Raw genomic sequence first — 57,235 nt, forward strand, 5'->3', positions numbered from 1 at the left:
CAGTATCGCCCACCACCAGCCCCCTCCGTCCCGGCGGAGGGGGCTTTCGCGTCGGTAGGATCGACAGGCCGTCGTGCACGCTCGCCGGCGGCCCGACGAGAACCGCGAGGAGCGCACGTGTCCACCGAGCACATCCTGACCGTCGACGGCGTCGAGCAACGGGTCGCGGCCGGGACGACGGGCACGGAGCTCTTCGCCGACCGCAAGGACGTCGTCGCGCTCGAGGTCGACGGCGAGCTGAAGGACCTCGACACCGACCTGGGGGCCCTGCCCGAGGGCGCCGGCGTCGCCCCGGTGACCATCGACAGCCCGGCGGGCCTGGAGATCCTGCGGCACTCGACGGCGCACGTCCTGGCCCAGGCCGTCCAGCAGGTCCACCCGGACGCGAAGCTCGGGATCGGCCCACCGGTCACCGACGGCTTCTACTACGACTTCGACGTCGCCGACCCCTTCACCCCGGAGGACCTCAAGGCCCTCGAGAATGCCATGACCCGCATCGTCAAGGAGGGCCAGGCCTTCCGACGTCGCGTGGTGACCGAGGAGGAGGCGCGCGCCGAGCTGGCCGGCGAGCCCTACAAGCTCGAGCTGATCGGGCTCAAGGGTCCTGGTTCGGGCGACGGCGAGAGCGGCCCGCACGCGCAGGACGCGGAGGGCGCGTCCGTCGAGGTCGGCGGCGGCGAGCTGAGCATCTACGACAACGTCCGGCGCGGGGGAGAGGTCGCCTGGAAGGACCTGTGCCGCGGCCCGCACCTGCCCTCGACCCGCCTCATCGGCAACGGGTTCTCGCTCATGCGTGCCGCCGGGGCCTACTGGCGGGGGAGCGAGAAGAACCCCCAGCTGCAGCGGATCTACGGGACCGCCTGGCCCAGCAAGGAGGAGCTGCGCGCTCACCTCGAGCGGCTCGCGGAGGCCGAGCGGCGGGACCACCGGCGACTCGGTGCCGAGCTGGACCTCTTCTCGTTCCCGGACGAGATCGGGTCCGGGCTCCCCGTGTTCCACCCCAAGGGCGCGATGATCCGGATGGAGATGGAGGACTACTCCCGCCGTCGGCACGTCGAGGCCGGGTACTCCTTCGTCACCACCCCCCACATCACCAAGGCGAAGCTGTTCGAGACCTCCAGGCACCTGGAGTGGTACGCGGACGGGATGTACCCGCCGATGCACCTGGACGAGGTCCGTGACGCCGAGGGCAACGTCACCAAGGCCGGGCAGGACTACTACCTGAAGCCGATGAACTGCCCCATGCACAACCTGGTGTACGCCTCGCGGGGCAGGTCCTACCGCGAGCTCCCGCTGCGGCTCTTCGAGTTCGGGGCGGTCTACCGCTACGAGAAGTCCGGCGTGGTGCACGGCCTCACCCGTGCCCGCGGCTTCACGCAGGACGACGCGCACATCTACTGCACCCGCGAGCAGATGAAGGACGAGCTGTCCTCGCTGCTGACCTTCGTGCTGGACCTGCTGCGCGACTACGGCCTGGACGACTTCTACCTCGAGCTGTCCACCCGCGACCCCGAGAAGTCGGTCGGTGACGAGCAGACCTGGGAGGAGGCCACCCGGACGCTCGCCGAGGTGGCGGCCGACTCCGGTCTGGAGCTCGTCGACGACCCGGGTGGTGCGGCGTTCTACGGCCCGAAGATCTCCGTGCAGGCCAAGGACGCCATCGGCCGCACGTGGCAGCTGTCGACCATCCAGCTGGACTTCTTCGAGCCGGAGCTGTTCGAGCTCGAGTACACGGCGGCGGACGGCACCCGGCAGCGGCCGGTGATGATCCACCGCGCCCTCTTCGGGTCGATCGAGCGCTTCTTCGGCGTGCTCCTCGAGCACTATGCCGGCGCGTTCCCGGCCTGGCTCGCTCCCGTCCAGGTGGTCGGCGTCCCGGTGGCGGACGTCTTCGACGACTACCTGCGCGGCGTCCTCGACCAGCTGCGTGCCCACGGGGTGCGCGTCGAGCTGGACGACTCCGACGACCGGTTCGGCAAGAAGATCCGCAATGCGGCGAAGCAGAAGGTTCCGTTCGTCCTCATCGCGGGCGGTGAGGACGTGGACGCCGGTGCGGTGTCCTTCCGGTTCCGGGACGGCACCCAGCGCAACAGCGTCCCGGTCGAGGAGGCCGTGCAGGAGATCGTCCGAGCCATCGGAGCCCGGGAGCAGGTGTGAGCGCGAGGAGCCCCCGCGGAGGTACGCCGAGGGACGAGGTGTGCCGGAGCGAGGCGGCGGGCGACTTCCCGGGTGTCCCGGACGCGCTGCAGCGTCTCTGGACCCCGCACCGCATGGTGTACGTCGGGGGGCAGGACAAGCCGGCCGACGACGGTGAGGACGCCTGCCCGTTCTGCGCGACACCGGCCCGCGAGGATGCCGAGGGCCTCGTGGTGCACCGAGGCCGTTCCGCCTACGTCGTGCTCAACCTCTACCCGTACAACCCGGGCCACCTCCTGGTGTGCCCCTACCGCCACGTCGCGGACCTGACGGACCTCGAGGACGCCGAGCGTCACGAGATCACCGAGCTGACCACCACGGCCGTGCGCGTCGTGCGCACCGTCTCGGCGCCGCACGGGTTCAATCTGGGTATGAACCTCGGCCCGGTCGCGGGCGCGGGCATCGCCGCGCACCTGCACCAGCACGTGGTGCCCCGGTGGAGCGGAGACGCGAACTTCCTGCCCGTCGTCGCCCGCACCAAGGCGCTGCCGCAGGTGCTCGGCGAGACGCGGGACCTGCTCGCCCGGGCATGGGGCCAGCACGAGGGGACGACGCCGTAGTGCTCTCGACCAACGCACGGGGCCTGGCCGCGGCGCTCTTCGGCCCGGTGGCGCGGCTGCTGGTGCGGCTCGGCGTCAGCCCCGACCTCGTCACGGTCACCGGCACCGTCCTCACCGGCGTCGCGGCCCTGACCCTGCTGCCGACCGGCCACCTCGTCGCGGGAGCGTTGACCCTCGGTGTGCTCGTCGTCCTGGACAACCTCGACGGGCAGATGGCGCGGATGACCGGTCGTGAGTCGGCCTGGGGCGCGTTCCTCGACTCGACGATGGACCGGTTCGCCGATGCCGCGATCTTCGTCGGCATCACGGTCTGGGCGGTGCGGCACCTCGACGGCCCGCTGGCGGACGTGACCGCGGCACTCGGCCTGGCCTGCCTCGTCCTCGGCGGGATCGTCCCCTACGCCAAGGCACGTGCCGCGTCCCTCGGCATGCGCGCCGAGGGCGGCCTCGCCGAACGTGCGGACCGCCTCGTCGTCGTGCTGGTCGCCGTCCTGCTCGTCGGCCTCGGGCTGCCTCCGGTGGTGCTCACGGTCGCGCTCGGGCTGCTGACCGCCGCCAGTGCGTGGACCGTCCTCCAGCGCGTCCGCGCCGCGTACCGGCAGTCACGCGGACGGGGATCGGAATGAGGATCGACCTCGTCCGCGTCTTCCGCCTCGCCCGCGCGAGCGTCGAGAAGATGCCCGACCCCCTCGCCCGGGCGATCTTCGCCGCGGTTGCGGACGTGGCCTGGGCGACGGGTGCGAGCGGCGTCCCGCAGCTCGAGGCGAACCTCGCCAGGGTCCGCCCGGGCCTGGACCGGCGCCGGCTTCGCCGCCTCTCCCGCGCCGCGATGCGTGCCTACCTGCGCTACTACTGCGAGATGTTCCAGCTTCCGGGTCTGACCGCCGAGCAGGTCGCGGCACGGGTGCGGCTGATCGGGGACGGGGCGGTCCGCGCCGCCCTCGCCGACGGTGGGAGCGCCGTCGCGGCCCTCGGGCACTGCGGGAACTGGGATCTGGCCGGCGCGTTCGCGACTCGGGACCTGGCGCCCGTCCTGACCGTGGCCGAGGTGCTGGAGCCGGAGGCGATCTTCCGCGACTTCCTCGACTTCCGCACCGGACTGGGCATGACGATCATCCCGCTGGAGAAGGGTGGCGGGGTGTTCCGCCGGCTGTTGGGGCGCACCCGCTCGCACAACCACCTCGTGCCGCTGCTGGCCGATCGAGACCTGACCAGCACCGGCGTCGAGGTGGACCTGCTCGACCACCGTGCGCGCGTGGCCGCTGGTCCCGCCGCCCTGGCGATCGCCGCGGGTGTCCCGCTGTTCCCCGTGATGATCCGCCACGAGCGCCTCAGCGGACCGCGTCGGCGCGCCGCCGGCTCGCCCTGGGGCATCGTCATCCACTTCATGCCACCGGTGTACGACGGCGGACGCGACGGCGACGTCGCCACGGTCACCCAGCGCTGGGTGGACGCGCTCGGCGCCGAGATCCGGCGCAACCCGGCGGACTGGCACATGCTGCAGAAGGTCTTCCTGGCGGACCTCGACCCGGACCGGCTCCGGCCCGCCGCGGCCAGCAGCGTGGGGTCCGGCCCACCGGAGGCGGGCGCGGGACGGCCCGCGCCGGTCGTCCCGGAGGAGGGGTAGATGCGCGTCGGCCTGATCTGCCCGTACTCCTTCGACGCCTACGGCGGCGTGCAGCTGCACGTGCGCGACCTCGCCGAGGAGCTCATCCGGCGCGGGCACGACGTCAGCGTCATGGCGCCGGCCGAGGACTCCACGCCCGTGCCGGACTACGTGGTCCCCTCCGGCGGTTCCGTCGCGATCCCGTACAACGGCTCGGTCGCCCGTCTCACCTTCGGACCGGTGGTCGGCGGCCGCGTCCGGCGCTGGGTCGGGGACGGCCGGTTCGACCTCCTCCACCTCCACGAGCCGTTCATCCCGTCCCTCAGCATGCTGGCCCTGTGGGTGGCGGACGGTCCCGTCGTCGGCACCTTCCACACCTCGATGGAGCGGTCCCGCGCGCTCCGGGCGATCAGCCCGGTCGTCGGCCCCATGCTCGAGAAGGTCAGCGGACGCATCGCGGTCTCCTCGGAGGCCCGGCGCACCCTCGTGCAGCACCTGGGCGGAGACGCCGTCGTCGTGCCGAACGGCGTCTACGCGGACCACTTCGCCGACGCCGAGCCGGACCCGCGTTGGAGCGCGACGCCGGGCCGTCCCACGGTGGCCTTCCTCGGGCGCCTGGACGAGCCGCGCAAGGGCCTGCCCGTGCTGGCCGCGGCGATCCCGGAGGTCCTGACCCTCGTGCCCGGAGCCCGCTTCCTCGTCGCCGGGCGCGGGGATGCGTCCGAGGAGCGCGCCCTGCTGGCGCGGCACGGCGACGCCGTGACCTTCCTAGGCGGCATCAGCGACGAGGAGAAGCGGCGACTCTTCCGGTCGGTCGACGTCTACGTCGCGCCCCAGACCGGCGGTGAGAGCTTCGGCATCGTGCTGGTCGAGGCGATGGCGGCCGGCGCGCTCGTCGTCGCCTCCGACATCCCGGCGTTCCAGGCGGTGCTCGAGCAGGGGGCGCACGGCCGGCTCTTCCGCCGGGGCGACCCGCGCAGCCTCGCCCGGACCCTCGTGGAGGTCCTCACTCACCCTCAGGACGCGGCACCGCTGCGCAGCAGCGCCTCGACGGCGGTGCGCCGTTACGACTGGTCCGTGGTCACCACGCAGATCCTCCACGTCTACGACATGGTCATGCAGACGGCGCGGACCCCGGTCCGCGAGGATCCCCGCTCGCGGACGATGTACGGGCGCATCCGGGCCGCGGCGGAGCGACCATGGGTGTGACCGAGTGGGTCCTCGTGGCCCTGGTCGTCGCGATCGTCGCCGTCGTGCTGCTGTGGCGGCGGGCCGTCCGGCTCGACGTGCTGCACCGGACCGTCCTGCGATCGCGTACGACCCTCGAGACTCAGCTCACCCAACGCTCGGCGGCCGCACGCGAGCTGGCCGCCTCGGGTGCGCTGGATCCCGCCGAGGCCCTCCTCGTGACCGACGTGGCGCTCCGCGCCACGGACGCGGCGACCGCCGAGCTCGTGCCCGACGGTCTCGCCGGCCCGCCGAGCGACGCGGCGCTGGCGGGGCTCGCCGGCACCGGCGGGGACGAGCCCTCACCGGACCGCGGACTGCTCGAGAGCGAGCTCAGCCGCACCCTGCGTGCCGTCCTCGGTGGCTCGGAGGACAGGGAGTCGATCGCGGCGGACCCGCGCGTAACCGACATCCTGTCCCAGCTGCAGCAGTCCTGGTACCGACTCCAGCTGGCACGCCGCTTCCACAACTCGCACGTGGAGCAGGTGCGCAGGCTGCGTGACGACCCGGTGGTGCGGCTGTTCCGTCTCGCCGGCCGTGCGCCCATGCCCGAGCCCTTCGACATGGACGACGCGCTGCCGCAGGACTGAGGGCCGTCCAGCCCCAGCGTGGCGACCGCCCCGCTTGCGCCGACCCTCTACCCTGTGAGCCATGTCATCGCCCGGACCGCAGTCCTACGGCCCGCACGGTTACGGCCCGCAGAGCTACCCGGCCGCCCCGATGTGGCCGCAACCGAAGCCACGCAGCTCGCTCACCCTGCTGCTGGAGATCATCGGTATCGCACTGGGGCTCGCCGGTGCCCTGTACCTCGTCGCCTACGTGGCCAGCGCCACCGGAGTCGGCGCGACCGCGGTCTCCAGCATCCTGGCCCTATTCCCGCTGGCCGGCGTCATCGGTGCCGTGCTGTGGGTCGACCGGTGGGAGCCGGAGCCGAAGTGGCTGCTGGCGGCCGCGTTCGCGTGGGGCGCGGGCGTCTCGACGGCCGTGTCCCTGTGGCTCAACACGGCCTACTCCCAGAGCGTGTACAACCGGACCGGCGACGACGTGCTCGCGAACACGCTCGGGGCGGTCGTCGGCGCACCGCTGGTCGAGGAGAGCATCAAGTGTCTCGGGGTGCTGCTGATCTTCCTGCTCCGCCGGAAGTTCTTCGACGGCCCCGTCGACGGCATCGTGTACGCCGCCGTGGTGGCAGCCGGCTTCGCGTTCACCGAGAACATCCTCTACTTCGCCCAGAACAGCGCGGCGGGTGCGCTCGGGATGACGTTCGTGATGCGGGGCATCATGTCGCCCTTCGCCCACCTCATCTTCACCGCGGCCGCCGGGATCGCCCTCGGCTTCGCCTCCCGGTCGCGCAACAGCCTGACGTGGGTGTGGGCGTTCCCGATCGGCCTCGTGGGCGCCATGCTGCTGCACGCCGTGTGGAACGCCTCGGCATCGCTCGGCGGGGTCATGCTGGTGGCCTACTTCCTCTTCCAGGTGCCGCTCTTCGCCGCCGTCATCGTGCTGGTGGTGTGGCTCCGCAACGACGAGAAGGCGACCATCGGCAACCGGCTCTCCGAGTACGCCCAGGCCGGCTGGTTCGCCCCGCACGAGATCCAGATGCTCACGTCTCTGAAGGGCCGGAGGCTCGCGCGGTCCTGGGCGGGCGCACGCGGCGCCCGGGCCAAGGAGGCGATGAAGACCTTCCAGAAGCAGGCGACCGCGCTGGCGTACACGCGTCAGCGGGCGCTGACCGGACGCTACGACTTCGGGGTCCAACGGGACGAGCAGGAGCTGCTGGCCACCGTGAACCAGGCCCGAGCCGGATTCATGGGGGCGCCGGCCTGAGGGTCCGGCTCTCGGAACGCGCGTCGCCGGGACGAGCCGAGCGGTCGGAGCGACCTAGACTGAGTCTGCTCCCAGCCTGAGAGGTCCCCGTGTCCCAGAACGAGTCCGTCGCGAGCACGTCCGGCCCCCGCCAGGGCACCACCCTGGTCAAGCGGGGTATGGCCGAGATGCTCAAGGGCGGCGTCATCATGGACGTCGTCACGCCCGAGCAGGCGAAGATCGCCGAGGACGCCGGCGCCGTCGCGGTCATGGCGCTGGAGCGGGTGCCCGCGGACATCCGCGCCCAGGGCGGTGTGTCGCGCATGAGCGACCCCGACATGATCCAGGGCATCATCGACGCGGTCTCCATCCCGGTGATGGCCAAGGCCCGTATCGGGCACTTCGTGGAGGCGCAGGTCCTGCAGGCGCTCGGGGTGGACTACGTCGACGAGTCCGAGGTCCTCACCCCGGCCGACTACACCCACCACATCGACAAGTGGCAGTTCACGGTGCCGTTCGTGTGCGGTGCCACCAACCTCGGCGAGGCGCTGCGGCGCATCACCGAGGGGGCCGCCATGATCCGGTCCAAGGGTGAGGCCGGCACCGGTGACGTCTCGAACGCCACCACCCACATGCGGCGCATCCGGGACGAGATCCGGCGACTCCAGAACCTTCCCGCGGACGAGCTGTACGTGGCCGCCAAGGAGCTGCAGGCGCCTTACGAGCTGGTCCGCGAGGTCGCCGTCGCCGGCAAGCTGCCGGTCGTGCTGTTCACCGCGGGCGGCATCGCCACACCGGCGGACGCCGCGATGATGATGCAGCTCGGCGCCGAGGGCATCTTCGTCGGCTCGGGCATCTTCAAGTCCGGCGATCCGGCGCGCCGCGCCTCGGCCATCGTGCGAGCCACCACCTTCCACGACGACCCAGGGGTCGTCGCCGAGGTCTCCCGCGGGCTCGGGGAGGCCATGGTCGGCATCAACGTCGAGGCCTCGCCGGAGCCGGTCCGGCTCGCCGAGCGCGGCTGGTGACAGCGCGACGCTATATTCGCCTCGCCTCCGTGGCGGCCTTCGTCTTCTTCCTCAGGTCCCGCGTGAACAGGTAGTAGAGGCCTGCCATCAGGACGCAGAACCCGAGGATGAACGCCGTCACCTTGAGACTCTGGCTGTCCATCTCCTCCTCGGAGACGTCTCCGCCCAGGTAGAGCCTCTCCTCGTGCACGTCGTCTTCGATGTAGTTCACCGTGACCTCGTCGCCGGCCCTGACCGTGCTGTGGTCGCAGGCGTCGAGGCCGTGGTACTCGGTGCCGCCGATGGTGACCGTGAACTCACAGACCTCCGTGTCGCCGCTGTTCCTCGCGCCCTCGATGATGCGCTCTTCGGTGATCACTCCGGTGGCCTCGGCGTCGGCATCGGCACGGTCGTTGTTGCCGCTGATCCCCACGTAGACCAAGAAGGCGAGGACGCCGGCTCCGATCACGATCCCGAGCGTGATGCCCCAGACCTTGTGCTTGCGGCTGGTCATCCAGACCTCCCGCCCCGCCGTCCACCCTCGCGGGCTGCCGCGTCCAGGTCCTCCGCGATCGGCCCCGACGACACCGGCAGCACACTGATGTAGACCAGCAGCTGAAGCTGGGCGAGGACGACGACGAGCGGCAGCCGGGGGTCCCGCGCATGCCCGTTCCCGACGGGAGAGGCCGCAGCCCGGTCCGTAGCTCGCGTCATGTCGTCCGTTCACTGAGGAGGCGTTCCACCTCGCACCCTAGAGGCGCGACGGGGCGGACACCGCTCCTCGCGCCTGGACTACCCTGACGACCATGCAGGGACACCACGCGTCGCCCGCTGCCGAGCGCGGCTGGTGACCGCGCAGCAGCCCGGGTCCGGGCCCGGTACCACCAACCTCGGCGACGATTGGTCCGTCGGTCCCGACGGGCTCCGGGAGCGCCGCGCCGCCCGTGTGATTCTGCTCGACGACGCCGGCCGGGTGCTGCTCGTCCGCGGGCACGACGTGGACCAGCCGGAGCGGTCCTGGTGGTTCACCATCGGCGGCGGCGTCGACCCGGGCGAGAGCGAGCTGGACGCCGCGCTGCGTGAGCTGCGGGAGGAGGCCGGGCTCGAGCTCGAGGCCGCCGACCTGGTGGGCCCGGTGCTCACCCGCGCCGGCATCTTCCACTTCTACGCCGAGACGTGCCGACAGGACGAGGTGTTCTTCATGGCGCGCGTCCCGGACGGCGTCGAGCCGAACGACCGCGGCTGGACCGCGATCGAACGCGACGTGCTGGACGAGATGCGCTGGCTGAGCACTGACGAGCTGCGCACGCAGCCGCTGGAGTTCTTCCCGACCGCCCTCGCCGACGTGGTGGACAGCCTGCGGGACGGGTGGGATGGCACCGTGCGCCATCTTGGCACCGAGCACGACGACGAGCACGAGCGAGGAACGAGCGGAGTGCGAGGAGGCGGCGACGTCAAGCACGACGACGAGCCCAGCGGCCCCGAGGAGCTTGCCGAGTGAGCCGTCCCGAGATCGGGGTGCTCGCGCTGCAGGGCGACGTCCGGGAGCACATCGCGGCGCTCGAGGCCGCCGGGGCACGGGGCGTGCAGCTACGGCGCGAGCGCGAGCTGGACGCCGTCGACGCCGTCGTCCTGCCCGGCGGGGAGTCCACGACCATGGACAAGCTGCTTCGCGCGTTCGGCCTGGCCGCACCCCTGCGCGACCGACTGCGTGCGGGCATGCCCACGTTCGGCTCCTGCGCCGGCATGATCCTGCTTGCGGACCGCCTGGTGGACGCCCCGGCGGACCAGCGCACTCTCGGCGGCATCGACATGACGGTCCGCCGCAACGCCTTCGGCCGGCAGATCGAGTCCTTCGAGCAGCGGATGGACGCCCCCGACCTGGCCGGCGAGACGGCCGGTGCCCTGCGCGCGGTGTTCATCCGCGCGCCGTGGGTCGAGGAGGCCGGTCCCGGCGTCCAGGTCCTGGCGACCACAGCGGGCGGGACGCACCCGGGTAAGATCGTGGCGGTCCGCCAGGGCTCGCTCCTCGCGACCGCGTTCCACCCCGAGCTGGGGGATGATCCGCGGGTGCACCGGTTCTTCGTCCGGATGGTCCAGGAGAGCCGTCAGGGGCGGCAGCAGGTGCAGAGCAGTTAGCAACCGACGAAAGCACGAGCACGAACATGTCCGGTCACTCCAAGTGGGCCACCACCAAGCACAAGAAGGCCGCCGTCGACGCCAAGCGCGGCAAGCTCTTCGCGCGCCTCATCAAGAACATCGAGGTGGCGGCGCGCACCGGCGGCGGTGACCCCTCCGGCAACCCCACCCTGTACGACGCCATCCAGAAGGCGAAGAAGTCCTCGGTGCCGGCCACCAACATCGAGCGGGCGGTCAAGCGCGGCTCCGGCGAGGAGGCCGGCGGCGCCGACTACGAGACGATCATGTACGAGGGCTACGCCCCCGGCGGAGTCGCGGTCCTCGTGGAGTGCCTGACCGACAACCGCAACCGCGCAGCGTCCGACGTGCGCGTCGCGTTCACCCGGAACGGCGGCAACCTCGCCGACCCGGGCTCGGTCTCCTACCTCTTCAACCGGCGTGGCGTCGTCGTCGTGCCGAAGAACGACGGTCTGAGCGAGGACGACGTCCTGGCCGCCGTGCTCGACGCCGGCGCCGAGGAGGTCAACGACCTCGGCGAGTCCTTCGAGATCCTCTCCGCGGCCAGCGACGTCGTCGACGTCCGGACGGCTCTGCAGGACTCGGGCCTCGACTACGACTCCGCGGAGGCGCAGTTCGTCCCCTCCATGGAGGTCGAGGTGGACGTCGAGGGCGCGAAGAAGGTGTTCCGCCTGGTCGAGGCGCTCGAGGACAGCGACGACGTCCAGAACGTCTTCTCGAACGTCAACGTCTCCGACGAGGTCATGGCTGAGCTGGACGCGGAGGACTGACGAGCGCGAGCGAGGGACGAGCGGAGTGCGAGGAAGTCCGACCAGAAGGCGCGTGGACTGACGAGCGCGAGCGAGGGACGAGCGGAGTGCGAGGAAGTCCGACCAGAAGGCGCGTGGACTGACGTCTGCTCCGCTGGGTGGTCGTCACGCGGCCCGGCTGCGGGCGCACCGGCGCCGCCTCCACCGCCTGGGCCGCGGCGGGTGCGAAAGTGGGCTCGTGCGGATTCTTGGTGTCGACCCCGGGCTGACGCGGTGCGGCCTGGGCGCGGTCGACGCCGCGAGCGGGCGGCGGGTGAGCCTGGTCGAGGTCGGGGTGGTGCGCAGCGCCGCGGACCTCTCGCCGCACCTGCGCCTGCTCGCAGTGGCCGAGGCGCTGGACGACTGGCTGGCACGGCTGCGGCCGGACGTGGTCGCGGTGGAGCGGGTCTTCGCCCAGGCGAACGTCCGCAGCGTGACCGGGACGTCACAGGTCGCGGGCGTCGCGATGCTGGCGGCGGCGCGGGCGCACCTCCCGCTCGCGCTGCACACGCCGAGCGAGGTGAAGGCCGCGGTCACCGGCGACGGCCGGGCGGAGAAGGCCCAGGTCCAGGAGATGGTGCGCCGGATCCTGCGGCTCGAGGAGCGTCCCCGTCCCGCCGACGCCGCCGACGCGCTCGCGCTGGCCATCTGCCACGCGTGGCGGGGCGGGGGATCGGGGTCGGCGGTGCGCGCCCAGTACGGCGGCGCGGACACGCTTCCGCGCGCCTCCGGCGCGGGCCTGACGTCTGCGCAGCGCGCATGGGCGGAGGCGGAGCGCTCGGCGCGCCGGGCCGGTGCCGTCGCACCCAGAGGGTAGGTTGACGCTCGTACAGGTGTTCGTGGCCTGCGGGCGAAGAGGGAGGCACTGCATGATCGCGTCAGTCACCGGGGTGGTCGAGTCCGTCGGACTGGACCATGCCGTCGTCACCGTCGGCGGCGTCGGGATGCTGGTGCACGCGACGCCCACGACCCTGGCGGGACTGAGCGTCGGCCGAGAGGCGAGGCTGGCGACCTCGCTGGTCGTGCGCGAGGACAGCATGACGCTGTTCGGCTTCTCCGACGACGACGAGCGCGGCGTCTTCGAGATCCTGCAGACGGTCTCGGGCATCGGTCCCCGCCTCGCCCTGGCCATGCTCGCGGTGCACACCCCGGACGGGCTGCGCCGTGCTGTCGCGGACGAGGACCTGGCGGCGCTGCAGCGGGTTCCCGGAATCGGGAAGAAGGGCGCCCAGCGCCTGGTCCTCGAGGTCGGGGAGAAACTGGGCCCGGCCTTCGGCGACGGCGCGCACACCCCGATGCCGGAGCAGTACTCCGGGTCCTCGGAGGTGGTCGATGCGCTCGTCCAGCTCGGGTGGAGCGAGAAGGTCGCCGCGGACGCGGTCGCCGCGGTGACCAACGACGGAGCGCCCGAGCCCGGAGACGTCTCCGCCGTGCTCCGCGCGGCGCTTCAGCGACTGGGAGGCAACGCACGTGTCTGAGGCGGACCTCGAGCACGGCGTGATGGAGGCCGGCGCGGACGACGTCGAGCGGGCGGCCGAGGCTGCGCTGCGCCCCAAGCGCCTCGCCGACTTCGTGGGGCAGGAAGTCGTCCGGGAGCAGCTCTCGCTGGTCCTCGAGGCCGCGCGGTCCCGCGGCACGCCTCCGGACCATGTGCTCCTGTCCGGACCGCCGGGACTCGGCAAGACCACGCTGGCGATGATCATCGCCCACGAGGTCGAGGGTGCCCTGCGGCTCACCTCCGGGCCGGCCATCCAGCACGCGGGCGACCTCGCCGCCATCCTGTCCTCCCTGCAGGAGCACGACGTCCTCTTCATCGACGAGATCCACCGCCTGGCGCGGCCTGTCGAGGAGATGCTCTACCTCGCCATGGAGGACTACCGGGTCGACGTGGTCGTCGGGAAGGGCCCGGGCGCCACCTCGATCCCGCTGACGCTGCCGGCGTTCACCGTGGTCGGGGCGACGACGCGGGCGGGCCTGCTGCCGGCGCCGCTGCGGGACCGGTTCGGCTTCACCGGGCACCTGGAGTTCTACAACCCGGGTGAGCTCGAGCGCGTCCTGCGCCGCAGCGCCGGGCTGCTCGGCGCGAGCCTCCACGACGACGCCGCGCGGGAGCTGGCGTCCCGCTCACGCGGCACCCCGCGCATCGCCAACCGGCTGCTGCGCCGGGTCCAGGACTTCGCTCAGGTGCGCGGCACGGGCGAGCTCGACCTGGCGGCGGCCCACGGCGCACTGTCGGTCTTCGAGGTCGACGAGCTCGGCCTGGACCGCCTCGACCGGGCCGTGCTCGACGCCCTGTGCCGCCGGTTCGGCGGGGGACCGGTGGGACTGTCCACCCTGGCGATGACCGTCGGCGAGGAGCCCGAGACCGTCGAGACCGTCGCGGAGCCGTTCCTCGTCCGGGAAGGGCTCGTCGTGCGCACGCCCCGCGGTCGGGCCGCTACCGCCGCGGCATACCAGCATCTCGGGCTGGCCCAGCCGGGTGATGCGACCCTCTTCGACTGAGTCTGCGGCTCGCTCGCGGCCGCGGAAGTTCGTCCGGTCGCCGCAGAACACCTAGACTCGCCTGGTTAGCCCCCGTCCGTGATCGGAGACCGTTTCCCATGGGTCCAGAGATCCTCATCTTCCTCGTCGTCATGCTCGGACTCATGTGGTTCGTGACGAGCCGGGGGAGGAAGCAGCAGGCCGCGGCGCGTGAGCGCCTCAACGAGGCGCTGGTGCCCGGTACGTGGGTGATGACCATCGGCGGCTTCTTCGGCAAGGTCGTCGACGTCGACGGCGACGTCATCACCCTGGAGAGCCCGGCCGGTCAGGAGACCATCTGGTTCAAGAACGCCATCAAGGAGGCAAAGGAACCGCCGTACGCCGTCGTCGAGGAGGACGAGGACTCCGAGGAGGAGACCCAGCAGCCCGAGGTGGCCCAGGAGCCCGGGCCGGCCGACGTGACGACGACGCCGGAGCAGCCCAGCACCACGACCGAGGACCCGACCATGCGGCCCGGCGGACCCACCGTCGGCGACGACGGCCGCCTCGGAGACGACAAGCGCTGACCTGACCCGCCCGCTCCGCGGGCGGACGCAGCAGAAGGAAGTCATGGCGGCACGCCCTCGTCGAGAACATCCCGTCCGGACCCTCGTCCTGCTCGGAGTCCTGGTCGCGGCCCTCTTCGGGTCGCTCATCGCCGGTTCCCGGTTCACCGAGGACGCCTCGATGACCCCGAAGCTCGCGCTCGACCTCGAGGGCGGGACGCAGCTGATCCTCACGCCACGCGCCTCCGACGGGTCGGAGATCACGCAGGAGGACATCGACCAGGCGATCGCGATCATGCGCCAGCGCGTCGACGCGTCGGGCGTGGCCGAGGCGGAGATCACCAACCAGGGCGGGTCGAACATCGTGGTCGCCCTGCCCGGCACGCCGGACGACGAGACCATCGAGCTCGTCGGGCAGTCCGCGCAGCTACGGTTCCGCCCGGTCCTCGTCGTCGGCGGGGCCGGCCCGATCGACCCACAGGCGCTCGAGGAGCAGCAGCAGAACCCGTCCGGCCAGCCCTCCGAGGAGCCCACGGAGGAGGACACCGGGCCGCCGCCCACGCGCGAGGAGATCGAGCAGGCCGCACGCCAGGCGGCGGACTCCGACCAGAACGGCGAGCTCTCCGACGAGCCGGCACAGGAACCGGCGAACTCCTCGGACCAGGCCTGGATCACCGAGCAGCTCAGCTACGACTACTTCACGCTCGACTGCACGGATCCGGCGAACCGCACCGGCGGCGGCCGTGACCCGGTCGACTCCCCGATCGTCGCCTGCAGCCAGCAAGGGACCGAGAAGTACATCCTCGGACCGACCTCGCTGACCGGCTCGAACATCGTCTCCGCCACCTCGGGCCAGAGCGTCAACCAGCAGGGCTACCCGACGGGCGAGTGGGGCGTCGACCTCCGGCTCGACGACTCGGGCAGCGAGGTCTTCGGACAGCTCAGCGAGCGGCTCGTCAGCATGCAGCAGCCGCAGAACCAGTTCGGCATCGTCCTCGACGGGCTGGTCATCAGCGCGCCGGTGATGAACGCCGCGATCTACGACGGCCGTGCGCGCATCGACGGCGCCAACTTCACGCCGGAGTCCGCCTCCACGTTGGCCAACCAGCTGAACTTCGGCTCCCTGCCGATCGACTTCGAGATCCAGTCCCAGGAGCAGATCTCCGCGACCCTCGGCACCGAGCAGCTCTCCCGCGGAATCCTCGCGGGCCTGATCGGTGCCGGGCTGGTGGTCGTGTACATGCTCTGGCAGTACCGCGGGCTTGGCCTGCTGTCGGTCGCCTCGCTCGTGCTCGCCGGTGTCATCACCTACGGCCTCATCGCGCTCATGTCGTGGCTCGTGGGATACCGGCTGTCGCTGCCAGGCGTGGTGGGCCTCATCGTCGCGGTCGGTATCACGGCCGACTCGTTCATCGTCTACTTCGAACGCATCCGGGACGAGGTCCGCGAGGGCCGTACGCTCGCCGCCGCCATCGAGCACGGGTGGCCACGCGCGCGGCGGACCATCCTCGCCTCGGACGCCGTCAACCTCACCGCCGCCGTCGTGCTGTACCTGCTCGCCGTCGGCGGCGTGCAGGGGTTCGCCTTCACGCTGGGCCTGGTGACGCTCGTGGATGTCGTGGTCGTCTTCGGCTTCACCCACGCGGTCATGCTCCTGCTCGTCCGTACGAAGTTCTTCGGGCAGGGCCACAAGCTCTCCGGCCTGGAGCCCGAGAGCCTCGGTGCCACCTCCTTCACGTACCGGGGCCGGGGCCGTTTCGGCAGGCCAGAGGCGCCACGGGCGGCGACGCGCGAGCCCGCGGAGGAGCGCGAGCTGGTCGGGGCGCGGTCAGTGCGGACGGGAACGTCGAGCGTGGATCGTGACCGCCCTGCGGGGGACACCGCGCCCGCAGACCCGGCGAGCAAGCAGCCGGACAGCGCGGAGTCTGACAGCGCCGGATCTGACAGGCCCGCGCCGGAGTCCGGCGCCGACGAGGGCTCCGCCGCCGACCAGCCCGCCCGGGCGCCCTTGCCGCCCCCGGTGGACGAAGACGGGCGCCGGCTCACCATCGCCGAGCGCCGGGCACGACAGCGCAAGCAGGAGGCCGAGGCGGCCCGGACCGGCGGCACGGACGAGAAGGACGGTGAGCGCTGATGTTCTCCTTCCGCCGCTGGGGCAACGAGCTCTACACCGGCCGCCGGTCCCACGACATCGTCGGACGCCGCAAGACCTGGTTCATCACCGCCGTGGCACTCATGGTCGCGTCCGCGACGCTGCTCCTCACGCGCGGCGTCAACCTCGGCATCGAGTTCGTGGGAGGCTCGCAGTTCACGGTCTCCGGCGCCGAGACCACCGCCGAGCAGCCGGCTAACGACGTCGTCGGCGAGACCGGCGGCGAGCCGCCGCGCGTCTCCGCGGTCGGCGACGACACGGTCCGCGTGCAGACCGGGCGCCTCTCCGACGTCGAGACCCGTGAGGTCCGCGACGGTCTTGCCGAGGCGTACGGCGTGCCGGTCGACGACGTCGCGGCGACGTTCATCGGCCCCACCTGGGGTCAGGACGTCATGGCGCAAGCTCTGGTCAGCCTCGGTGTCTTCCTCGTGCTGATCTCCCTGATCATGGTCCTGTACTTCAGGACCTGGACGATGGTCGTCGGTGCGGTGGGGGCGCTGGTGCACGACCTCGTGGTCACCGCAGGTGTCTACGCCGCCGTCGGCTTCGAGGTCACGCCCGCCTCCGTGATCGGCCTGCTCACCATTCTCGGGTACTCGCTGTACGACACGGTCGTGGTCTTCGACAAGGTGCGCGAGAACAACGCCCACCTGCTCACCCAGGACAAGCGCACCTACGCCGAGGGCGCGAACCTCGCCGTCAACCAGACGATGGTCCGGTCGATCAACACCTCGGTCACAGGCCTGCTTCCGGTGGCGGCGATCCTGTTCATCGGTGCGTTCCTGCTCGGGGCGGGCACGCTGCGGGACATCTCCCTCGCGCTCTTCGTCGGCATGCTGCTGTCCACCTGGTCCTCGATCTTCCTCGCCGCCCCGATCGACGCCGCGCTACGCGAGCGACGGGACACGATCGCCAAGCACACCCGTACGGTCCTCGAGCGGCGCGAGCGCCGACGCCGTGCCGCCGGCGACGAGGGCGAGGTGGACGTCACCGCCACCACCGCGGACCTGACCGGCGTCGGCGTCGTCGCCGGTCGCCATCTCGGGCAGACCGCCCAGCCGCGCCGCAAGAAGGGACGACGATGACGCCCCAGGGAGTGAGCTTCCCCGCGGAGCTGACCGATCTGGTCCGCTCGCACATCCGCGAGATCCCCGACTTCCCGTCCCCGGGCATCCTCTTCCGCGACATCACCCCGCTGCTGGCGGACGGACCGGCGTTCGGCGCCCTCGTGAGCGGCCTGGCGGACGTCTACGGAGGCCGCGTGGACGCCGTGGCCGGCCTGGAGTCCCGCGGGTTCATCCTCGCCGCGCCCCTCGCCGCGGCGCTCGGCGTCGGCATGCTCACCGTGCGGAAGGCCGGACGCCTGCCGGGCCCCGTCATCGGCGTCGACTACGCCCTCGAGTACGGCACGGCACGGATGGAGCTGCGCCCGGAGACCGTCTCCGCCGGGCAGCGGGTGCTGATCGTCGACGACGTGCTGGCGACGGGCGGAACCGGCGCCGCCGCCGTCGAGCTCATCCGGCAGGCCGGGGGCCGCGTGGTGGGCCTCGCCATGCTCCTCGAGCTCGCCGACCTGCGCGGCCGCGACCGGCTCGACGGGTACCAGGTGGACTCCGTCCTGGTGTACTGAGGTTCGAGCCACCGCCGAAACGGCCGTACCATCGTCAGATGGCCGGTGAACGGGTACCGACGCCTCGCGACGGAGGCACCGACACGGTGCCGAGCTCGCGGGTGCGCTCGCGCCTGGTCTGGCTCGGCTCCCGCGGCCACAACAACCCGCCCGCGGTAGAACCCCTGCTGCGCGCGGTCCGCGCCAATCACCCCAAGGCCGACACCCAGCTCATCCTGCGTGCCTACGGGGTCGCGGAGCGGGCCCACCAGGGGCAGCAGCGCAAGAGCGGCGACCCCTACATCACCCACCCGGTCGCCGTCGCGACGATCCTCGCCGAGCTCGGCATGACCCCGCCGACGCTCGCTGCGGCACTGCTCCACGACACCGTGGAGGACACGGACTACCCGCTGACCCAGCTGCGCTCGGAGTTCGGCGAGGAGATCGCGCTCCTCGTCGACGGCGTGACCAAGCTGGACAAGGTGACGTACGGCGACGCCGCGCAGGCGGAGACCGTCCGCAAGATGGTCGTGGCCATGGCCAAGGACATCCGGGTCCTCGTCATCAAGCTCGCCGACCGCCTGCACAACGCCCGCACGTGGAAGTACGTCTCGGCGGCGTCCGCGCAGCGCAAGGCCCGGGAGACCCTGGAGATCTACGCGCCGCTCGCGCACCGGCTCGGGATGAACACCATCAAGTGGGAGCTGGAGGATCTCTCCTTCGCCACGCTCTACCCGAAGGTCTACGACGAGATCGTCCACCTCGTCTCCGAGCGGGCCCCCGCCCGCGACGAGTACCTGCAGACCGTCGCGCGGCAGATCGAGGACGACCTGCGCACCGCGAAGATCAAGGGTGTCGTGACGGGCCGCCCCAAGCACTACTACTCGATCTACCAGAAGATGATCGTCCGGGGCCGGGACTTCGACGACATCTTCGACCTCGTCGGTGTCCGCGTCCTGGTCGACACGGTCCGCGACTGCTACGCCGCGCTCGGCGCCATGCACGCCCGGTGGACCCCCCTCCCGGGGCGGTTCAAGGACTACATCGCGATGCCGAAGTTCAACCTGTACCAGTCGCTGCACACGACCGTGGTGGGCCCGAGCGGCAAGCCCGTCGAGATCCAGATCCGCACGCAGGAGATGCATCGGCGCGCCGAGTACGGCGTGGCCGCGCACTGGAAGTACAAGGAGAACCCCAACACGCGCGGGGGCCGTGGGGGCACACCGGCACCCGCAGGGGCGGAGGAGATGGGCTGGCTGCGTCAGCTCGTCGACTGGCAGCGCGAGACGGCGGACCCGGGGGAGTTCCTCGACTCGCTGCGGTACGAGATGTCGGGCGCGCAGGTCTACGTCTTCACCCCCAAGGGCGACGTCCTCTCGCTCCCGGCCGGGGCGACGCCCGTCGACTTCGCCTACGCGGTGCACACCGAGGTCGGGCACTCCACGGTCGGGGCGCGCGTCAATGGCAAGCTCGTTCCGCTGGACTCCACCCTGGAGAACGGCGACACGGTCGAGGTCTTCACCTCCCGGTCCGAGGGCGCCGGGCCCAGCCACGACTGGCTGAGCTTCGTGAAGTCCCCGCGCGCCCGGAACAAGATCCGCTCATGGTTCACCAAGGAGCGGCGCGAGGAGGCCATCGAGGCGGGCAAGGGGCAGCTCACGCGGGCCATGCGGAAGCAGAACCTGCCCATCCAGCGGCTCATGAACCACGACTCGCTCTCCGCGCTGGCCACCGACATGCGCTACAGCGACGTCGATGCCCTGTACGCGGCCATCGGGGAGAACCACATCTCGGCCGGCAACGTCGTGAGCCGGCTCGTGGACTCCATGGGGGGAGAGTCCGGGGCCGAGGAGACCCTGGCCGAGGCGACCGTCCCCGGTGAGCAGCGCCAGCGGCCACGGACCTCCGAGAACAGCATCATCGTCGAGGGCATGTCCGACACCGACATCTGGGTGAAGCTGGCGCGCTGCTGCACCCCGGTCCCCGGCGACCCGATCGTCGGGTTCATCACCCGCGGTGCCGGCGTCTCCGTGCACCGCGCCGACTGCGGCAACGTCGAGGGCCTGCGTAAGCAACCGGAGCGGATGGTCGAGGTCAGCTGGGCCAAGAGCGCCCAGAGCTCCTTCCTCGTCCAGATCCAGGTGGAGGCCCTGGACCGCAACGCCCTGCTCTCGGACGTCACGCGCGTGCTCTCGGAGAACCACGTGAACATCCTGTCGGCGTCCGTGAGCACCTCGCGGGACCGGGTCGCGATCTCGAAGTTCGTGTTCGAGATGGCGGAGCCGTCCCACCTCGGCCACGTCCTGAACGCGGTCCGAAAGATCGACGGCGTCTTCGACGCCTACCGGGTCACGGGATCGCGGTCGACCCGCACCAGCCCCGTCTGACCGGCGGGGCCTCAGCCGCGGTCGGCCGTGCGCCGGACCTGGTCCAACCAGGCGCGGCGGGCGTCGAGCGCGGCCCGCGCCTCCGCCACCTTGCTCTCGTCCCCCGACGCCTCGGCCGCCGCGAGCTCGCTCTCCAGCTGCTCGATGGCGGAGTTCAGCTGCGCCGCAGCACCCTCCGCGCGCGCCTTGGTCTCGGGGTTCGACCGGTCCCAGGCCGCCTGCTCCGCGGAGCGGATGGCCTGCTCGACGGCCCGCAGCCGTCCCTCGACACGCTGCACGTCACCGCGCGGCACCCGGCCGGCGGCCTCCCACTCGTCCTGGATGGGACGCAGGGCCGCCCGGGCCGCCCGGGCGTCGGTGACCGGCAGGAGCGCCTCCGCGCGCTCCAGGAGCGCGAGCTTCGCCTCGAGGTTCCGGCCGTACTCCGCGTCGATCTCGGCGTTCTGCGCGTTCCGGGCGTCGAAGAAGACCTGCTGCGCCGCACGGAACCGGGCCCACAGCGCGTCGTCCTCCTTCCGCGACGCGCGCCCGGCAGCCTTCCACTCGTCCATGAGCTGACGGTAGGCGGCGGTGGTGCGACCCCAGTCGGTCGAGGAGGACATCTCCTCGGCGCGGGCGATGAGCCGCTCCTTGATCTCCTTGGCCTCTGCCTGCCGCGCGTCCAGCTCGGAGAAGAACTGGCGCCGGTGCCGGTCGAACGCGGTCCGCGCGTGGGAGAACCGGCGCCACAGCTGCTCCTCGGTGGCACGATCCAGACGAGGCCCGGACCGTTGCGCCTGCTTCCACTCCTCGAGCAGGTCTCGCAGCCTTTGACCCGACTGCTTCCACTGCGTGCGGGACGGGTCCTGCTCCGCGATGGCCTCGGCCTGCTCCACGATCCCGGTGCGAGCGGCGACCGCCGCGGTGCGCGCCGCCTCCCGCTCCGCGGCCGCCTGCCTGCGGCGCTCCTCGGCAGCGTCGCGCAGGCGATCCAAACGGGCGCGGAGCCCGTCGACGTCGCCGACGGCGGCCGGACTCTCCAGGGCCTCGGCCAGGGTGGCGAGGGTCTGGTCGATCTCCTTGGGGGCCAGCTGCGGCAGCCGCGTCTCGAAGAGGGCCACCTGGGCCTGCAGGTCCAGGAACCGGCGGACGTAGAGGGAGAGCGCCTCGGAACGGTCGGGTCCCGCGTACTGGCCGACGGCCCGTTCCCCGGCCGCCTCCCGCACGTAGACCGTGCCGTCCTCGTCCACGCGGCCCCAGCCGGCCGCCTCCGACTCCGCGTGGCTGTCCACCGGTGGGACGACGGCGGGCTGGGCCGGCGCCACGGCGGCGGGTGTCGGCCCGGTTCCGGGACGCGGGCCGGGCTTCGGCCGGATGCTGGCCGGGGTGGGCCTTGGCCTGCTCGCCTCGGGCGCGTCTGCCGAGCTGTCTCGGGAGTCTGCTGCGCTGTCTGGGGAGGACGGGTTCTCTCGGGGGTCCCGCTGGTCGGTCACGGATCGCGCTCCTTGTGCTGACGGGGTTGGCGTAGGCCACACCGTTCTCGGTACTTCACCCAGGTCATGTCACGGCGACCCCGCCGTCGAACCCGCCGGGTCCGTCCGGAGCGTCCCCACGCCGACGTGACATCGCTCTCAGTGTAGGGACTCCTGCGCGGCCGTCGGGCCGCGACCGTCGTCGGCGCGGGTTGGCTAGCCTCGCACCGGGAGGGAGCAATCATGCTGGTACGACGGGTCACCACACCCGTGCTGGAGGAGCACTGCTACGTCGTCGCGGGTGCGGCGGGCGGCGCCGCCCTGGTCATCGACCCGGGAGCGGGCACGGCCGCCGAGGTCCGGCACCTCGTGGCGGAGCACGGCCTGCACGTCGGGGCGGTCGCGCTCACGCACGGCCACGCGGACCACGTGTGGGACGCGGCGGCCGTCGCGGCCGACGCGCCGGTGTACGTCGCCGGCCCCGACGCCTACCGGCTGCAGGACCCGGCAGCTGCGCTCGGCGAGCCGTTGGCCGGCCTGTTCGAAGAGCTCGCCGCAGAGCCGTGGCAGCGCCCCGGTGACGTGCGCAGCCTGCCAGGCGAGGTGCTCAGCGGCGGGGGAGCGGAGCTGGTCCCCGGCGTGGTGGTGCGGGCCGTCCCGGCACCCGGGCACACCGAGGGCTCCGTCATCCTGCTCCTCGCCGGCGAGCTCGACGACGTCGACACGGCGGTGCTCCCGGCCGGCACCGCACGCGACGACGCGAGCCCCCTCCTCGGGTTCTGCGGTGACGTCGTCTTCGCCGGGTCGGTGGGCCGGACCGACCTGCCCGGCGGGGACGAGAAGGAGATGGTCGCCACACTCCGCACCCTCGTGCACTCGCTACCGCCGTCAACCGTGCTGCTGCCGGGGCACGGCCCGTCGACCGTGCTGGCGCACGAGACCGCGACAAACCCGCACATCCGCGCCGCCACCGGCCGCTGAGCGGGCGGACCCGCCGGGACCCGGGCGCGATCGCCGCCGGGGAGCGCGGGATGACAAGATCAGCGCCATGGCACGTACGTCCTCCCTGTCCGGCTTCCCCGAGCTGCTGCCGGCCGAACGCACCGTCGAGCGCGCCGTGATCGCCTCGTTGTCGCGCACGTTCGAGCTGCACGGGTTCGCCAGCATCGAGCCTCGCGTGGTCGAGCCGATGGATCGGCTGGCCAAGGGCGGCGAGATCGACAAGGAGATCTACGTGCTGCGCCGGTTCCAGGCGGCCGAGGACGCACCACGCGGCACGGACGAGGGTGGGCTCGGCCTGCACTTCGACCTCACCGTCCCCTTCGCCCGCTACGTGCTCGAGCACGCCGGCCGCCTGCAGTTCCCGTTCCGTCGCTTCCAGATCCAGCCTGCGTGGCGTGGTGAGCGGCCCCAGGAGGGTCGCTACCGGCAGTTCACCCAGGCCGACGTCGACGTCGTCGGGAAGGACGTGCTGCCGTTCCACCACGACGTCGAGGTCATGCGGGTGATGGTCGAGGCCCTCGACGCGCTCGGCGAGGTCGGGCTCCCCGAGGTCAGCTTCCAGTTCAACAACCGCAAGCTCATCCAGGGCTTCTACCGCGGCCTCGGCATGCCGGACGTGACCGCCGCGATCCGCACCGTCGACAAGCTCGACAAGCTGCCCGCCGAGACGGTCGCGGACCTGCTGGTCAGCGACGCCGGTGCGAGCCGCGAGCAGGCCGAGCGGTGTCTCCAGCTGGCGACGATCCGGACTGCCGACTCCTCGTTCGTCGAGCAGGTCCGGGCACTCGGCGTCGTGGACGACCTGCTCGACGAAGGGCTCGCCGAGCTCGCGGCCGTGGTCGAGGGCTGCTCGGCGGGCGAGCACCGGCGCGTCCGCGTCGAGGCCAACCTGCGCATCGCGCGAGGGCTGGACTACTACACCGGTACGGTCGTCGAGATCTTCATGAGCGGGTACGAGCGCCTGAAGTCGGTCGGCGGCGGCGGCAGGTACGACGCCCTCGCCTCCGACGGCCGCACCACCTATCCCGGGGTCGGCGTCTCGTTCGGCGTCTCCCGCACCCTGATACCGCTGCTCGACGACGGCGTGCTCGCGGGCAGCAGGCCGGTGCCCAGCGCCGTGCTGGTCGCCGTTGCCGAGGAGGCCTCACGCCACCGGAGCGACGCCGTCGCGCGGGCGCTGCGCGACCGGGGCATCCCGTGCGAGGTGGCCGCCAACGCCGCGAAGTTCGGCAAGCAGATCCGGTACGCCGAACGGCGCGGCATCCCGTTCGTCTGGTTCGCCTCCGAGAGCTTCCCCGACGGCGAGGTCAAGGACATCCGCTCCGGCGAGCAGGTGCCGGCCGACGCACGCACCTGGGAACCGCCCGCGGTGGACCGCTGGCCGCGCGTCGTGGTGCGGGACGAGGCACAGTGAGCGGGAGGAGCCCCCGCGGAGGTACGCCGAGGGACGAGGTGTGCCGGAGCGAGGCACCGCAGCGCGAACGAGGGGTGGCACAGTGAGTGCGAGGAGCCCCCGCGGAGGTACGCCGAGGGACGAGGTGTGCCGGAGCGAGGCACCGCAGCGCGAACGAGGGGTAGCACAGTGAGTCTCCCCGCCGGCACCGGGGAGAACGCCCGCGCCGCGCTGGCCGCGCTCGAACGGCTCCGCGAGGTCCTGTCGGGGGTGGTCCTCCCGCTCGACGTCGAGGACGCGGCCGCCTCGCGGGCCGACCGACGCGAGGTGCTCGACCAGCTCTCGGACTACGTCATCCCGCGCTACGAGAAGCTCGAGGCGCCGCTGCTCGCGGTGGTCGGCGGCTCGACCGGTGCCGGGAAGTCCACCCTGGTGAACACCTTGCTCGGCGAGCAGGTCACTGCCGCCTCGGCGATCCGCCCGACCACGCGCCGTCCCCTGCTCGTGCACCAGCCTGACGACGCTGCCTGGTTCAGCGACGACCGGATCCTGCCCGGGCTCGCCCGTGTGCACGTCGAGCCCGGGGCGCCACCCACCCCGCCGACGTCCGAGCCCGCCGGAGGTAGCGCGACGGCCCCGGCCGACGACGGGCCCCGGACCGAGCTGGAGCTGCGGACCTCGGAGGCACTGCCACCGGGGCTCGCGCTGCTGGACGCCCCGGACATCGACTCCGTGGTCGCGGAGAACCGGCGGCTCGCCAACCAGCTGCTCGCCGCGGCCGACCTGTGGATCTTCGTGACGACGGCGGCTCGCTACGGGGACGCCGTGCCGTGGAGCCTGCTCACCGAGGCCGCCGACCGCCGGATCGTGGTCGCCGTGGTCCTGGACCGCGTGCCGGCCGGCGTCTCGGCGGAGGTGCGGCACGATCTCGCCGCGCGCCTCGAGGACGAGGGCCTGGGCCGCGCGCCGCTGTTCGTGGTCGGGGAGAGCGAGCTCGACGCGTCCGGGCTGCTGCCCACCGAGGACGTCGAGCCGGTCCTCGGGTGGCTTCGCGGCCTGGCGGCCGATGCCGGCTCCCGCGCGGCGGTGGCCCGCCAGACCCTCGGCGGCGCCGTGGACGCGGCTCTCGGCCGCGCCACCCTGGTGGCCGACGGGGCGCAGCACCAGACCGAGACCTACCTGCGTCTCGCCCGTCAGGTCGACGACGCGTACGCCCAGGCGCACGAGCGGATCATGACGGCCACCGAGGACGGGACGCTGCTGCGGGGGGAGGTCCTGGCCCGGTGGCAGGAGTTCGTCGGCACCGGCGAGTTCTTCCGCTCGGTGGAGGCCCAGGTCGGCCGCATCCGGGACCGGGTGGGCAGCTTCTTCCGCGGGCGCCCGCCGGCCACCGACCGGGTCGAGGTGGCCATCGAGACCGGGTTGCAGACGCTGCTGGTGGCCGAGAGCGAGCGGGCCGCCGCCGAGGTGGATCACCTCTGGCGGCGTGAGCCGGGAGCCCGTGCGGTCCTCGAGGACGCCGCGGGGCACCGCCCGGACGAGCGGCGGCTCGCCGAGGAGTCCGCGGCCCAGGTCCGTGCGTGGCAGGACGCCCTGCTGACCATGGTGCGCAGCGAGGGCGCCGACAAGCGGTTCACGGCGCGGATGCTGGCCTTCGGGGTCAACGGACTGGGGATCGCCCTCATGGTCGTCATGTTCGCCTCGACCGGAGGACTGGTCGGCGCGGAGATCGTCGTGGCGGGCGGCACCGCGGTGGTCGCGCAGAAGATCCTCGAAGCCGTCTTCGGTGACGAGGCGGTCCGCCGCATGGCCGCCGCGGCGCGCCGGGACCTGCACGACCGTGCCGGCACGCTGCTGGCCGGTCAGGCGGACGTGTACCGGACCGCGCTGACCGCCACGGGCATCGACCCCTCGGCGGCGGACCGGGTGCGGGAGGCGGTCGCCGCCGTCGTGGCGGCCCGGCGGGCGGAGGCGGGGCTGTGAGGTTCCTGCGCCGCCGGCGGGCCGACGACGCCGCGACCCTGCCCGAGGATCTCGAGCGGCTGGAGCGCGCCACGTCGCTGGCCGAGGGGCACCTGCCGACGGCGGACGTGCAGGAGGCGCGGACCCTGCTGACGCGGGCGCGTGAGCGGCAGAACCTTGCTGCCGGCCGCACCGTCGTGGCGCTGCTCGGTGCCACCGGCTCGGGCAAGTCAACCCTGTTCAACACGCTGGTGGGTCGGGAGGCCGCCACGGTCGCGGCCCGGCGGCCCACCACCACCCGGCCGCTCGCCGCCGTGTGGAGCGCCGACGGTGCTGGGGACGACGCCGCCGAGCTCCTGGACTGGCTCGAGGTCCCCGAACGGACCACTGTCATGGGCGCCCCGGAGGATCTGGCCGGCCTGATCCTGCTCGACCTGCCCGACATCGACTCCACAGCACGCGAGCACCGGGCGATCGCCGGCCGGATGGCCCGCTCGGTCGACGTCCTCGTCTGGGTCCTCGACCCGCAGAAGTACGCCGACGCGGTGGTCCACCGCGACTACCTGGCCACGATGACGGCGCACGCCGAGGTCACCCTGGTGGTCCTCAACCAGATGGACACGCTGGCGGCGGAGGAACGCGACGGCGTCCTGTACGACCTGGACCGGCTGCTGGCCCGCGACGGCCTGCACGACGTGCCCGTGCTGCCGGTCTCGGCCCGGACCGGGGAGGGGGTGGACCTGCTCCGCGAGCGGGTGCAGGCGGTCGCCGTCTCCACCCGCGCCGCGCGGGTCCGCCTCGCAGCGGACGTCCGCACCGCCGCCGGCCGACTCGCCCGCGCCGCCGAGATCGACTCCGGCGGGCAGCAGACCCCGACCGCGGTCGAGGACCGTTCGGCACGGCGTCTCGCCGACGCGGCGGCCGACGCGGCCGGTGTCGACGCGGTGCGCGAGGCCGTGCGGGCCGGTTATGTCCGGGCCGCCCGGCGCAGGGTCGGGTGGCCGCCGGTGCGGTGGTTGTCGCGGCTGCGCCCCGACCCGGTCCGCCGGCTCCACCTGGACCGGGCGAGCTCGGCGGACGCGCGGCTCGCCCGCACCTCCCTCCCCGCCGCGACGCCGGTGCAGGAGGCGGCCGTCCGCTCGGCTGCGCACGCCCTCGCCGGCTCTGCCGCGACACACCTGCCTGGCCCCTGGCGCGACGACGTGCTGCGGGAGGTCGAGGAGCGGATCCCGTCGCTGGTCGACGCGTTGGACCAGCGCATCGCCGGTGCGGAGCTCGAGCAGACCCGGCGCCCGGTGTGGTGGGGCGTGCTGGGAGTCCTGCAGTGGCTGCTGCTCACCTGCGCCGTCGCCGGCGGTGGGTGGCTGGGTGCCCTCGCCGTGCTCGGCTACCTCCAGCTCCCCGAGCCCGCCACCCCGATGGTCGGCCCGGTCCCGCTGCCGACCGTCCTGCTGCTGGGAGGCGTGCTCGCCGGGCTCGTGGTGGCACTGCTCGGCGGCGCCATGGCCCGCGCCGGCGCGCGGCGCCGCGCCCGACGTGTCGAGAAACGCCTGCGCCAGGACGTCGACGACACGATCAGTACCCAGGTCCTCGCCCCACTGGAAGAGGAGCTCGAGGGGTTCGCCGAGTTCCGGCGCTCGGTCGTCGCACTGGCGGGGCGGTCGAGCCGGTGAACGACGATCCCGCGTTGCTGGTCGTCGTGGCGGGCCGGCCGGGAACCGGGAAGACCACCCTGGCGGGGGCGTTGTCCGCGCGTCTCGGAGCGACCTGTCTACGGGTCGACGCCGTCGAGACGGCGCTGCGCAGGGCCGGGACCGACCGTCCGGGCGTGGCCGGCTACGCCGTCGCGCACGAGCTCGCCGCGGCCAACCTGCGCCTCGGTGGTCACGTCGTCGTGGACGCCGTGTGCCCGGTGCCCGACTCCCGCTCGGCGTGGCGCACCACGGCCGAGGGCGCGCAGGCCCGGCTCGTGCAGCTCGTCACCGTGCTCCCCGACCCCGTCGCGCACGAGCGGCGAGTCCGGGAGCGCGCTCCCGACCTCGTCGGGCAGCGTGTCCCGACCTGGGAGGACGTGGTCCGCCAGCCCTGGGAGCCGTGGGACTCCCGGCGCGACGGCTCGGCCGTGGCGGTGGACACTACCTCGAGGGACGCCGCGCTGGCCGCGGCGTGGGCAGCAGTGGAACGCGCCGTCGGACCTCAGCCCTTGCGGCCGCGGGGGCGGCGCACCTGACCGTTGTGCACCTCGCGCGGCGCGCGCGGCCCGGTGTCCGGCCGGATACGCAGACGGCGCCCGGCCACCCGGGCGGCTCCGATGCGAGCGGTCGTCTCGGGGCTCAGGTCGCCCGCGATCTCCACCAGGGAGAAGCTCGGGAAGATGTCGATCTTGCCCAGCTCGTCGCCACGCAACCCGCCCTCGCCGGTGATGGCACCCACGATGGCGCCCGGCTGGACGCCGTCCTTGTGACCGACGTCGACGCGGTACCGCGTGCCGCTGGCACCGGACCGGCGACGGCCGCCGCGCTCGGCGGCGCCGCGGCCCGTAGCGCCCTTCTGGCTCCCGTCGAAGCGGGCCGCGACGAACGTCCCGTCCTGGTCGACGGTCTCCTCGTGGCGGGCACGGCGGCCGTCGTCCTGACGGCGGGGGCCGTCGTCACCGACGGCGAGGGCGAGCAGCGTGGCGGCCACCTCCTCCAGGTCGGCGCCGGTCTCGGCCGTGTGGGACCGCAGCAGGTCGCGGTACAGCTCGAGCCGGCCCGACGTGCGCCGCTCCGCGGCACGCTCCATGAGCCGGGCGGCCCGGTGCGCCGAGACGTCGGCGGGCGACGGCACGGTGATCTCCTCGAGCCGGGAGCCCGTGAGCCGCTCGATCTGCGCCAGGCGGCCGCGCTCCCGTGGGGTGAGGAAGGTCAGCGCTCGGCCGGTCCGTCCCGCGCGGCCGGTCCGGCCGATGCGGTGCACGTACGCGTCCGCCTCTCGGGGGACGTCGAAGTTCACCACGAGGCCGATCCGCTCCACGTCGAGCCCACGGGCGGCGACGTCGGTGGCGACCAGCACGTCCAGGCTGCCGGACCGCAGGCGCTCGACGAGCTTCTCGCGCTCCTTCTGCGGGACGTCACCGGACAGGCCTGCCGCGGAGACACCCTGCCCGGCGAGCTCCAGGGCGACGTCCTCGACCGCGGCCTTGGTGCGCACGAAGACGATCGCCGCGTCGGCGTCCGAGGTGGCCAGCACACGGGCCAGCGCCCCGACCTTGTGCCGGAACGGCACGACGGCGTACGTCTGGTGGACGGTCGCGGTCGTCGAGGCGGACCGGGAGACGGCCACCCGGACGGGGTCCGTGAGGTGGGTGTCGGCGACCCGGCGGATGGAGGCCGGCATCGTGGCCGAGAACAAGGCGGTCCGGCGCTCGGCCGGCACGTGCGCGGCGATCGTCTCGACGTCCTCCGCGAAGCCCATGCGGAGCATCTCGTCGGCCTCGTCCAGGACGAAGAAGCCGACTCCGGAGAGGTCCAGGCTGCCGCGCTCGAGGAGGTCCATGACGCGGCCCGGGGTGCCGACGACGACCTGGGCCCCGTCGCGCAGGCCCCGCAGCTGGGGCAGGTAGCTCGCACCGCCGTAGACGGGCAGCACGCGCACACCGGTGGAGCCGGCGAACGTGCCGATCGCGTCGGACACCTGGACCGCGAGCTCGCGGGTCGGCGTCAGCACGAGGGCCTGGACCGATCGCTCGGACGGGTCGACGGCCGCGAGCAGCGGCAGGCCGAACGCGGCGGTCTTCCCGGTGCCGGTCTGGGCGATGCCGACGACGTCACGGCCGGACAGCAGGACGGGGATGGCCTCCGCCTGGATGTCGGTCGGTGTGCTGAACCCGAGGCTCTCGACGGCGGCGAGCAGCGGGCGGGGGAGGCCGAGGGTGGCGAAGGTGGGTACGTCGGGGCTCTCGACGGCGGGGGTGGGCAGGGCGGTGTCGGACACAACGGTCACAGGGGGACTCACATCTCACGAGGCGGAGTGTGGGTGACGGCGCCGGGTCGGCGTCGCACCTATCCGCTCGTGGCCCGACCTGCGCAACCTCCGCGAAGGGCCTGGCGGTGACGTGCACTCCAGGAGCCTCAAGCCTACGGGCCACACGCCCGCACCGGCAGAGCGGCCCGCGTGACCTTGCCCACCCGGTGTGCCAGCCTGGATCCGGATCGCTCCGGGCAGGCCGGGCCAACTAGGATCTGTTGGCGTTCACTGGTGCGTGTCACGTGCAGCACGCACCAGCACAGCCCGACATGGAGGCTCACTCGTGCTTCGCACTCACCCCGCAGGCTCGCTCCGGGCGAGCGACATCGGACAGACCGTCACCCTCGCCGGATGGGTCGACCGTCGTCGCGATCACGGGGGAGTGGCGTTCGTCGATCTGCGGGACGCCTCGGGCATCGCCCAGGTCGTCATCCGCGAGGAGGTCGCGCACGACCTGCGTTCCGAGTACGTCATCCAGGTGACCGGCGAGGTGAGCCGCAGGCCGGAGGGCAACGAGAACCCGAACCTCGGCACCGGTGCCATCGAGGTGGTGGCCTCCGACGTCTCCGTCCTCAACAGCGCGGCCGCGCTGCCCTTCCAGGTCTCCGAGCATGCCGAGGAGTCCGGCGCCGTCGGGGAGGAGGCCCGGTTGCGGCACCGCTACCTCGACCTGCGCCGCAAGCAGCAGGGTGACAACCTGCGCCTGCGCGCCAAGGCCAACCAGGCCGCCCGCCGCGTGCTGGACGCCCACGACTTCGTCGAGGTCGAGACCCCGACGCTCACCCGGTCCACCCCCGAAGGCGCCCGGGACTTCCTCGTCCCCGCGCGGCTCGCCCCGGGCAGCTGGTACGCACTGCCGCAGTCCCCGCAGCTGTTCAAGCAGCTGCTCATGGTCGCTGGGCTGGAGCGCTACTACCAGATCGCGCGCTGCTACCGGGACGAGGACTTCCGCGCCGACCGTCAGCCCGAGTTCACCCAGCTCGACGTCGAGATGAGCTTCGTGGACCAGGAGGACGTCATCGAGCTGTCCGAGCAGATCCTCACCGAGCTGTGGCGGCTCATCGGCTACGAGATCGACCGGCCGATCCCGCGCATCACCTACCGCGAGGCGATGGAGAAGTACGGCACGGACAAGCCGGACCTGCGGTTCGGCCTCGAGCTGACCGACCTCACCGAGTTCTTCGCGGAGACCCCCTTCCGGGTGTTCCAGGCACCCTACGTGGGCGCCGTGGTCATGCCCGGGGGCGCCGCCCAGCCGCGCCGGACCTTCGACGCGTGGCAGGAATGGGCGAGGCAGCGGGGCGCCCGCGGCCTGGCCTACGTCACGATCGGCGAGGACGGTACGCTCGGCGGCCCGGTGGCCAAGAACCTCTCCGACGCCGAGCGCGACGGCCTGCAGAGTGCCGTCGGCGCCGAGCCGGGCGACTGCGTGTTCTTCGCCGCCGGTCCGACCGGCCCCTCGCGGTCCCTCCTGGGGGCCGCCCGCCTGGAGATCGGGCGCCGGGTCGGTCTCATCGACGAGGGCGCCTGGTCCTTCGTGTGGGTCGTGGACGCGCCGCTGTTCAAGCCGACGGGCGAGGACGACGACGTCGCAGTCGGCCACAGCGCCTGGACAGCCGTGCACCATGCGTTCACCGCCCCCTCGCCCGAGTGGGTCGAGACGTTCGAGGAGCACCCCGGCGAGGCGCTCGCCCACGCCTACGACATCGTCTGCAACGGCAACGAGATCGGCGGCGGCTCCGTCCGTATCCACCGCCGCGACGTCCAGGAGCGGGTGTTCTCGGTCATGGGCATCGGGCCGGAGGAGGCGCAGGAGAAGTTCGGCTTCCTCCTGGACGCCTTCGCCTACGGGGCGCCGCCGCACGGTGGCATCGCGTTCGGGTGGGACCGGATCGTGGCGCTGCTGGCCCACTCGGACTCGATCCGTGACGTCATCGCCTTCCCGAAGTCGGGAGGGGGGTTCGACCCGCTCACCCAGGCACCCGCACCGATCACGCCGCAGCAGCGCAAGGAGGCCGGAGTCGATGCCAAGCCGAAGGACACCGCAGCCACGGACGCCCGCGAGGGCCGGGACCGGGCGGCGGAGCACAGCAACGAGCCGGCGACGGCGTCCTGACGTGTTCGGGCGACGGGCGTCGCTGCTTCCCGCGGTGCTGGCGGCGGGGGTCGCGCTCGTCGCCTGCACCTCCTCCGTGCCGGAGTCCTCGGCGACGGAGACGGGCACGCCCAGCCCGACGCCGAGCGAGTCGGACGACCCGACGGCGGAGCCCACCCCGACCGAGCCGCCCGACTACCCGAACCCGTGGGGTCCGACGCCGGCGGACGTCGAGGCCGCCACTCGCGTGGCGGCCGAGATGACGCCGGAGGAGGTGGCCGGCCAGGTCATCGTCTCCACGACCACGGTGCCGGACCCGGCCGCCGTCGGCGCGCACGTGGCCGATCTGCACCTGGCCGGCGTCATCGTCATGGGCGACGCGGTGACGGGCCTCGACCAGGTCCTTGCCCTCACCGAGTCCGTCCAGGACGGCGTCGCGGCGGACGGCCGCGACTGGCCGGCGATCATCAGCACCGACAACGAGGGCGGCATCGTCCAGCGGCTCGGCTCCGACGTCGGCCCCTGGACGGACTTCCCCGCCTACAACGTCGCCGGGCAGGCCGTCGCCGCAGGAGAGCACGACGTCGTGCACGACGCGTACGAGGCGATGGGGGTCGAGCTGCGGGCCTCGGGCTTCACCACCGACTGGGCGCCGGTCGCCGACGTGACCGTGCCCGGGCAGGACGTCACGATCGGGACGCGCTCCGCCGGCTCCGACCCCGGCCTCGTCAGCGCCACCGTGAGCCAGACGACCACCGGCTTCCTCGACTCCGGCGTGCTGCCCTCGGCGAAGCACTTTCCCGGGCACGGATCGCTGACCAGCGACTCGCACGTGGACCTGCCCGTGCAGGACCGGTCCGACGCGGAGATCGCCGCCCAGGACCTACCCCCGTTCCAGGCCGCCATCGCGGCGGGGACCCCGACGGTCATGGTCGGTCACATCGACGTCCAGGCCTGGGACCCCGGCGTCGCAGCCTCCGTCTCGCCCGAGACGTACCGGGTGCTGCGGGAGGACCTCGGCTTCTCCGGCGTCGCGGTCACCGACGGCCTGGAGATGGGCGCCCTGAGCTCGGTCGGGGGACCCGGCGACATCGCCGTCGCCGCGCTGGACGCCGGGGCGGACCTCCTGCTCGGGCCGACGGACGACGCCGCCGCCCACGCGGGGATCGTCGCCGCCCTCGAGGACGGCAGGCTCTCGCGGGACAGGGTCGACGAGGCTGCCGGTCGCGTCATCGCGATGGCCCGGTACCAGGCGGAGCTCGCCGAGCGGGCCGGGCCGGTCGGCCCCGACGACGTCGGGAGCGCGGCTCAGCCGGTCGCCGACCTCTGGGACGCGGCCGGCTGACCGGCCTGGTTCACTGGTCGCATGGTCCGGTACCTGGAGATCCATCCGCACGACCCGCAGCCGCGGCTGGTGGCGCAGGCCGTCGAGGTGGTCCGGGACGGCGGCCTCATCGCCTACCCGACGGACTCCGGCTACGCGGTCGGATGCGCTCTGGGGAACAAGTCCGGCCTGGACCGCATCCGGTCCCTGCGCCGCCTCGACGCGAAGCACCACTTCACGCTCGTGTGCCGAGACTTCGCCCAGCTCGGCCAGTTCGTGCACGTCGACAACCCGGTCTTCCGGCTGGTGAAGTCCCTGACGCCCGGGCCGTACACCTTCATCCTCCCGGCGACGCCCGAGGTGCCGCGACGGCTCATGCACCCCAAGAAGCACACCGTCGGCGTGCGCATCCCCGCGCACCGGGCCACCCAGGCGCTGCTCGCCGAGCTGGGGGAGCCGCTGCTCTCCTCGACCCTCATCCTGCCCGGGGAGCCCGAGCCGCTCTCCGAGGGGTGGGTGGTCAAGGACCAGGTCGGTCACCTGCTCGATGCCGTCGTCGACAGCGAGGTCGACTCCGCCGAGCCCACCACCGTCGTCGACCTCACCTCGGGTGCGCCCGACGTGGTCCGGGAGGGCGCCGGGGACGTCTCGCGATTCGCCTGACCCCACACCGGGGTGACGTCTAGGGCTGCGGGTCGCGCGCGTCGTACGCCAGGAACCTGGCCTGAAGCCGCGCCAGCAGCACCACGGCGACGACGCACGCGGCCCCGCCGAGCACCATCGCGAGGCCCTCGGGCACCGCGCTGGCGAGGGAGCCGGCCACGAGGTCGCCGAGGCGCGGGCCGCCCGCGACCACGACGACGAACACCCCTTGCAGCCGGCCCCGCAGATGGTCCGGCGTCGCGGCTTGCAGGATCGTCGTACGGAACACGGCCGAGACGGAGTCGGCCGCGCCGGCCAGACCGAGGCAGCCGACCGCCAGCCACAGCGCGACCGTCGTGTCCAGCAGATGACCGGCGCCGAGCACGACCACCCCGAATCCGGCGATCGAGGCACCCCAGCCCGCCACCGAGACGACCACGGCACGGCCCTGGTGCACGACCCGCCCCAGCGGTCCGGACAGGAGCATGGCGAGCATCGCCCCGACGGCGATCGCCGAGGACAGCACGCCCACCGTCGACGCACCACCGCCGAGCGCCAGTGCCGCCACCGCCGGGAACAGGGCCCGTGGGTGGGCCAGGATCATCGCGCAGAAGTCCGCCAGGAACGTCATGCGCACGTTCGGCCGCGTCCCGAGGAAGCGCAGCCCCTCCAGGACGCTGCGCAGGCCCGGCACCCGGCCGCGGGCCGTCGCGACGTCCACCTCGGGCGGGATCGGCGGCAGGCTGAGGATCCCCCACAGGGCCGCCACGAACAGCACGGCGTCCAGCCCGTACGTGACCGTGTAGCCGTACAGGTCCACGAGGAACCCCGCCAGCAGCGGCCCCACGGTCAACGCGGCGTTCATGGCCACCACGCTCAACGCGTTCGCCGCCGGCAGGAGGCGGGCGGGCAGCAGCCGCGGGTAGATCGCCGATCGGGCCGGGCTGACCACGGCGAATCCGGCGTTGGAGAGTGCCACGAGCCCGTACAGCACCCACTCGTTGGTGTTGCCCCAGGCGGCCTGTGCGGTGTTGAGAATGGCGGCTGCCCACAGCAGCAGCCCGCCGAGCAGCGCCACCGTGCGCCGGTCGTGGGCGTCCACCAGCGCGCCGCCGTACAGCCCGAGCAGCACCAGGGGCACGAGCGCGAAGATCCCGACCAGACCCACCGAGAACGAGGAGCCGGTCAGCTCGTAGACCTGCAGCCCGATCGCCGTCGTCGCGAGCTGGGTACCGATCCCCGAGAGGGTGAACCCGGTCCACAGGCGCCGGTAGTGGGGATCGACCCGAAGCGGTGTCAGGTCGATCAGCAGGGCCACCACCGCAGGGTAGACCGCGACGGGGCACGCGCCCGGTCCCCGTCCGTGCCTGTCCCGTGCCCGTCCGTGCCTGTCCGTGCCGGTCCGCCCACGTGGTGGTCGGTCCTGCGGCAGTCGACGGGGCGCGGTTAGCCTCCCGTGCGCACCCGTACCCGAGGAGATCCGCACATGCCCGACCAGCAGCCCGCCAGCACCGTCGTCCTCGCCGGAGGGCACGTGTTCGACGGCACCGACTTCCTCCCCGAACCGGCCGACGTGGTCTTCGCCGGGGACACCGTGCTGGAGGTGGGATCCGGCCTCGCGGCCGCCCACCCGCACGCCGACGTCGTGGACGTCACGGGGAAGACCGTGCTGCCCGGGCTCGTCGACCTGCACGTGCACGTCTGCAGCTCGAACCCCGGCTCTCTGCAGGCGTTCGCCGAGCCCTGGTCGCTGCAGTTCTACGAGTCGGTGCGCAACCTCGAGGCCACCCTGCACGCCGGCGTCACCACCGTGCGGGACGCCGGCGGCGCCGACCTCGGGGCGAAGGTCGCCGTCGACACCGGTCTGGTGCGCGGGCCACGCATGCGGCTCGCGGTGACGATCATGTCGCAGACCGGCGGGCACGCGGACTTCCTCATGCCCTCGGGCGTCCACTCGCCTTCGATGGGCCCGCACCCCGGCCGCCCGGCGGGCGTCGCGGACGGCGTCGAGGAGGTCCGCAAGGTGGTCCGCCAGATCCTCCGGGCGGGCGCCGACCAGATCAAGATCTGCTCCACCGGCGGGGTGCTGTCCCCGGCGGACGACCCGCGCCACTCCCAGTTCACCGAGGAGGAGATCCGGGTCATCGTCGAGGAGGCAGCCGCGCAGGGTACCTACGTCATGGCGCACGCCCAGGGCTCGGAGGGCATCAAGAACGCGCTGCGTGCCGGCGTGCGCAGCATCGAGCACGGCGTCTACATCGACGAGGAGGCCATCGAGCTCTTCCTGGCCAACGACGCCTACCTGGTGCCGACGCTCGCCGCGCCGCTCGCCGTCATCAAGAAGGCCGGGGCGGGAGGCTCGGGCCTGACCCCGACCGTCATCGAGAAGGCCCACCTCGTGGCCGACACCCACCGCGAGTCCATCGCCCGCGCCATCGACGCCGGCGTCAAGGTCGCCATGGGGACCGACTCCGGGGTCGGGGTGCACGGGGAGAACCTCGAGGAGCTCGCGCTGCTCTCCGGTGTGGGGCTGGACCTGACGGGCGTCCTGCGCGCCTCCACCTCGATCGCCGGCGAGCTGATCCAGCACGCCGAGGTCGGGCGGCTAGCGCCCGAGCACCTCGCGGACGCGGTCGTCCTCGACGGCCGGCTCGACGACAGCGCGCAGCTGCAGACCCTGCCCACGATGGTCGAGCAGGTGTGGAAGGACGGGACCCTCGAGTTCCGGCGAACCGACTCCGGGGCCGGCCGTGCTCGATAACCCGGTCTACGTCACCGCGATCATCCTGGCTCTGCTCGCCGTCGGCGAGCTCGTCTCGATCGTCACCAAGGCCTACGTCCCGTCGCTGCTCGTCGCGTTCCTGGGCTACCTCGGCCTCATCTGGACCGGGGTGCTGCCGCCGAGCCTGGTCCCGGAGTCCGCGCTGGCGACCGCCGGATCCGTGGTCGTCGGTGCCGTCATCACCCACATGGGCACGCTGATCCCGGCACGGCAGATCCGGGAGCAGTGGAAGGCCATCCTCATCGCCCTCGCCGGCGCCGTGCTGGCAGCCGGCCTGCTGCTCGCCGTGATCACGCCGATCTTCGGGTACGCGACGGCGGTGGCCGGCACCGGCCCGGTGACCGGCGGCATCATCGCGTACGTGCTGACCGCCGAGGGACTGGCGGCACGCGGCCTCGACGACCTGGTCGTCATCCCTGCCCTGGTGCTCGGACTGCAGAGTCTCGTCGGGATGCCCCTGGCGAACGTGCTGCTTCGGCGGTACGCGGTGCGGTTCCGGGACGCCGGGGCCGGGTCGGCCGGCGGCCACGGTGGCGCGCCACCGGTGACCATGCTGCCGGACGACGCCGGTGCGCTCCGGACGGCCGCCGCGGCCGGCACGTCGCGCACCTCCCTGGCCGCGCCCCGGCGGCCGCTCGCGCTGCCGGAGCGGTTCTCCGAGCCCACGATCCTGCTGCTCCTGCTGTTCGTCGGCTCCGCCGTCGCCACGTTCCTGGACGGCCTGACCGGGCTCAACTACGGCATCTACTGCCTCCTCATCGGCCTCGGCGGGCAGCTGCTGGGGATCTTCCCGGAGCGCAGCATGGAGAAGGCCAACAGCTTCGGCATCGGGATGATCGCCGTGGTGGTCGTCGTGCTGGCGAGCATGTCCGAGGTCACCTTCGCCGACGTGACACGCGCCTTCGTGCCCGTCCTGGTCATCCTCGTCGTCGGGTCCGTGGGCATCATGATCGGCGGCGCCCTCGTCTCCAGGCTCCTCGGCTGGGACCCGTACCGCGGCATGCCGGTGGCGCTCACCGCGCTCTTCGGATTCCCGGGCGACTACCTGCTCTGCCAGGAGATCGCCCGGTCCGTCGGCCGGGACGAGGACGAGCGCAAGGCCATCCTCGACGAGATCCTCACCCCGATGCTCGTCGGCGGGTTCGCGACCGTGACGACCTCGTCGATCGTCATCGCCTCGATCCTCGTGGGCACGATCTGAGCGCCGACGCGACCTAACCTGGGACCGTGGACCTGTTCGAGGCGGCCGGCGCCGACGACGCCGGCGTGCCGGCACCCCGTGCCGGCTCACCCCTGGCGGTGCGGATGCGACCGCTCACCCTCGAGGAGGTCGTCGGCCAGGAGCACCTCCTCGAGCCGGGCAGCCCGCTGCGCCGCCTGGTCGAACCCTCCGACGGCCGCATCGCACCGTCGTCCGTGGTGCTGTGGGGCCCGCCCGGGACGGGCAAGACCACCCTGGCGTACCTCGTCGCCCATGCCTCCGGCCGGCGCTTCACCGAGCTGTCGGCGGTCACCGCGGGTGTGAAGGACGTCCGCTCGGTCATCGAGGACGCCCGGCGCCGTCTCGTCACCTCCGGCGAGGAGACGGTCCTGTTCATCGACGAGGTCCACCGGTTCTCCAAGACACAGCAGGACGCCCTGCTGCCCGCCGTGGAGAACCGCTGGGTCACCCTCGTTGCCGCGACCACGGAGAACCCCAGCTTCTCCGTGATCTCGCCGCTGCTGTCCCGCTCGCTCATGCTCACCCTCCGGCCGCTGACGGACCGGCACGTGCGCGACCTCGTCGCGCGGGCGCTGACGGACGAGCGCGGCCTCGGGGGCGCGATGCGGCTGGAGGACGACGCCGCGGACCACCTGGTGCGGCTCGCCGGCGCCGACGCCCGCAAGGCGCTGACCATCCTCGAGGCCGCGGCCGGCTCGGCCGACGCCGCGGGCGAGGAGACCATCAGCCTCGACGCCGTCGAACGCGCCATCGACGTCGCGGCCGTGCGGTACGACCGGGCCGGCGACCAGCACTACGACGTCATCTCGGCCTTCATCAAGTCCATGCGCGGGTCCGACGTCGATGCGGCCCTGCACTACCTCGCCCGCATGGTGGTGGCGGGGGAGGACCCGCGGTTCATCGCGCGCCGGATCGTGATCGCCGCGGCCGAGGACGTCGGCATGGCAGACCCGACGGCGCTCCAGACGGCCGTCGCCGCCGCCGAGGCCGTCGCCCTCATCGGGATGCCCGAGGCGCGGATCATCCTCGCCGAGGCGGTCGTGCACGTCGCGACCGCCCCGAAGTCGAACGCCTCCTATGCGGCGATCGACGCCGCCATCGCCGACGTGCGGGCCGGCAAGGTCGCGCCGGTCCCCGCCCACCTGCGCGACGCGCACTACGCCCGGGCGGAGGACCTCGGGCACGGCGTCGGCTACGTCTACGCGCACGACCAGCCGCACGGCATCGCCGCGCAGCAGTACGCCCCGGAGGACCTCGTCGGCACCCGCTACTACCGGCCGACCAGCCACGGGCATGAGCGAGAGATCACATCCCGGCTGGAGCGGATCCGGGAGATCCTCGAGTCCCGCGACTGACGCGCGCTGCTAGCATGGTGGGGTTGTCCAGCGCCGCGTCCAGCGGCCCGGACGACCACCTGGGGTCATGGCCAACGGGTCGACCCCACGCCGCGCGGCGTCCGCCGCGGCGGTGTGACGTATCACGACGACAGGAAGAAACCAGCATGGCAGTGTCCCGCACGCGCCGACAGGTGCGGCTGTCCCGGGCCCTGGGGATCGCGCTGACCCCCAAGGCCGTCAAGTACTTCGAGAAGCGCCCCTACGGCCCCGGCGAGCACGGTCGTGCACGCCGCCGCCAGGAGTCGGACTACGCGGTCCGCCTCAAGGAGAAGCAGCGGCTGCGCGCCCAGTACGGCATCCGTGAGGCCCAGATCCAGCGGGTCTTCGACGAGGCCAAGCGTGAGCAGGCCCTGACCGGTGAGTCGCTCGTCGAGCTGCTCGAGATGCGTCTCGACGCGCTCGTGCTGCGCTCCGGCTTCGCCCGCACGATCGCCCAGGCCCGCCAGGCCGTCGTGCACCGCCACATCCTCGTCGACGGCAAGATCGTCGACCGGCCCTCCTTCCGGGTGAAGCCGGGCCAGGTGCTGCAGGTCAAGCCGAAGTCCCAGACGATGGTGCCGTTCCAGGTCGCCGCCGCCGGGGCGCACCGGGACGTGCTCCCGGAGGTCCCGGCCTACCTGGACGTGCAGGTCGAGAAGCTCCGCGCCGAGCTCGTGCGCCGCCCGAAGCGGGCCGAGGTCCCCGTGACCTGCAACGAGCAGCTGGTCGTCGAGTACTACTCGCGCTGAGACCGACGTCCCGACCAGGGAACGACGCTGCGCCCCGGGCGGCCGGCCACGCCGGACCACCCGGGGCGCGTGCGTCGGGGCAGGTGCGAGCACGGTAGATTCGCGCGGAGGTCCGCGCGAGACGTGCGGCGGCACCGCGGAGAGACGGAGGAGACGAGACATGTCGGTCGGAGACATCGCCGGGCTCGTGGCCGCGATCGCCTTCGCGGTGCTCGTGCTCGTCGTCGCCGTGCCGCTCGTCAAGCTCGGCGGCGTGCTGGACGAGGCGCGCGGCACCGTGCGTCGTCTCACGGAGCACACCCTCCCCGCGATCGACGAGGCCGTCTCGACGATCCGCTCGGCGAACGGCCAGATGACGAAGGTCGACACCGTCACCACCTCCGCGGCGCGGGTCACCGAGGACGTCTCGGCCCTGACGACGCTCGTGTCCGCCACCGTGGGCGGGCCGCTCGTGAAGCTCTCGGCGTTCTCGTACGCCGTCCGCAGCCTCCTGCGCCGAAAGGACGCCCGGGCCGCCTACCGGGAGCGCGAGACCGAGCTGCGCGAGGCCCTGCTCCCGGACGACGACGCCCGCCAGCCCTGAGACCGTTCGACAGACCCCGGCCCCTCCCCGGCACACTTGAAGGAACCATGCGCACCGCCGACATCCGCACCCGCTGGCTGAACTTCTTCGCGGCCCGCGACCACGAGGTCGTGCCCAGCGCGTCCCTCGTCTCGCCCGACCCGTCGATCCTCTTCACGATCGCCGGCATGGTCCCCTTCATCCCGTACATCGTCGGCACCGAGCCGGCGCCCTGGCCCCGAGCGGTCAGCGTGCAGAAGTGCATCCGGACCAACGACATCGAGAACGTCGGCAGGACCACGCGTCACGGCACGTTCTTCCAGATGTGTGGCAACTTCTCCTTCGGCGACTACTTCAAGGACGGCGCCGTCGAGATGGCGTGGGACCTGCTGACCACGCCGCAGGACCGGGGCGGTTACGGGCTCGACGGCGACCGGCTCTGGGTGACGATCTGGAACGAGGACGAGGTGGCCGCCGCGGCACTGGGACGCGTCGGCGTCGACCCCGCGCACGTGGTCCGCCTCACCCGCGAGGAGAACTTCTGGGACACCGGCCAGCCCGGCCCGGCGGGCCCGTGCGCCGAGTTCCACTACGACCGAGGCCCCGAGTACGGCCCGGAGGCCGAGGGCGGCACCGTGGACCCGGGGGGCGATCGCTACCTGGAGATCTACAACCTCGTCTTCGACCAGTTCCTCCGCGGCGAGGGCCAGGGCAAGGACTACCCGCTGCTCGGTGAGCTGGACCGGACCGCGATCGACACCGGGCTCGGCCTCGAGCGGCTCGCGTACCTCCTCCAGGGCGTGGAGAACCTCTACGAGATCGACGAGACCTTCCCGGTCATCGCCGCGGCGGAGGAGCTGTCCGGACGCCGCTACGCCAAGGGCCGGAACTCCACCGCGCCGGACGACGTGCGGCTGCGGGTGGTGGCCGACCACGTCCGCTCGGCGCTCATGCTCATCTCCGACGGGATCCGCCCCGCCAACGACGGCCGCGGCTACGTCCTGCGGCGCCTGATCCGCCGCGCCGTGCGGTCGATGCGCCTCCTCGGCGTCGACGAGCCCAGCCTGCCGGTGCTGCTGCCCGTCTCGAAGGACGCGATGAAGGCGTCCTACCCGGAGCTCGAGAGCGACTTCGCCCGGATCTCGCAGGTCGCGTACGAGGAGGAGGAGGCGTTCCGGCGCACCCTCATCCAGGGCACGACGATCCTCGAGGGCGCGGTGGCACGGGCGAAGCGCGAGGCGGCGGACGCTCCGGCCGACAGCCGCGGGCCCGTGCTGGGCGGGCAGGACGCCTTCGTGCTGCACGACACCTACGGCTTCCCGATCGACCTGAGCCTCGAGATGGCGGCCGAGCACGGCGTGAGCGTCGACGAGGCCGGGTTCCGCGCCCTCATGGAGGAGCAGCGGCAGCGGGCGCGCGCGGACGCCCTCGCGAAGAAGACCGGGCACGTCGACACGTCGCTGTACACCGAGCTGCGCCAGCGGCTCGACGGACCCGTGCAGTTCCTCGGGTACACCGACGAGACCGCGCAGGCACGGCTGGTCGGACTCATGGTCGACGGCCGTCCCGCGACCGCCGCGACGGCGCCGGCGGACGTGGAGGTCGTGCTGGACCGCACGCCGTTCTACGCCGAGGCCGGCGGGCAGCTCGCGGACCAGGGCACGATCACCTTCAGCGGCGGTGGGATCGTGGACGTCGCGGACGTCCAGAGCCCCGTGCAGGGCCTGAGCGTGCACCGCGGCCGGCTCACCGAGGGCACCGTGACGCTCGACGAGCAGGCCGTGGCCGCCATCGACTCCCGGCGGCGCAAGGCGATCGCCAGGGCGCACACCGCCACCCACATGGTGCACAAGGCGCTGCATGAGCACCTCGGGGAGCAGGCCACCCAGGCCGGTTCGGAGAACGCTCCGAACCGCATGCGCTTCGACTTCCGGCACGGCTCGGCCGTCCCGAGTGACCTCCTCGGAGAGATCGAGGAGCGGGTCAACGACCAGCTCGCCGAGGACCTCGACGTCACCGACGAGGTCATGGACCTCGACGATGCCCTCGCCAGTGGCGCCATGGCCCTGTTCGGCCAGAAGTACGGCGACCGGGTCAGGGTCGTGTCGATCGGCGGCGACTGGTCCAGGGAGCTCTGCGGGGGCACGCACGTGCCCCGCACGGGCACGCTGGGACGCGTCACCCTGCTCGGCGAGTCCTCGATCGGTTCCGGCGTCCGGCGCGTCGACGCGCTCGTCGGCCCCGGTGCGTACGGGTACCAGGCGAAGGAGCACGTGCTCCTGAACCAGGTGACCTCTCTGCTCGGCGGGCGGCCGGAGGAGCTCCCCGAGCGGATCGACGGCCTCATGGGCCGGCTCAAGGCCGCGGAGAAGGAGCTCGCCCAGCTCCGGCAGGGGCAGCTGCTCGCGCGCGCCGGACAGATTGCGGACGCCGCCGAGCGGGCGGGGCGCGGCCGGCTCGTCACGCACGACGCCGGCGAGGTCGCCTCCGCCGACGACCTGCGCACCCTCGTCCTGGACGTCCGCTCCCGGCTCGGCGAGGACGGACCGAGCGTGGTCGCGGCCGGTGGCGTCGCCAAGGGCCGGCCCGTCGTCGTCGTGGCCACGAACGCCGCGGCGCGGGAGGCGGGCCTGCGGGCCGGTGCGCTCGTGCGCACCGCCGCCACCACCCTCGGCGGCGGGGGTGGCGGCAAGGACGACCTGGCGCAGGGCGGTGGCACCGACGCCTCGGCCATGCCCGCGGCTCTCGAGGCCGTCCGGGCGGACGTCGTCAGTCTGGTGGGTGCATGAGGCCGATGACCGACCCGGGCACCGCACCGACCGCCGATGGCCCCGGTTTCCGCCGTGGCGTCCGCGTGGCGGTCGACGTCGGCAGCGTGCGCGTCGGGGTGGCCCGGTCCGACCCGGACGGCATCCTCGCGACCCCGGTGGTGACGATCGTGCGTGACAGCGCGGCGCCCGACGCAGACCTCGCCCGGATCGCCGACGTCGTCGCGGAGCAGCACGCTCTCGAGGTGCTCGTCGGCCTGCCGCGCAGCCTGTCCGGCAGGTCCGGCCCCGCGGCCCGTACCGCCCGTGCGTACGCCCGGCGCCTGGCCGGTGCGCTCGACGTGCCGGTGCGCCTCGTCGACGAACGGCTGACGACCGTCACCGCCCACCAGGCGCTGCACGCGGCCGGCCGGAGCAGCCGTACCCATCGGCAGGTCGTCGACCAGGTGGCCGCCACGGTGATCCTCGAGCAGGCGCTCGAGACCGAACGACGGACCGGCGAGCCGGCTGGTGAGCTGGTCCCAGGGACTGAGAGCACGTGAACGACCTCTTCTCCACGACCGAGCCGACCGAGGAGCGCGCCACGCCGTCGGAGCGGCGGGCCAGCCGCCGTGAGCGTCGGCGGGCACGTCGGCGGCGCCGCGTACGGACGTTCTTCGTGCTCACGGTCACCGTCGCCGTCGTCGCCGGGATCGCGTTCTGGACCTACCCGCGGGTCGAGGAGATGATCACCGGCGGCCCGACCATCGAGACCGACTACCCGGGGCCGGGGCACGGCGAGGTCCAGGTCCAGATCCCCGACGGAGCCACCGGCCGGGACATGGGCGCGATCCTCGTCGAGGAGGGTGTCGTCGCCACCGAGGGCGCGTTCTCGGACGCGTTCGACGAGAACGCCAACGCGGCACTGATCCAGGCCGGGACGTACACGCTGCGGCGCGAGATGGCGGCGGACGACGCCGTCGCGGCGCTGCTGGACCCCGCGAACCGTGCCGAGGTCACCATCACCGTGCCCGAGGGGTTCACCACCTGGCAGGTGTACGAGCGCATCGCCACGGTGACCGGCACCCCGGTGCAGGAGGTCGAGCAGGCGGCGGAGGACACCGAGGCTCTCGGGCTGCCCGAGGCCGCCGACGGCGACCCCGAGGGCTGGTACGCGCCGGCGACGTACTCGTTCGAGCCGAGCGACGACGCCGCTACCATCCTCGCCGCGATGGTCGACCAGACGGTGACCCGGCTCGACCGCCTGGACGTCCCGGAGAGGGAGCGCGAGGAGGTGCTGACGATCGCCTCGATCGTCGAGCGCGAGGTCAACCTTCCCGAGTACTACGGGCAGGTGGCGCGGGTCATCTACAACCGCCTCGACGACCGGGGCGGGGAGACCAACGGCCGGCTCCAGATGGACTCCACCGTGCTGTACGGCAACGGCGAGGTCGGGGGCATCCCCTCGCCCCAGGAGACCCGGGAGGAGTCCAACCGGTACAACACCTACCAGCACGCGGGCCTGCCGCCCGGCCCCATCGGGTCGCCCGGGACCGAGGTCATCGAGGCGGTGCTGGACGCCCCGCGGGGCAGCTGGCTGTACTTCACGACCGTCAACCTCGACACCGGTGAGACCGTCTTCGCGGAGACCGCCGACGAGCAGCAGGCCCACATCGACCAGCTGCGCAGCTGGTGCGACGAGAACCCGCAGTCGTGCGGCACCACGCAGGACTGACGTGGCGACGTCCCCTCCGGTGGCCGCACGCCGGGCGGCGGTGCTCGGGCACCCCATCGCGCACTCGCTCTCCCCGACGCTCCACCACGCCGCGTACCACCAGCTCGGGCTGACCGGCTGGACCTACGGGCTGCAGGACGTCACGGCCGAGCAGCTGCCCGCCGTCGTACGAGGGCTGGACGCGTCGTGGGCGGGGCTGTCCCTGACCATGCCGCTGAAGCAGACCGTGCTGGGCCTCCTCGACCATGTCGACCCGCTCGCCGAGGTCACCGGGGCCGCGAACACCCTCGTGGTCCAGCCCGGCCGCGGCGGCGCCGCCGGGCCGCTCGTCGGGTTCAACACGGACGTGGCCGGCATCGTCGAGGCGCTCCGTGAGGCGATGCCGGGCGGTACGTGGCGGCCGCGCACCGCAGCGGTGCTGGGCGCCCGCGCCACCGCCTCCTCGGCGCTCGCCGCGCTCGGCGAGCTCGGCGTGCGGACCACCTCCCTGGTCGCGCGGCGCGTCGGCGGTCCCGGCTCGGCACTCGTCGCCGCGCACCGGATGGGGGTGTCCGTCGACCACCGGCCGTGGACCTCGGCGGAGACCGCGGCGGACGCGCTGCTGCCGGCGCCCCCCGACGTCCTGGTCTCGACCGTCCCGGCCGGGGTTGCCGACGAGATCGCCGACCTGCTCGCGGCACGCCTGCGCCCGGGTGACCTGACCGGTCGCCTGCTGCTCGATGTCGTGTACCACCCGTCGCCGACCCCGCTCGCCCGTGCGTGGGGCGAGCTCGGCGGCAGCGTCGCCCCGGGTTGGGCGATGCTGCTGCACCAGGCGGTCGGGCAGGTGCGGCTGTTCACGGGGCGGTCGCCCGATGTCGAGGTCATGCGCGCCGCGTTGCACGCCGAGCTCCGGCGCCGCGGCACGGTGGACTGAGCGGGCCGAGATCGTGGTGCGCGACGGTGCCGCCCCACCTCGCCCGGTGCTGGGCGTCGTGGCTGTCGCGGCCGCGGGTGCCGCCGCCCTCGGGCTGCGGTCCGAACCCGTCGCCGTGCTCGTGGCGGGCGCGCTGCTCGCCGGCGTTGCCGTGGTGCTCGCACTCGTGGACGCGCGGACCCACCGCCTTCCGGACCGCCTCGTGATCACCGCGTACGTGGTGACCGCCGTCCCGCTGCTGGTCGGTGCCGCGGTCGGGTCGCCGGGGCTGCCCGTCGTCGGCGGGGCGGCGCTGGCCGGCGTGGTCACCGCGGCCTGCTTCCTGGGCCTGGGCCTGGCGCGCGTCGGAGGCCTCGGCCTCGGCGACGTCAAGCTCTCCGGCGTCCTGGGGCTGTGGCTGGGTCTGTTCGGCTGGGAGGTCGCCGTCGCCGGCCCGCTGACGACCTTCGTGCTCGCCGGGCTGTGGGCGCTGGTGCTCGTCGCGACCCGGCGCGCCGACCTGCGCAGCCACGTCGCGCTCGGGCCGTGGATGGTCCTCGGTACGGCCCTGGCGACGTCGGGTCACCTCGCCGGCTGGACGGGCTGAGAGACGGCGGGACAGGCGTCGGCCGCGGCGTGGCAGGATCGAGGCATGCTCAGATGGACGACAGCGGGGGAGTCGCACGGCCCCGCCCTCGTGGCCGTGCTCGAGGGCCTGCCGGCCGGTGTCGAGCTGACCTCCGACGTCATCCGCGAGGCGCTCGCACGGCGGCGCCTCGGCCACGGACGCGGTGCGCGCATGTCCTTCGAGAAGGACGAGGTCCGGATCCTCGGCGGTGTCCGCCACGGCACCACGATGGGCGGCCCGGTCGCCGTCGAGATCGGCAACACCGAGTGGCCCAAGTGGGAGACGGTGATGTCACCGGACCCGGTGCCGCCGGAGTCGCTGCTGGTCGACGCGGGCACGGGGGACGCTCGCGAGGTGGCCCGGAACCGGCCGCTGACCCGCCCCCGCCCGGGGCACGCCGACCTCGTCGGCATGCAGAAGTACGCCCTGGGTGAGGCACGCCCGGTGCTCGAGCGTGCGAGCGCGCGCGAGACTGCGGCGCGCGTGGCACTGGGGGCCGTGGCCGCCCGGATGCTGGAGCAGGTGGCCGGCGTCCGCCTGGTCTCCCACGTGGTGCGGATCGGACCGGTCGCGGTGCCGGAGGACGCCCGCCCGCCCACGCCCGACGACCTCGCCGCGCTCGACGCCGACCCGGTCCGCTGCTTCGACCCCGCCACCTCGGCGGCGATGGTCGCCGAGATCGACGCCTGCCAGAAGGACGGCGACACGCTCGGGGGCGTCGTCGAGGTGCTCGCGCACGGGGTGCCGCCCGGGCTCGGCTCGTACGTCTCGGGTGACGCGCGGCTCGACGGACGGCTGGCCGGCGCCGTCATGTCCGTGCAGGCGGTCAAGGGCGTGGAGATCGGCGACGGGTTCCGCACGGCCGCGCGGCGCGGCTCGCAGGCGCATGACGAGATCGTCTCGATCGACGGTCACCTCACCCGGTCCACGAACCGCGCCGGCGGTACCGAGGGCGGCATGAGCAACGGCGAGGTCGTCCGCGTCCGAGCCGCGATGAAGCCGATCTCGACCGTCCCGCGTGCGCTGGCGACGGTCGACGTCGCCACGGGGGAGGCGGCCACGGCCATCCACCAGCGCTCGGACGTCTGCGCGGTGCCCCCCGCCGCCGTGGTCGTCGAGGCCATGGTCTCGCTCGTGCTCGCGCAGGTGCTGCTGGAGAAGACCGGCGGCGACTCCGCCGCCGAGGCGTCGCGGAACCTGCGCGGCTACCTGGACGCCCTGCCGGAGCACATGCGGTGACCGCCCCGGCACATCCGCTCCTGGTCCTCGTCGGCCTGCCTGGCGCGGGCAAGAGCACCGTCGGCCGCCTGCTCGCCGAGCGACTCGGGGTGGCGTTCCTCGACACCGACGCCGCGGTCGAGGCCGCCGCGGGGACCACCATCGCCGAGTACTTCGCCGTGCACGGGGAGGCGGCCTTCCGGGAGCTCGAGCACCAGGAGGTGCGGCGCGCCCTGACGACGCACCCCGGCGTCCTGGCGCTCGGCGGCGGGGCGGTCCTGGACGCCCGCACGCGCCAGGCGCTGGCCGGCCACCGCGTGGTGCATCTCGACGTGCCCGACTCCGCCGCGCTCGAGCGTCTGCGCGATGCCCGGGACCGCCCCCTGCTGGTCGGTGACCCGACCGGCCGGCTCGCCGCGCTGCGGACCGAACGTGCCGGGCTGTACGAGGAGGTCGCGACCGCGACCGTCGACACCTCGGCGGTCCGGCCCGGCGAGATCGCCGCGCACCTCGCCGGCCTCGTGCCGTCCCGGATCCCCGTCGGCGGTCAGTACGACGTGCTGGTCGGCCATCACCTCGAGCGCGAGGTCGTGGCCGCCGTCGCCGGCGCGACCAGCGCCCTCCTCGTGCACGCCCCGGCCACCGCGGACCAAGCCGGAGATCTGGCCCGCCGCATCGAGAGCGCCGGCGTGCAGACCCACCTGCACGAGCTGCCCGACGCCGAGGACGCCAAGACGCTGGCGGCCGCAGCCGACTGCTGGCAGCGCATGGGTGCGGTGCGGCTGGGCCGGGAGGACGTCGTCGTCGCCGTCGGTGGGGGCGCGACGACGGACGTCGGCGGCTTCGTCGCCGCCACCTGGCTGCGCGGCATCCGCCTCGTCAACGTCCCCACGACGCTGCTCGGCATGGTCGACGCCGCCGTCGGCGGCAAGACCGGCATCAACACCACGGCCGGGAAGAACCTCGTGGGGGCCTTCCACCCGCCCGCCGCCGTGGTCTGCGACCTCGAGGCGCTGCGGTCGCTGCCCGACGCGGACCTGCGCGCCGGGCTGGCCGAGGTCGTCAAGTGCGGCTTCATCGCCGACGAGACCATCCTCCGGCTGATCGAGGACGACGGCGGGAGCGCCGCGCGCCGGCCCGGCTCGCCGGTGCTCCGTGAGCTCGTGGAGCGGGCCGTCGCCGTCAAGGCCCGCGTGGTGGGGGAGGACCTGCGCGAGGCCGGGCTGCGGGAGATCCTCAACTACGGCCACACCTTCGCCCACGCGGTCGAGCGCGTCGAGGGCTACCGGTGGCGGCACGGCGACGCCGTCGCGGTCGGCATGGTGTTCGTCGCGGAGCTGGCGCACGCCTGCGGCCTCCTGGACGCCGCGGTCGTCGACCGGCACCGCCGGCTGCTCGAGACGCTCGGGCTACCCACGAGCTATCGCGGCGCGGACCTCGCTGCCCTGACGGAGGCCATGCGGCACGACAAGAAGACCCGGGGTGGTGCGCTGCGGTTCGTCGCCCTCACCGAGGTGGGCCGCACGACCGTGCTGCGCGCGCCCGCGGAGGAGGCCCTGGAGACCGCCTTCCGCGCCGTCTCCTCGCCGGACGGGCGGCCGGCATGACCAGCGCCCACCCGCCGGGGGTCACGCTCGTCCTCGTCGGTCCGCCGGGTGCCGGCAAGTCGACGGTCGGGGCGCGGGTCGCCGAACGCCTCGGGCTGACCTTCACCGACACCGACCAGCTGCTCGCCGATCGTGGCGGCGCCGACGTGGGCACCCTCATGGTGGATCTCGGCGAGGAGGCCTTCCGCGAGCTGGAGGCGGACGTCGTGGCGCACGCGCTGGACGGGCGCGACGTCGTCGCACTCGGCAGCGGCGCCGTCGCCTCCGCCCGCGACCGGCTGACGGCGTTGGCGGCGGCGGGCACGGCCGTCGTCTTCCTCGACGTCTCCCTCTCCGCCGGTGCGCCGCGCGTCGGCCTCAACGTGCCCCGGCCCGTCGCGCTCGGCAGTGCCCGGGCCCAGCTGGCGGCGATGGCCCAGGAGCGGCGGCCGCTGTACGCCGCCGTCGCCACCCGCACCGTGGACACCTCCGAGCGGGACGTGGAGTCCGTGGTCGACGAGGTGGCGCAGATCCTTGATCCGCGCCAATCAAGGGATGTTCCTTGATCTCGTTAGATCAAGCCTCTACCCTTGACACATGTTCGTCGTGACCGCCGACCAGCACGCCAGCCGACGGCGGGGCGACCTCGTCGAGGACCTCCTCGCCGGGCTCGAGCCGTGGCAGCGCGAGCACCGTGACGCCGTGGTGCTGCCCGTCGAGCGCACCGTCGGCGACGAGGTGCAGGTCGTGCTGTCCGAGGCCGACGCCGTCGTGGACCTCGCGCTGCGCCTCTGCCGGACGGGGGAGTGGGCCGTCGGGACCGGCGCCGGGCCGGTCGACGAACCGCTCGGCAGCAGCGCCCGGGCGAGCTCCGGGGTGGCGTTCCTGCACGCGCGGGCCGCGGTGGAGCGCGCCAGAGGGCGGGGCGAGCCCGCACCGGTCGTGGTGGCCGGCGAGGACCGGTCCGCGGCAGGCGATGCCACCGCCGTGCTGCAGCTGCTCGCGGCCGTGGTCCGACGCCGCTCCGCGGCGGGGTGGGAGGTCGCCGAACTCCTCGCCGGCGGCACCACTCAGCGCACCGCGGCCGCCACGCTGGGGATATCCGAGCAGGCCGTCAGCCAGCGCGTACGGTCGGCACTGCTGGAGGAGGAGCGCCGCGTGCGCCCGGTCGCGGCCGCTCTGCTGGACCGGGCGGCCGCCGCAGCCGCCGACGGGAAGGAGGACCGGACGTGAGCGCCGCCGTCGCGACCTGGCTCGTCGCCGCCGTCGTCGTGGTCGCGCTGGCCCTGTCCGCGGGTGCGGGCAGCCCACTCGTCGCGACCCTGCTGCGCCGCATCGAGGGCCGGGGCCCGGTCCCGGGCGTGCTGCGCGGCGGCACGTGGATCGGCATCCTGGAACGCCTCGCGATCACCGGGTCGGTGCTGGCCGGCTACCCCGAGGCGGTCGCCGTGGTCCTCGCCATCAAGGGACTCGGCCGCTACCCCGAGCTGCGCGAGACCCACCCGGACCACCGGCACACCGCCGCCGAGCGGTTCATCATCGGGACCCTCGCGAGCTACCTGTGGGCGGGAGTGCTCGGCGTCACGGGCGCCCTGGCCGTCGGCGCGATATCCTGAGCGCCGCGCTCCGCCGGCGCATCCACCGCGCCGGCACGCCCATCACCCACGACGACGCAAGGACGGCTCACGCATGGCGACGACCAACGACCTCAAGAACGGGACGGTGCTCAACCTCGACGGACAGCTGTGGTCCGTGGTCGAGTTCCAGCACGTCAAGCCCGGGAAGGGTCCGGCGTTCGTCCGCACCAAGATCAAGAACGTGCTGTCCGGCAAGATCGTCGACAAGACCTTCAACGCCGGCGTGAAGGTGGAGACCGCCACGGTCGACCGCCGCGACATGCAGTACCTGTACAACGACGGCACCGACTTCGTCTTCATGGACGCCGAGACCTACGAGCAGATCCCGGTCTCCCCGGAGGTCGTCGGCGACGGCGCGAAGTTCCTCCTGGAGAACCAGGACGTCATCATCGCCATGCACGACGGCCAGGTCCTCTCGGTCGAGCTGCCGCCGGCCGTCGTCCTGGAGATCACCTACACCGAGCCGGGCCTGCAGGGCGACCGGTCCTCCGCCGGGAACAAGCCCGCCACCGTCTCCACCGGTGCCGAGATCCAGGTCCCGCTGTTCCTCGAGACCGGCACCCGCGTCAAGGTCGACACCCGGACGGGCGACTACCTCGGCCGCGTCAACGACTGAGGGCACGTGGCAGCACGCACCAAGGCCCGCCGTCGCGCGCTGGACGTCCTCTTCGAGGCCGACCAGAAGGGCATCGCGGCCGCCGCAGACCTCCTCGACCTGCTCGCCCAGCGGCGCGCGGTCACCCTCGCGCAGACTCCCATCCCGGAGTACGCCGTCGAGATCGTCGAGGGCGTCGTGGCGCACCTGGACCGCATCGACGAGCTGCTGAGCACCTACTCGCAGGGCTGGACCCTCGAGCGGATGCCGGTGGTCGACCGGTGCCTGCTGCGGCTCGGTGCCTGGGAGCTGCTGTACAACGACGACGTGCCGGACGCCGTCGCGGTCGACGAGGCCGTGCACCTCGCGGCGGAGCTGTCCACCGACGACTCGCCGGCGTTCGTCAACGGCGTGCTCGGCCGCCTCCTGGAGCTGAAGCCCACGCTGTGAGGATCGCCTCGTGGCCCGTGCACCGGGCCGGCGGCGGCAGGCGGTAGCATCGAGCCGACCCGACATCCTTTAAGGCCCGTCCCGTGAGGCGGGGAAGGAGGTCCGCCGGTGACCGGCATGCCTGCACGCGAGGTGCTCGACGCCTCGGACGTCGCACGTTCCCTGACCCGCATCGCACACGAGATCCTCGAGCGGAACCACGGCAGCGAGGCCGTGACGCTGCTCGGCATCCCCACCCGCGGCGCTCCCTTGGCGCGCCGCCTCGCGGCACGCATCGCCGCGGCAGAGGGCGCCGGCCGCCAGGTCCCGGTGGGCAGCCTCGACGTGACCATGTACCGCGACGACCTGCGCGACCACCCGACCCGCACGCTGGGCCGCACCGACCTGCCGGAGCCGGGGATCGACGGCCGCGTGGTGGTGCTCGTCGACGACGTCCTCTACTCCGGCCGCACCATCCGCGCCGCGCTCGACGCCATCGGCGACCTCGGCCGGCCCGCGGCGGTCCAGCTGGCGGTGCTCGTCGACCGGGGGCACCGGGAGCTGCCGATCCGCGCGGACTTCGTGGGGAAGAACCTTCCGACGTCCTCCGCCGAGCGCGTCGACGTGCGTCTCGAGGAGATCGACGGCACGCCGGACTCCGTGAGCATCGGGGAGGCCCGGGCATGAGGCACCTGCTGAGCACCGCGGACCTGGGGCGCGCGGAGGCGCTGGAGATTCTCGACGCCGCCGAGGCCATGGCCGCCACCCAGGGCCGCACCATCAAGAAACTGCCCACCCTGCGCGGGCGCACGGTGGTGAACCTCTTCTTCGAGGACTCCACCCGGACCCGCATCTCCTTCGAGGCCGCGGCGAAGCGCCTCAGCGCGGACGTCATCAACTTCTCCGCCAAGGGCTCGTCCGTCTCGAAGGGCGAGTCGCTGAAGGACACGGCCCTGACCCTGCAGGCGATGGGCATCGACGCCGTCGTCATCCGGCACCACGACTCCGGGGCTCCCCACCGTCTCGCCCACGCCGGCTGGATCGACGTGCCGGTGCTCAACGCCGGTGACGGCACGCACGAGCACCCGACCCAGGCGCTGCTGGATGCGTTCACCCTGCGCCGTCACCTGGCCACCGACGGGGACGGACCTGCGCCGGACGGCTCCGACCTGGCCGGCGCGTCCGTGGTCGTCGTCGGCGACGTCCTGCACTCCCGGGTGGCACGCTCGAACGTCCACCTGCTGCACACCCTCGGCGCCCGGGTCACCCTGGTGGCACCGCCCACGCTGCTGCCGGTCGGGATGGAGCAGTGGCCGTGCGAGGTCCGCTACGACCTGGACGACGCTCTCGCGGAAGCCGACCCGGACGCGGTGATGATGCTGCGCGTCCAGCGGGAGCGGATGACCAGCGCCGGCGGATTCTTTCCCTCGCCGCACGAGTACCAGCGCCGGTACGGGCTGACCACCGGGCGCCTGGGCCGACTTCCGGAGCGCACGGTCGTCATGCACCCCGGACCGATGAACCGCGGCCTGGAGATCAGCGCCGACGCCGCGGACTCCCCGCGCTCGACCATCGTCCAGCAGGTCGCCAACGGCGTCGCGGTCCGCATGGCCGTGCTCTACCTGCTGCTGGCGGGCGAGGACCAGGACGCCACGGACGACGCCCCCGTCGCCGTGGCCGGCACCGAAGGGAACTCATGACCTCCTACCTGCTGCGCGGCGCGCGCCCCCTCGGCACCGACGCGACCGACCTGCTGCTGCGCGACGGCGTCGTGGCGGCCGTGGGTCCCGAGGCGAGCCGCTCGGCCACCGGCGCGGAGGTCGTCGACGCCGACGGGCTCGTGGCGCTGCCCGGCCTGGTCGACCTGCACACCCACCTGCGCGAGCCCGGCCGGGAGGACACCGAGACCGTGTGGACCGGGACCCGCGCCGCCGCCGCGGGCGGGTTCACCGCGGTCCACGCGATGGCGAACACCACGCCCGTGGCGGACACGGCCGGGGTGGTCGAGCAGGTCTGGAACCTGGGCCGGCAGGCCGGGTGGGTGGACGTCCACCCCGTCGGTGCGGTCTCGGTGGGGCTGCGCGGCGAGCAGCTGGCCGAGCTCGGCGCGATGGCGAGCTCCGCCGCCCGGGTCCGGGTCTTCTCCGACGACGGCCACTGCGTCGCGGACCCGGTCCTGATGCGGCGGGCGCTGGAGTACGTCAAGGCCCTGGACGGCGTCATCGCCCAGCACGCGCAGGAGCCGCGGCTCACGAAGGGCGCGCAGATGCACGAGGGCGCGGTCTCGGCGGAGCTCGGGCTGACCGGCTGGCCCGCCGTCGCCGAGGAGGCGATCATCGCCCGGGACGTGCTGCTCGCCGAGCACGTCGGGTCCCGGCTCCACGTGTGCCACCTGTCCACCGCGGGCAGCGTCGAGATCGTCCGGTGGGCCAAGTCCCGCGGCATCGCGGTGACGGCGGAGGTCACCCCGCACCACCTCCTGCTCACCGACGAGTCCGCGCGCACCTACGACCCGCGGTACAAGGTGAACCCTCCGCTGCGGACCGCCGAGGACGTCGAGGCCGTGCGTGAGGGGCTCGCGGACGGCACGATCGACATCGTGGCCACCGACCACGCACCGCACGCGGTGGAGGACAAGGACTGCGAGTGGCCGGCCGGGGCGTTCGGCATGACCGGCCTGGAGACCGCGCTGCCCGTCGTGATGGAGACCATGGTCTCCACGGGCCGGCTCGGGTGGGAGGATGTCGCCCGGGTCATGTCCACCGCCCCGGCGCGGATCGGACGCGTGACCGGCCAGGGCCGTCCCCTGGCGGCGGGCGAGCCGGCGAACGTCACGCTGGTCGACCCCGCGGCGCGCCGCGTCGTCGACCCCACCGCCCAGGCGACCAGGAGCCGGAACTCGCCGTTCGCCGGCACCGAGCTCCCGGGACGCGTGGTCGCGACGTTCCTGCGGGGCACGGCCACCGTGCTCGACGGCGCACCCGTGGCACGTGAGGAGAGGAGCACAGCGTGAGTGGAGCTCAGGAGACGGTCTCCCCGTCCGGCGAGGAGACGCCGCGCGCCCGGCGAGGTGCGCTGCGCGAGGCCGCCCTGCTCGTCCTCGAGGACGGCACCGTCGTGCGCGGCAGCGCGTACGCCGGACTCGGCCGCACGGTGGGGGAGATCGTCTTCTCGACCGGCATGACCGGCTACCAGGAGACCCTCACCGACCCCTCCTACCACCGCCAGATCGTCGTGATGACGGCACCGCACGTCGGTAACACCGGCGTGAACGACGAGGACACCGAGTCCGGTCGCATCTGGGTCGCCGGGTACATCGTGCGGGACCCCGCCCGTCGCGCCTCGAGCTGGCGCTCCCAGCGCGAGCTCGAGGACGAGCTCGCCGACCAGGGCGTCGTCGGCATCTGCGACGTCGACACCCGTGCCCTCACCAGGCACCTGCGGGACCGGGGCGTCATGCGGGCCGGGATCTTCTCCGGCCCGGCGCTGCCGGCCGGGGCCGAGCACCTGACCGATCAGGCCGTCGAGGTGCTCCTGGACGTCGTGCGTGAGTCGCCCCAGATGAAGGGCGCGGACCTGGCGCGCGAGGTCACCACGCCGCAGGCCTACGTCGTGGAGCCCAGCGGCACCCACGCCGGGCAGGACCCGGTGGCGACCGTCGTCGCGATCGACCTCGGCATCAAGTCGCGCACCCCGGAGCAGCTCGCCGCCCGCGGCGTCCGGGTGCACGTGCTCCCGCAGTCCTCGACGCTCGCCGAGGTCCTCGCGCTGGAGCCCGACGGGGTCTTCTTCTCCAACGGCCCGGGCGACCCGGAGGCCGCCACCCACGAGGTCGACCTGCTGCGCGGCGTGCTGGACGCCGAGCTGCCGTTCTTCGGGATCTGCTTCGGCAACCAGCTGCTCGGCCGGGCGCTCGGCTACGGCACCTACAAGCTCGAGTTCGGGCACCGCGGCGTCAACCAGCCGGTGCTCGACAAGGCCAGCGGCCGGGTGGAGATCACCGCGCACAACCACGGCTTCGCCGTCGACGCCCCCATCGGCGAGCCGTCGGTCGCCCCCTACGACGGCGGACGGTACGGCCGCGTGGAGGTGTCCCACGTCGGCCTGAACGACCAGGTGGTCGAAGGCCTGCGCGCCCTGGACATCCCCGCCTTCTCGGTCCAGTACCACCCGGAGGCGGCCGCCGGCCCGCACGACGCGGAGCACCTCTTCGACCGTTTCGTGCGTCTCATGGGGGAGCGCGGCACGACCCCGCGCCCGACGACGCCGGGACCACAGGAGCACGACGACGAGAGCGAGGCCCGCTGATGCCGAGGCGCACCGACATCTCCAGCGTCATGGTGATCGGCTCCGGCCCGATCGTCATCGGCCAGGCGGCGGAGTTCGACTACTCCGGCACGCAGGCGGTGCGGGTCCTGCGCGAGGAGGGCATGCGCGTCATCCTCGTGAACTCGAACCCGGCGACCATCATGACCGACCCGCAGATGGCGGACGCGACCTACGTCGAGCCCATCACGCCGGAGACGGTCGCGACGATCATCGCCAAGGAGCGACCCGACGCGCTGCTGCCGACGCTCGGCGGCCAGACGGCCCTCAACACGGCGATCGCGCTGCACACCTCGGGCGTCCTCGAGGAGTACGGCGTCGAGCTGATCGGTGCCTCGATCGACGCGATC

The 57,235-nt window shown here is 73.1% G+C and carries 54 protein-coding genes and 1 tRNA gene (2 of these 55 cut by a window edge); 50 read left to right on the forward strand and 5 right to left on the reverse strand.

The features are described from left to right. The 9 genes from ACFQQL_RS13500 to pdxS all read left to right on the forward strand — a co-directional run. Positions 1-15, forward strand: a tRNA-Val gene (locus ACFQQL_RS13500) (it extends 60 nt beyond the left edge of the window). Positions 16-117: 102 nt separating this feature from the next. Next, positions 118-2,157: a threonine--tRNA ligase gene (gene thrS / locus ACFQQL_RS13505; protein ID WP_382395197.1), complete on the forward strand. Its 2,040-nt coding sequence runs from the start codon at positions 118-120 to the stop codon at positions 2,155-2,157. Between the two features lie 38 nt (positions 2,158-2,195). Beyond that, positions 2,196-2,756 carry an HIT family protein gene (locus ACFQQL_RS13510; protein WP_465254058.1) on the forward strand — a complete coding sequence of 187 codons (561 nt, stop codon included), beginning with the start codon at positions 2,196-2,198 and terminating at the stop codon, positions 2,754-2,756. After that, the gene (gene pgsA / locus ACFQQL_RS13515) at positions 2,756-3,382 is read left to right on the forward strand and encodes a phosphatidylinositol phosphate synthase (protein ID WP_382395201.1); all 627 of its coding nucleotides are present in this window, start codon (positions 2,756-2,758) and stop codon (positions 3,380-3,382) included. The genes ACFQQL_RS13510 and pgsA overlap by 1 nt, the downstream gene beginning before the upstream one ends. Then, a complete protein-coding gene (locus tag ACFQQL_RS13520) occupies positions 3,379-4,383 on the forward strand; it encodes a phosphatidylinositol mannoside acyltransferase (RefSeq protein WP_382395203.1) in 1,005 nt (334 codons plus the stop codon). The genes pgsA and ACFQQL_RS13520 overlap by 4 nt, the downstream gene beginning before the upstream one ends. After that, a complete protein-coding gene (locus ACFQQL_RS13525; RefSeq protein ID WP_382395205.1) occupies positions 4,384-5,571 on the forward strand; it encodes a glycosyltransferase family 4 protein in 1,188 nt (395 codons plus the stop codon). It abuts the gene before it with no gap. Beyond that, positions 5,562-6,179, forward strand: a complete 618-nt coding sequence (locus ACFQQL_RS13530) for a hypothetical protein (RefSeq protein WP_382395206.1) — start codon at positions 5,562-5,564, stop codon at positions 6,177-6,179. The genes ACFQQL_RS13525 and ACFQQL_RS13530 overlap by 10 nt, the downstream gene beginning before the upstream one ends. A gap of 61 nt (positions 6,180-6,240) precedes the next feature. Then, entirely contained in the window at positions 6,241-7,416 is a 1,176-nt protein-coding gene (locus ACFQQL_RS13535; RefSeq protein ID WP_382395208.1) for a PrsW family intramembrane metalloprotease, read from the forward strand. An 89-nt stretch (positions 7,417-7,505) separates the two neighbouring features. Continuing rightward, on the forward strand, positions 7,506-8,423 hold the full coding sequence (gene pdxS, locus ACFQQL_RS13540; protein ID WP_382395210.1) for a pyridoxal 5'-phosphate synthase lyase subunit PdxS: 918 nt from the start codon (positions 7,506-7,508) through the stop codon (positions 8,421-8,423). A 10-nt stretch (positions 8,424-8,433) separates the two neighbouring features. Here pdxS and ACFQQL_RS13545 read toward each other — a convergent pair whose 3' ends face one another. Further along, positions 8,434-8,916 (reverse strand): DUF3592 domain-containing protein, encoded by a 483-nt coding sequence (locus ACFQQL_RS13545; RefSeq protein ID WP_382395212.1) that lies wholly within the window; start codon positions 8,914-8,916, stop codon positions 8,434-8,436. Continuing rightward, positions 8,913-9,116, reverse strand: a complete 204-nt coding sequence (locus tag ACFQQL_RS13550) for a hypothetical protein (RefSeq protein ID WP_382395214.1) — start codon at positions 9,114-9,116, stop codon at positions 8,913-8,915. The genes ACFQQL_RS13545 and ACFQQL_RS13550 overlap by 4 nt, the downstream gene beginning before the upstream one ends. 133 nt (positions 9,117-9,249) lie before the next feature. Between ACFQQL_RS13550 and ACFQQL_RS13555 the strand changes: the two genes are divergently transcribed. From ACFQQL_RS13555 to ACFQQL_RS13605, 11 genes are all read left to right on the forward strand, one after another. Next, on the forward strand, positions 9,250-9,903 hold the full coding sequence (locus ACFQQL_RS13555; RefSeq protein ID WP_382395216.1) for an NUDIX hydrolase: 654 nt from the start codon (positions 9,250-9,252) through the stop codon (positions 9,901-9,903). Then, positions 9,900-10,541, forward strand: coding sequence for a pyridoxal 5'-phosphate synthase glutaminase subunit PdxT (gene pdxT, locus ACFQQL_RS13560; protein WP_382395218.1), 642 nt, complete (start codon positions 9,900-9,902; stop codon positions 10,539-10,541). The genes ACFQQL_RS13555 and pdxT overlap by 4 nt, the downstream gene beginning before the upstream one ends. Positions 10,542-10,567: 26 nt before the next feature. Next, positions 10,568-11,329: a YebC/PmpR family DNA-binding transcriptional regulator gene (locus tag ACFQQL_RS13565; protein ID WP_382395220.1), complete on the forward strand. Its 762-nt coding sequence runs from the start codon at positions 10,568-10,570 to the stop codon at positions 11,327-11,329. 217 nt (positions 11,330-11,546) lie between these two features. Next, positions 11,547-12,164, forward strand: a complete 618-nt coding sequence (gene ruvC, locus ACFQQL_RS13570; protein ID WP_382395222.1) for a crossover junction endodeoxyribonuclease RuvC — start codon at positions 11,547-11,549, stop codon at positions 12,162-12,164. Between the two features lie 52 nt (positions 12,165-12,216). Then, on the forward strand, positions 12,217-12,825 hold the full coding sequence (ruvA, locus tag ACFQQL_RS13575) for a Holliday junction branch migration protein RuvA (RefSeq protein WP_382395224.1): 609 nt from the start codon (positions 12,217-12,219) through the stop codon (positions 12,823-12,825). 22 nt (positions 12,826-12,847) lie between these two features. Next, positions 12,848-13,849 carry a Holliday junction branch migration DNA helicase RuvB gene (gene ruvB / locus ACFQQL_RS13580; protein WP_382395394.1) on the forward strand — a complete coding sequence of 334 codons (1,002 nt, stop codon included), beginning with the start codon at positions 12,848-12,850 and terminating at the stop codon, positions 13,847-13,849. 98 nt (positions 13,850-13,947) lie between these two features. Further along, a complete protein-coding gene (gene yajC, locus ACFQQL_RS13585) occupies positions 13,948-14,394 on the forward strand; it encodes a preprotein translocase subunit YajC (protein ID WP_382395226.1) in 447 nt (148 codons plus the stop codon). 43 nt (positions 14,395-14,437) lie between these two features. Beyond that, a complete protein-coding gene (gene secD, locus ACFQQL_RS13590) occupies positions 14,438-16,507 on the forward strand; it encodes a protein translocase subunit SecD (RefSeq protein ID WP_382395228.1) in 2,070 nt (689 codons plus the stop codon). Beyond that, positions 16,507-17,610, forward strand: coding sequence for a protein translocase subunit SecF (gene secF, locus ACFQQL_RS13595; RefSeq protein WP_382395230.1), 1,104 nt, complete (start codon positions 16,507-16,509; stop codon positions 17,608-17,610). The genes secD and secF overlap by 1 nt, the downstream gene beginning before the upstream one ends. After that, on the forward strand, positions 17,607-18,155 hold the full coding sequence (locus ACFQQL_RS13600) for an adenine phosphoribosyltransferase (protein ID WP_382395232.1): 549 nt from the start codon (positions 17,607-17,609) through the stop codon (positions 18,153-18,155). The genes secF and ACFQQL_RS13600 overlap by 4 nt, the downstream gene beginning before the upstream one ends. Before the next feature lie 38 nt (positions 18,156-18,193). Continuing rightward, positions 18,194-20,521, forward strand: a complete 2,328-nt coding sequence (locus tag ACFQQL_RS13605) for a RelA/SpoT family protein (protein ID WP_382395234.1) — start codon at positions 18,194-18,196, stop codon at positions 20,519-20,521. An 11-nt stretch (positions 20,522-20,532) separates the two neighbouring features. Here the strand turns inward: ACFQQL_RS13605 and ACFQQL_RS13610 are convergent, their stop codons facing one another. Beyond that, positions 20,533-21,825, reverse strand: coding sequence for a DUF349 domain-containing protein (locus tag ACFQQL_RS13610; RefSeq protein WP_382395236.1), 1,293 nt, complete (start codon positions 21,823-21,825; stop codon positions 20,533-20,535). A 390-nt stretch (positions 21,826-22,215) separates the two neighbouring features. Here ACFQQL_RS13610 and ACFQQL_RS13615 point away from each other — a divergent pair, with 390 nt between their 5' ends. From ACFQQL_RS13615 to ACFQQL_RS13635, 5 genes are all read left to right on the forward strand, one after another. Next, positions 22,216-22,953, forward strand: a complete 738-nt coding sequence (locus ACFQQL_RS13615) for an MBL fold metallo-hydrolase (protein ID WP_382395238.1) — start codon at positions 22,216-22,218, stop codon at positions 22,951-22,953. A gap of 67 nt (positions 22,954-23,020) precedes the next feature. Beyond that, a complete protein-coding gene (gene hisS / locus ACFQQL_RS13620) occupies positions 23,021-24,388 on the forward strand; it encodes a histidine--tRNA ligase (RefSeq protein ID WP_382395240.1) in 1,368 nt (455 codons plus the stop codon). A gap of 168 nt (positions 24,389-24,556) precedes the next feature. Beyond that, positions 24,557-26,350 carry a dynamin family protein gene (locus tag ACFQQL_RS13625; protein WP_382395242.1) on the forward strand — a complete coding sequence of 598 codons (1,794 nt, stop codon included), beginning with the start codon at positions 24,557-24,559 and terminating at the stop codon, positions 26,348-26,350. Further along, on the forward strand, positions 26,347-28,002 hold the full coding sequence (locus tag ACFQQL_RS13630; protein WP_382395244.1) for a GTPase: 1,656 nt from the start codon (positions 26,347-26,349) through the stop codon (positions 28,000-28,002). The genes ACFQQL_RS13625 and ACFQQL_RS13630 overlap by 4 nt, the downstream gene beginning before the upstream one ends. Next, positions 27,999-28,559, forward strand: a complete 561-nt coding sequence (locus ACFQQL_RS13635) for a P-loop nucleotide/nucleoside kinase family protein (protein WP_382395246.1) — start codon at positions 27,999-28,001, stop codon at positions 28,557-28,559. Before ACFQQL_RS13630 ends, ACFQQL_RS13635 begins: the two co-directional genes overlap by 4 nt. Here the strand turns inward: ACFQQL_RS13635 and ACFQQL_RS13640 are convergent. Further along, positions 28,526-30,313, reverse strand: a complete 1,788-nt coding sequence (locus ACFQQL_RS13640) for a DEAD/DEAH box helicase (RefSeq protein WP_382395248.1) — start codon at positions 30,311-30,313, stop codon at positions 28,526-28,528. The two genes, ACFQQL_RS13635 and ACFQQL_RS13640, sit on opposite strands and share 34 nt — an antisense overlap. A gap of 307 nt (positions 30,314-30,620) precedes the next feature. Here ACFQQL_RS13640 and aspS point away from each other — a divergent pair, with 307 nt between their 5' ends. Genes aspS through ACFQQL_RS13655 form a run of 3 tightly spaced genes read left to right on the forward strand, consistent with a single transcriptional unit; the run spans position 30,621 to position 34,419 of the window. Then, complete coding sequence (gene aspS / locus ACFQQL_RS13645) at positions 30,621-32,453, forward strand: aspartate--tRNA ligase (RefSeq protein ID WP_382395250.1); 1,833 nt, start codon at positions 30,621-30,623, stop codon at positions 32,451-32,453. 1 nt (position 32,454) lies between these two features. Continuing rightward, complete coding sequence (locus ACFQQL_RS13650) at positions 32,455-33,777, forward strand: glycoside hydrolase family 3 N-terminal domain-containing protein (protein WP_382395252.1); 1,323 nt, start codon at positions 32,455-32,457, stop codon at positions 33,775-33,777. Positions 33,778-33,798: 21 nt separating this feature from the next. After that, positions 33,799-34,419: an L-threonylcarbamoyladenylate synthase gene (locus ACFQQL_RS13655; protein ID WP_382395254.1), complete on the forward strand. Its 621-nt coding sequence runs from the start codon at positions 33,799-33,801 to the stop codon at positions 34,417-34,419. A gap of 19 nt (positions 34,420-34,438) precedes the next feature. Here the strand turns inward: ACFQQL_RS13655 and ACFQQL_RS13660 are convergent, their stop codons facing one another. Beyond that, positions 34,439-35,719 carry an MFS transporter gene (locus ACFQQL_RS13660; protein ID WP_382395256.1) on the reverse strand — a complete coding sequence of 427 codons (1,281 nt, stop codon included), beginning with the start codon at positions 35,717-35,719 and terminating at the stop codon, positions 34,439-34,441. Between the two features lie 165 nt (positions 35,720-35,884). Here ACFQQL_RS13660 and ACFQQL_RS13665 point away from each other — a divergent pair, with 165 nt between their 5' ends. The 22 genes from ACFQQL_RS13665 to carB form a co-directional block, all read left to right on the forward strand. Next, a complete protein-coding gene (locus tag ACFQQL_RS13665) occupies positions 35,885-37,159 on the forward strand; it encodes a metal-dependent hydrolase family protein (protein WP_382395258.1) in 1,275 nt (424 codons plus the stop codon). Then, a complete protein-coding gene (locus ACFQQL_RS13670; RefSeq protein WP_382395260.1) occupies positions 37,149-38,381 on the forward strand; it encodes a hypothetical protein in 1,233 nt (410 codons plus the stop codon). Before ACFQQL_RS13665 ends, ACFQQL_RS13670 begins: the two co-directional genes overlap by 11 nt. 26 nt (positions 38,382-38,407) lie before the next feature. Then, on the forward strand, positions 38,408-39,757 hold the full coding sequence (locus ACFQQL_RS13675; RefSeq protein ID WP_382395262.1) for a replication-associated recombination protein A: 1,350 nt from the start codon (positions 38,408-38,410) through the stop codon (positions 39,755-39,757). A gap of 146 nt (positions 39,758-39,903) precedes the next feature. Further along, positions 39,904-40,527 carry a 30S ribosomal protein S4 gene (rpsD, locus tag ACFQQL_RS13680; RefSeq protein ID WP_382395264.1) on the forward strand — a complete coding sequence of 208 codons (624 nt, stop codon included), beginning with the start codon at positions 39,904-39,906 and terminating at the stop codon, positions 40,525-40,527. A gap of 160 nt (positions 40,528-40,687) precedes the next feature. Continuing rightward, on the forward strand, positions 40,688-41,110 hold the full coding sequence (locus tag ACFQQL_RS13685) for a DUF948 domain-containing protein (protein WP_382395266.1): 423 nt from the start codon (positions 40,688-40,690) through the stop codon (positions 41,108-41,110). 47 nt (positions 41,111-41,157) lie between these two features. Next, on the forward strand, positions 41,158-43,878 hold the full coding sequence (alaS, locus tag ACFQQL_RS13690; protein WP_382395268.1) for an alanine--tRNA ligase: 2,721 nt from the start codon (positions 41,158-41,160) through the stop codon (positions 43,876-43,878). Between the two features lie 5 nt (positions 43,879-43,883). Next, positions 43,884-44,399, forward strand: coding sequence for a Holliday junction resolvase RuvX (ruvX, locus tag ACFQQL_RS13695; RefSeq protein WP_382395396.1), 516 nt, complete (start codon positions 43,884-43,886; stop codon positions 44,397-44,399). After that, positions 44,396-45,571 carry an endolytic transglycosylase MltG gene (gene mltG / locus ACFQQL_RS13700; protein ID WP_382395270.1) on the forward strand — a complete coding sequence of 392 codons (1,176 nt, stop codon included), beginning with the start codon at positions 44,396-44,398 and terminating at the stop codon, positions 45,569-45,571. The genes ruvX and mltG overlap by 4 nt, the downstream gene beginning before the upstream one ends. Position 45,572: 1 nt before the next feature. Next, entirely contained in the window at positions 45,573-46,487 is a 915-nt protein-coding gene (locus ACFQQL_RS13705; protein WP_382395272.1) for a shikimate dehydrogenase, read from the forward strand. Positions 46,488-46,503: 16 nt separating this feature from the next. Beyond that, positions 46,504-47,073, forward strand: a complete 570-nt coding sequence (locus ACFQQL_RS13710; RefSeq protein WP_382395274.1) for a prepilin peptidase — start codon at positions 46,504-46,506, stop codon at positions 47,071-47,073. A gap of 45 nt (positions 47,074-47,118) precedes the next feature. Then, positions 47,119-48,333 (forward strand): chorismate synthase, encoded by a 1,215-nt coding sequence (aroC, locus tag ACFQQL_RS13715; RefSeq protein WP_382395276.1) that lies wholly within the window; start codon positions 47,119-47,121, stop codon positions 48,331-48,333. Then, positions 48,330-49,919: a 3-dehydroquinate synthase gene (aroB, locus tag ACFQQL_RS13720; protein WP_382395278.1), complete on the forward strand. Its 1,590-nt coding sequence runs from the start codon at positions 48,330-48,332 to the stop codon at positions 49,917-49,919. Before aroC ends, aroB begins: the two co-directional genes overlap by 4 nt. Beyond that, positions 49,916-50,464 (forward strand): shikimate kinase, encoded by a 549-nt coding sequence (locus ACFQQL_RS13725; RefSeq protein WP_382395280.1) that lies wholly within the window; start codon positions 49,916-49,918, stop codon positions 50,462-50,464. The genes aroB and ACFQQL_RS13725 overlap by 4 nt, the downstream gene beginning before the upstream one ends. Positions 50,465-50,495: 31 nt before the next feature. Next, the gene (locus ACFQQL_RS13730; protein ID WP_382395282.1) at positions 50,496-51,131 is read left to right on the forward strand and encodes a hypothetical protein; all 636 of its coding nucleotides are present in this window, start codon (positions 50,496-50,498) and stop codon (positions 51,129-51,131) included. After that, entirely contained in the window at positions 51,128-51,514 is a 387-nt protein-coding gene (locus ACFQQL_RS13735) for a hypothetical protein (RefSeq protein WP_382395284.1), read from the forward strand. Before ACFQQL_RS13730 ends, ACFQQL_RS13735 begins: the two co-directional genes overlap by 4 nt. 73 nt (positions 51,515-51,587) lie before the next feature. Then, positions 51,588-52,151: an elongation factor P gene (efp, locus tag ACFQQL_RS13740; RefSeq protein ID WP_382395286.1), complete on the forward strand. Its 564-nt coding sequence runs from the start codon at positions 51,588-51,590 to the stop codon at positions 52,149-52,151. Between the two features lie 6 nt (positions 52,152-52,157). Beyond that, positions 52,158-52,580, forward strand: a complete 423-nt coding sequence (nusB, locus tag ACFQQL_RS13745; RefSeq protein WP_382395288.1) for a transcription antitermination factor NusB — start codon at positions 52,158-52,160, stop codon at positions 52,578-52,580. Between the two features lie 117 nt (positions 52,581-52,697). After that, on the forward strand, positions 52,698-53,246 hold the full coding sequence (pyrR, locus tag ACFQQL_RS13750) for a bifunctional pyr operon transcriptional regulator/uracil phosphoribosyltransferase PyrR (protein ID WP_382395398.1): 549 nt from the start codon (positions 52,698-52,700) through the stop codon (positions 53,244-53,246). After that, a complete protein-coding gene (locus ACFQQL_RS13755; RefSeq protein ID WP_382395290.1) occupies positions 53,243-54,259 on the forward strand; it encodes an aspartate carbamoyltransferase catalytic subunit in 1,017 nt (338 codons plus the stop codon). Before pyrR ends, ACFQQL_RS13755 begins: the two co-directional genes overlap by 4 nt. After that, positions 54,256-55,572 carry a dihydroorotase gene (locus tag ACFQQL_RS13760; RefSeq protein WP_382395292.1) on the forward strand — a complete coding sequence of 439 codons (1,317 nt, stop codon included), beginning with the start codon at positions 54,256-54,258 and terminating at the stop codon, positions 55,570-55,572. The genes ACFQQL_RS13755 and ACFQQL_RS13760 overlap by 4 nt, the downstream gene beginning before the upstream one ends. Before the next feature lie 62 nt (positions 55,573-55,634). Continuing rightward, positions 55,635-56,867, forward strand: a complete 1,233-nt coding sequence (gene carA / locus ACFQQL_RS13765; RefSeq protein ID WP_382395400.1) for a glutamine-hydrolyzing carbamoyl-phosphate synthase small subunit — start codon at positions 55,635-55,637, stop codon at positions 56,865-56,867. After that, on the forward strand, positions 56,867-57,235 hold the start of the coding sequence (gene carB, locus ACFQQL_RS13770; protein ID WP_382395294.1) for a carbamoyl-phosphate synthase large subunit. 3,006 nt of this gene lie beyond the right edge of the window; 369 of the gene's 3,375 nt are visible here — the first part of the coding sequence; it begins with the start codon at positions 56,867-56,869; its stop codon lies off the right edge, out of view. Before carA ends, carB begins: the two co-directional genes overlap by 1 nt.

This window comes from Georgenia alba, from assembly GCF_042665525.1.
Taxonomy (GTDB): Bacteria; Actinomycetota; Actinomycetes; order Actinomycetales; family Actinomycetaceae; genus Allobogoriella; species Allobogoriella alba.

What these genes read in the sequence shown, in the direction of transcription:
- ACFQQL_RS13600 (WP_382395232.1), top strand. Translation starts at nt 17,607, where the DNA reads ATGACGCCCCAGGGAGTGAGCTTCCCCGCGGAGCTGACCGATCTGGTC.
- aroC (WP_382395276.1), top strand. Translation starts at nt 47,119, where the DNA reads ATGCTCAGATGGACGACAGCGGGGGAGTCGCACGGCCCCGCCCTCGTG.
- ACFQQL_RS13545 (WP_382395212.1), bottom strand. Translation starts at nt 8,916, where the DNA reads ATGACCAGCCGCAAGCACAAGGTCTGGGGCATCACGCTCGGGATCGTG.
- ACFQQL_RS13535 (WP_382395208.1), top strand. Translation starts at nt 6,241, where the DNA reads ATGTCATCGCCCGGACCGCAGTCCTACGGCCCGCACGGTTACGGCCCG.
- rpsD (WP_382395264.1), top strand. Translation starts at nt 39,904, where the DNA reads ATGGCAGTGTCCCGCACGCGCCGACAGGTGCGGCTGTCCCGGGCCCTG.
- ACFQQL_RS13685 (WP_382395266.1), top strand. Translation starts at nt 40,688, where the DNA reads ATGTCGGTCGGAGACATCGCCGGGCTCGTGGCCGCGATCGCCTTCGCG.
- secD (WP_382395228.1), top strand. Translation starts at nt 14,438, where the DNA reads ATGGCGGCACGCCCTCGTCGAGAACATCCCGTCCGGACCCTCGTCCTG.
- ACFQQL_RS13755 (WP_382395290.1), top strand. Translation starts at nt 53,243, where the DNA reads ATGAGGCACCTGCTGAGCACCGCGGACCTGGGGCGCGCGGAGGCGCTG.
- secF (WP_382395230.1), top strand. Translation starts at nt 16,507, where the DNA reads ATGTTCTCCTTCCGCCGCTGGGGCAACGAGCTCTACACCGGCCGCCGG.
- ruvA (WP_382395224.1), top strand. Translation starts at nt 12,217, where the DNA reads ATGATCGCGTCAGTCACCGGGGTGGTCGAGTCCGTCGGACTGGACCAT.
- ACFQQL_RS13605 (WP_382395234.1), top strand. Translation starts at nt 18,194, where the DNA reads ATGGCCGGTGAACGGGTACCGACGCCTCGCGACGGAGGCACCGACACG.
- ruvB (WP_382395394.1), top strand. Translation starts at nt 12,848, where the DNA reads ATGGAGGCCGGCGCGGACGACGTCGAGCGGGCGGCCGAGGCTGCGCTG.
- ACFQQL_RS13725 (WP_382395280.1), top strand. Translation starts at nt 49,916, where the DNA reads ATGACCAGCGCCCACCCGCCGGGGGTCACGCTCGTCCTCGTCGGTCCG.
- ACFQQL_RS13530 (WP_382395206.1), top strand. Translation starts at nt 5,562, where the DNA reads ATGGGTGTGACCGAGTGGGTCCTCGTGGCCCTGGTCGTCGCGATCGTC.
- ACFQQL_RS13730 (WP_382395282.1), top strand. Translation starts at nt 50,496, where the DNA reads ATGTTCGTCGTGACCGCCGACCAGCACGCCAGCCGACGGCGGGGCGAC.
- yajC (WP_382395226.1), top strand. Translation starts at nt 13,948, where the DNA reads ATGGGTCCAGAGATCCTCATCTTCCTCGTCGTCATGCTCGGACTCATG.
- hisS (WP_382395240.1), top strand. Translation starts at nt 23,021, where the DNA reads ATGGCACGTACGTCCTCCCTGTCCGGCTTCCCCGAGCTGCTGCCGGCC.
- ACFQQL_RS13615 (WP_382395238.1), top strand. Translation starts at nt 22,216, where the DNA reads ATGCTGGTACGACGGGTCACCACACCCGTGCTGGAGGAGCACTGCTAC.
- ACFQQL_RS13760 (WP_382395292.1), top strand. Translation starts at nt 54,256, where the DNA reads ATGACCTCCTACCTGCTGCGCGGCGCGCGCCCCCTCGGCACCGACGCG.
- ruvX (WP_382395396.1), top strand. Translation starts at nt 43,884, where the DNA reads ATGACCGACCCGGGCACCGCACCGACCGCCGATGGCCCCGGTTTCCGC.
- ACFQQL_RS13520 (WP_382395203.1), top strand. Translation starts at nt 3,379, where the DNA reads ATGAGGATCGACCTCGTCCGCGTCTTCCGCCTCGCCCGCGCGAGCGTC.
- efp (WP_382395286.1), top strand. Translation starts at nt 51,588, where the DNA reads ATGGCGACGACCAACGACCTCAAGAACGGGACGGTGCTCAACCTCGAC.
- ACFQQL_RS13655 (WP_382395254.1), top strand. Translation starts at nt 33,799, where the DNA reads ATGGTCCGGTACCTGGAGATCCATCCGCACGACCCGCAGCCGCGGCTG.
- ACFQQL_RS13525 (WP_382395205.1), top strand. Translation starts at nt 4,384, where the DNA reads ATGCGCGTCGGCCTGATCTGCCCGTACTCCTTCGACGCCTACGGCGGC.
- ACFQQL_RS13550 (WP_382395214.1), bottom strand. Translation starts at nt 9,116, where the DNA reads ATGACGCGAGCTACGGACCGGGCTGCGGCCTCTCCCGTCGGGAACGGG.
- ACFQQL_RS13565 (WP_382395220.1), top strand. Translation starts at nt 10,568, where the DNA reads ATGTCCGGTCACTCCAAGTGGGCCACCACCAAGCACAAGAAGGCCGCC.
- alaS (WP_382395268.1), top strand. Translation starts at nt 41,158, where the DNA reads ATGCGCACCGCCGACATCCGCACCCGCTGGCTGAACTTCTTCGCGGCC.
- pyrR (WP_382395398.1), top strand. Translation starts at nt 52,698, where the DNA reads ATGCCTGCACGCGAGGTGCTCGACGCCTCGGACGTCGCACGTTCCCTG.
- ACFQQL_RS13665 (WP_382395258.1), top strand. Translation starts at nt 35,885, where the DNA reads ATGCCCGACCAGCAGCCCGCCAGCACCGTCGTCCTCGCCGGAGGGCAC.